General features: G+C 63.1%; 56 protein-coding genes and 1 pseudogene. 50 read left to right on the top strand and 7 right to left on the bottom strand.

All coding sequences use genetic code 11. From position 1 onward, the window contains the following. Positions 1–7 precede the first annotated feature (7 nt). The 9 genes and pseudogenes from RR51_RS25370 to RR51_RS25330 all read left to right on the top strand — a co-directional run bounded on the left by RR51_RS25370 (position 8) and on the right by RR51_RS25330 (position 6,860). Positions 8–342: pseudogene (locus tag RR51_RS25370) on the top strand (transposase). Between the two features lie 23 nt (positions 343–365). Next, positions 366–692: a hypothetical protein gene (locus tag RR51_RS25365; RefSeq protein ID WP_000091614.1), complete on the top strand. Its 327-nt coding sequence runs from the start codon at positions 366–368 to the stop codon at positions 690–692. Further along, on the top strand, positions 689–1,069 hold the full coding sequence (locus RR51_RS25360; protein WP_001054412.1) for a hypothetical protein: 381 nt from the start codon (positions 689–691) through the stop codon (positions 1,067–1,069). Before RR51_RS25365 ends, RR51_RS25360 begins: the two co-directional genes overlap by 4 nt. Before the next feature lie 117 nt (positions 1,070–1,186). Beyond that, positions 1,187–2,476, top strand: a complete 1,290-nt coding sequence (locus tag RR51_RS25355) for an HD-GYP domain-containing protein (RefSeq protein WP_065110714.1) — start codon at positions 1,187–1,189, stop codon at positions 2,474–2,476. 232 nt (positions 2,477–2,708) lie between these two features. Continuing rightward, positions 2,709–2,945, top strand: coding sequence for a hypothetical protein (locus tag RR51_RS25350; protein WP_039615057.1), 237 nt, complete (start codon positions 2,709–2,711; stop codon positions 2,943–2,945). Positions 2,946–3,356: 411 nt separating this feature from the next. Continuing rightward, the gene (locus RR51_RS28600) at positions 3,357–4,211 is read left to right on the top strand and encodes a hypothetical protein (protein ID WP_152619941.1); all 855 of its coding nucleotides are present in this window, start codon (positions 3,357–3,359) and stop codon (positions 4,209–4,211) included. A gap of 885 nt (positions 4,212–5,096) precedes the next feature. Next, a complete protein-coding gene (locus RR51_RS25340; RefSeq protein ID WP_039615056.1) occupies positions 5,097–5,411 on the top strand; it encodes a hypothetical protein in 315 nt (104 codons plus the stop codon). Positions 5,412–5,458: 47 nt separating this feature from the next. Continuing rightward, complete coding sequence (locus RR51_RS25335; protein ID WP_039615055.1) at positions 5,459–6,277, top strand: hypothetical protein; 819 nt, start codon at positions 5,459–5,461, stop codon at positions 6,275–6,277. A 271-nt stretch (positions 6,278–6,548) separates the two neighbouring features. Then, entirely contained in the window at positions 6,549–6,860 is a 312-nt protein-coding gene (locus RR51_RS25330) for a helix-turn-helix domain-containing protein (RefSeq protein ID WP_039615054.1), read from the top strand. 23 nt (positions 6,861–6,883) lie between these two features. Here the strand turns inward: RR51_RS25330 and RR51_RS25325 are convergent, their stop codons facing one another. Next, positions 6,884–7,282 (bottom strand): type II toxin-antitoxin system RelE/ParE family toxin, encoded by a 399-nt coding sequence (locus RR51_RS25325; protein ID WP_039615053.1) that lies wholly within the window; start codon positions 7,280–7,282, stop codon positions 6,884–6,886. A gap of 388 nt (positions 7,283–7,670) precedes the next feature. Here RR51_RS25325 and RR51_RS25320 point away from each other — a divergent pair, with 388 nt between their 5' ends. The 5 genes from RR51_RS25320 to RR51_RS25300 all read left to right on the top strand — a co-directional run bounded on the left by RR51_RS25320 (position 7,671) and on the right by RR51_RS25300 (position 9,144). Then, positions 7,671–7,871: a hypothetical protein gene (locus RR51_RS25320; RefSeq protein WP_039615052.1), complete on the top strand. Its 201-nt coding sequence runs from the start codon at positions 7,671–7,673 to the stop codon at positions 7,869–7,871. A 165-nt stretch (positions 7,872–8,036) separates the two neighbouring features. Then, positions 8,037–8,330 (top strand): hypothetical protein, encoded by a 294-nt coding sequence (locus RR51_RS25315; protein WP_039615051.1) that lies wholly within the window; start codon positions 8,037–8,039, stop codon positions 8,328–8,330. Further along, entirely contained in the window at positions 8,323–8,640 is a 318-nt protein-coding gene (locus RR51_RS25310; protein ID WP_152619940.1) for a hypothetical protein, read from the top strand. The genes RR51_RS25315 and RR51_RS25310 overlap by 8 nt, the downstream gene beginning before the upstream one ends. Continuing rightward, entirely contained in the window at positions 8,633–8,890 is a 258-nt protein-coding gene (locus RR51_RS25305) for a hypothetical protein (RefSeq protein ID WP_039615049.1), read from the top strand. Before RR51_RS25310 ends, RR51_RS25305 begins: the two co-directional genes overlap by 8 nt. Then, positions 8,887–9,144 carry a hypothetical protein gene (locus RR51_RS25300; protein ID WP_039615048.1) on the top strand — a complete coding sequence of 86 codons (258 nt, stop codon included), beginning with the start codon at positions 8,887–8,889 and terminating at the stop codon, positions 9,142–9,144. The genes RR51_RS25305 and RR51_RS25300 overlap by 4 nt, the downstream gene beginning before the upstream one ends. Positions 9,145–10,226: 1,082 nt before the next feature. Here RR51_RS25300 and RR51_RS25295 read toward each other — a convergent pair. The 5 genes from RR51_RS25295 to RR51_RS25275 form a co-directional block, all read right to left on the bottom strand. Further along, a complete protein-coding gene (locus RR51_RS25295; protein ID WP_039615047.1) occupies positions 10,227–10,517 on the bottom strand; it encodes a hypothetical protein in 291 nt (96 codons plus the stop codon). A gap of 34 nt (positions 10,518–10,551) precedes the next feature. Next, the gene (locus tag RR51_RS25290) at positions 10,552–11,193 is read right to left on the bottom strand and encodes a ParA family protein (protein WP_039615046.1); all 642 of its coding nucleotides are present in this window, start codon (positions 11,191–11,193) and stop codon (positions 10,552–10,554) included. A 135-nt stretch (positions 11,194–11,328) separates the two neighbouring features. Beyond that, entirely contained in the window at positions 11,329–11,796 is a 468-nt protein-coding gene (locus RR51_RS25285; protein ID WP_039615045.1) for a hypothetical protein, read from the bottom strand. Between the two features lie 26 nt (positions 11,797–11,822). After that, positions 11,823–12,110, bottom strand: a complete 288-nt coding sequence (locus tag RR51_RS25280) for a hypothetical protein (protein ID WP_039615044.1) — start codon at positions 12,108–12,110, stop codon at positions 11,823–11,825. A gap of 90 nt (positions 12,111–12,200) precedes the next feature. Beyond that, positions 12,201–12,857, bottom strand: coding sequence for an XRE family transcriptional regulator (locus tag RR51_RS25275; RefSeq protein ID WP_039615043.1), 657 nt, complete (start codon positions 12,855–12,857; stop codon positions 12,201–12,203). A gap of 148 nt (positions 12,858–13,005) precedes the next feature. Between RR51_RS25275 and RR51_RS25270 the strand changes: the two genes are divergently transcribed. From RR51_RS25270 to RR51_RS31100, 13 genes are all read left to right on the top strand, one after another. Continuing rightward, positions 13,006–13,230 carry a hypothetical protein gene (locus RR51_RS25270; RefSeq protein ID WP_152619939.1) on the top strand — a complete coding sequence of 75 codons (225 nt, stop codon included), beginning with the start codon at positions 13,006–13,008 and terminating at the stop codon, positions 13,228–13,230. Then, positions 13,227–13,787: a hypothetical protein gene (locus RR51_RS25265; RefSeq protein ID WP_039615041.1), complete on the top strand. Its 561-nt coding sequence runs from the start codon at positions 13,227–13,229 to the stop codon at positions 13,785–13,787. Before RR51_RS25270 ends, RR51_RS25265 begins: the two co-directional genes overlap by 4 nt. Positions 13,788–14,065: 278 nt before the next feature. Further along, entirely contained in the window at positions 14,066–14,464 is a 399-nt protein-coding gene (locus RR51_RS25260; RefSeq protein ID WP_039615040.1) for a hypothetical protein, read from the top strand. Further along, positions 14,464–14,889 carry a hypothetical protein gene (locus RR51_RS25255; protein WP_039615039.1) on the top strand — a complete coding sequence of 142 codons (426 nt, stop codon included), beginning with the start codon at positions 14,464–14,466 and terminating at the stop codon, positions 14,887–14,889. The genes RR51_RS25260 and RR51_RS25255 overlap by 1 nt, the downstream gene beginning before the upstream one ends. Next, complete coding sequence (locus tag RR51_RS25250; RefSeq protein ID WP_039615038.1) at positions 14,886–15,065, top strand: hypothetical protein; 180 nt, start codon at positions 14,886–14,888, stop codon at positions 15,063–15,065. Before RR51_RS25255 ends, RR51_RS25250 begins: the two co-directional genes overlap by 4 nt. Before the next feature lie 2 nt (positions 15,066–15,067). Further along, a complete protein-coding gene (locus RR51_RS28595; protein WP_052261111.1) occupies positions 15,068–15,733 on the top strand; it encodes a hypothetical protein in 666 nt (221 codons plus the stop codon). A 122-nt stretch (positions 15,734–15,855) separates the two neighbouring features. Then, the gene (locus RR51_RS25240) at positions 15,856–17,142 is read left to right on the top strand and encodes a site-specific integrase (protein ID WP_052261110.1); all 1,287 of its coding nucleotides are present in this window, start codon (positions 15,856–15,858) and stop codon (positions 17,140–17,142) included. A 29-nt stretch (positions 17,143–17,171) separates the two neighbouring features. Next, complete coding sequence (locus RR51_RS25235; protein WP_039615037.1) at positions 17,172–17,414, top strand: hypothetical protein; 243 nt, start codon at positions 17,172–17,174, stop codon at positions 17,412–17,414. After that, positions 17,411–17,779: a hypothetical protein gene (locus RR51_RS25230; RefSeq protein WP_039615036.1), complete on the top strand. Its 369-nt coding sequence runs from the start codon at positions 17,411–17,413 to the stop codon at positions 17,777–17,779. The genes RR51_RS25235 and RR51_RS25230 overlap by 4 nt, the downstream gene beginning before the upstream one ends. Next, positions 17,776–18,141: a hypothetical protein gene (locus tag RR51_RS25225; protein ID WP_052261109.1), complete on the top strand. Its 366-nt coding sequence runs from the start codon at positions 17,776–17,778 to the stop codon at positions 18,139–18,141. The genes RR51_RS25230 and RR51_RS25225 overlap by 4 nt, the downstream gene beginning before the upstream one ends. A 168-nt stretch (positions 18,142–18,309) precedes the next feature. Beyond that, positions 18,310–18,564 carry a hypothetical protein gene (locus RR51_RS31105; protein WP_161795763.1) on the top strand — a complete coding sequence of 85 codons (255 nt, stop codon included), beginning with the start codon at positions 18,310–18,312 and terminating at the stop codon, positions 18,562–18,564. Beyond that, the gene (locus tag RR51_RS25215; RefSeq protein WP_039615034.1) at positions 18,561–19,052 is read left to right on the top strand and encodes a lysozyme; all 492 of its coding nucleotides are present in this window, start codon (positions 18,561–18,563) and stop codon (positions 19,050–19,052) included. Before RR51_RS31105 ends, RR51_RS25215 begins: the two co-directional genes overlap by 4 nt. Further along, positions 19,049–19,195, top strand: coding sequence for a hypothetical protein (locus RR51_RS31100; protein WP_161795762.1), 147 nt, complete (start codon positions 19,049–19,051; stop codon positions 19,193–19,195). The genes RR51_RS25215 and RR51_RS31100 overlap by 4 nt, the downstream gene beginning before the upstream one ends. Here the strand turns inward: RR51_RS31100 and RR51_RS32055 are convergent. Beyond that, entirely contained in the window at positions 19,168–19,482 is a 315-nt protein-coding gene (locus tag RR51_RS32055) for a hypothetical protein (RefSeq protein ID WP_442961545.1), read from the bottom strand. The genes RR51_RS31100 and RR51_RS32055 overlap by 28 nt on opposite strands. Here RR51_RS32055 and lysC point away from each other — a divergent pair. From lysC to RR51_RS25105, 23 genes are all read left to right on the top strand, one after another. Continuing rightward, positions 19,481–19,756, top strand: coding sequence for an Rz1-like lysis system protein LysC (lysC, locus tag RR51_RS32050; protein WP_442961544.1), 276 nt, complete (start codon positions 19,481–19,483; stop codon positions 19,754–19,756). The genes RR51_RS32055 and lysC overlap by 2 nt on opposite strands. Then, the gene (locus RR51_RS25205; RefSeq protein WP_236693305.1) at positions 19,740–20,114 is read left to right on the top strand and encodes an HNH endonuclease; all 375 of its coding nucleotides are present in this window, start codon (positions 19,740–19,742) and stop codon (positions 20,112–20,114) included. The genes lysC and RR51_RS25205 overlap by 17 nt, the downstream gene beginning before the upstream one ends. A 22-nt stretch (positions 20,115–20,136) precedes the next feature. Further along, the gene (locus tag RR51_RS30910) at positions 20,137–20,382 is read left to right on the top strand and encodes a hypothetical protein (protein WP_152619938.1); all 246 of its coding nucleotides are present in this window, start codon (positions 20,137–20,139) and stop codon (positions 20,380–20,382) included. Between the two features lie 144 nt (positions 20,383–20,526). After that, complete coding sequence (locus RR51_RS25200; protein ID WP_039615031.1) at positions 20,527–21,003, top strand: phage terminase small subunit P27 family; 477 nt, start codon at positions 20,527–20,529, stop codon at positions 21,001–21,003. 7 nt (positions 21,004–21,010) lie between these two features. Further along, a complete protein-coding gene (locus RR51_RS25195; RefSeq protein ID WP_039615030.1) occupies positions 21,011–22,765 on the top strand; it encodes a terminase large subunit in 1,755 nt (584 codons plus the stop codon). Positions 22,766–22,767: 2 nt separating this feature from the next. Further along, positions 22,768–23,004 carry a hypothetical protein gene (locus RR51_RS25190; protein ID WP_039615029.1) on the top strand — a complete coding sequence of 79 codons (237 nt, stop codon included), beginning with the start codon at positions 22,768–22,770 and terminating at the stop codon, positions 23,002–23,004. Continuing rightward, positions 23,004–24,197 carry a phage portal protein gene (locus tag RR51_RS25185; RefSeq protein ID WP_201775112.1) on the top strand — a complete coding sequence of 398 codons (1,194 nt, stop codon included), beginning with the start codon at positions 23,004–23,006 and terminating at the stop codon, positions 24,195–24,197. The genes RR51_RS25190 and RR51_RS25185 overlap by 1 nt, the downstream gene beginning before the upstream one ends. Positions 24,198–24,201: 4 nt before the next feature. Further along, positions 24,202–24,843 carry an HK97 family phage prohead protease gene (locus RR51_RS25180; RefSeq protein ID WP_039615027.1) on the top strand — a complete coding sequence of 214 codons (642 nt, stop codon included), beginning with the start codon at positions 24,202–24,204 and terminating at the stop codon, positions 24,841–24,843. Between the two features lie 12 nt (positions 24,844–24,855). Further along, on the top strand, positions 24,856–26,061 hold the full coding sequence (locus RR51_RS25175; protein WP_039615026.1) for a phage major capsid protein: 1,206 nt from the start codon (positions 24,856–24,858) through the stop codon (positions 26,059–26,061). 45 nt (positions 26,062–26,106) lie between these two features. Beyond that, on the top strand, positions 26,107–26,445 hold the full coding sequence (locus tag RR51_RS25170; RefSeq protein ID WP_039615025.1) for a head-tail connector protein: 339 nt from the start codon (positions 26,107–26,109) through the stop codon (positions 26,443–26,445). Further along, positions 26,442–26,756 carry a phage head closure protein gene (locus RR51_RS25165; protein WP_052261108.1) on the top strand — a complete coding sequence of 105 codons (315 nt, stop codon included), beginning with the start codon at positions 26,442–26,444 and terminating at the stop codon, positions 26,754–26,756. Before RR51_RS25170 ends, RR51_RS25165 begins: the two co-directional genes overlap by 4 nt. Next, a complete protein-coding gene (locus tag RR51_RS25160) occupies positions 26,756–27,169 on the top strand; it encodes an HK97-gp10 family putative phage morphogenesis protein (protein WP_039615024.1) in 414 nt (137 codons plus the stop codon). The genes RR51_RS25165 and RR51_RS25160 overlap by 1 nt, the downstream gene beginning before the upstream one ends. 2 nt (positions 27,170–27,171) lie before the next feature. Continuing rightward, positions 27,172–27,522, top strand: a complete 351-nt coding sequence (locus tag RR51_RS25155) for a tail completion protein gp17 (protein ID WP_039615023.1) — start codon at positions 27,172–27,174, stop codon at positions 27,520–27,522. A 6-nt stretch (positions 27,523–27,528) separates the two neighbouring features. Beyond that, a complete protein-coding gene (locus tag RR51_RS25150) occupies positions 27,529–27,996 on the top strand; it encodes a phage tail tube protein (protein WP_039615022.1) in 468 nt (155 codons plus the stop codon). After that, complete coding sequence (locus RR51_RS25145) at positions 27,993–28,484, top strand: hypothetical protein (protein WP_039615021.1); 492 nt, start codon at positions 27,993–27,995, stop codon at positions 28,482–28,484. The genes RR51_RS25150 and RR51_RS25145 overlap by 4 nt, the downstream gene beginning before the upstream one ends. Positions 28,485–28,510: 26 nt before the next feature. Then, entirely contained in the window at positions 28,511–28,852 is a 342-nt protein-coding gene (locus RR51_RS25140; RefSeq protein WP_065110713.1) for a phage tail assembly protein T, read from the top strand. Positions 28,853–28,877: 25 nt separating this feature from the next. After that, positions 28,878–32,138 (top strand): tape measure protein, encoded by a 3,261-nt coding sequence (locus RR51_RS25135; protein WP_039615020.1) that lies wholly within the window; start codon positions 28,878–28,880, stop codon positions 32,136–32,138. Positions 32,139–32,146: 8 nt separating this feature from the next. Then, positions 32,147–32,488: a phage tail protein gene (locus RR51_RS25130; RefSeq protein ID WP_039615019.1), complete on the top strand. Its 342-nt coding sequence runs from the start codon at positions 32,147–32,149 to the stop codon at positions 32,486–32,488. An 8-nt stretch (positions 32,489–32,496) separates the two neighbouring features. Further along, positions 32,497–33,246 carry a phage minor tail protein L gene (locus RR51_RS25125; RefSeq protein ID WP_039615018.1) on the top strand — a complete coding sequence of 250 codons (750 nt, stop codon included), beginning with the start codon at positions 32,497–32,499 and terminating at the stop codon, positions 33,244–33,246. 4 nt (positions 33,247–33,250) lie between these two features. Next, positions 33,251–33,976: a C40 family peptidase gene (locus RR51_RS25120; RefSeq protein WP_039615017.1), complete on the top strand. Its 726-nt coding sequence runs from the start codon at positions 33,251–33,253 to the stop codon at positions 33,974–33,976. After that, the gene (locus RR51_RS25115; RefSeq protein WP_039615016.1) at positions 33,957–34,547 is read left to right on the top strand and encodes a tail assembly protein; all 591 of its coding nucleotides are present in this window, start codon (positions 33,957–33,959) and stop codon (positions 34,545–34,547) included. Before RR51_RS25120 ends, RR51_RS25115 begins: the two co-directional genes overlap by 20 nt. A 63-nt stretch (positions 34,548–34,610) precedes the next feature. Next, positions 34,611–40,865, top strand: a complete 6,255-nt coding sequence (gene gpJ / locus RR51_RS28590) for a TipJ family phage tail tip protein (protein ID WP_052261107.1) — start codon at positions 34,611–34,613, stop codon at positions 40,863–40,865. Next, a partial coding sequence (locus RR51_RS25105; RefSeq protein ID WP_039615015.1) for a hypothetical protein occupies positions 40,865–41,808 on the top strand: 944 nt, incomplete at its 3' end. The genes gpJ and RR51_RS25105, both read left to right, overlap by 1 nt.

The following is a 41,808-nucleotide window of genomic DNA, read 5'->3' as shown; positions in this document are numbered from 1 at the left end:
TCTCCTGATGGCAGCCCGCATCACCGACGACGAATGGGACGAACTGACTCCCGAGAATTTCGATACCACGGCACTGCTGCGTGCAGTCGATGCCGTGGACGTGCTGCGCGGCGATTTGAATGACAGCGCAGACGGCGCACCTCCGCAACTGCGCACCGACCTGTTGAAGCTGCATCAACTGGCAATGGCCGCGTTCAACGAGGGATCACGCAGCCGAGTGGCTGAGCTATTTGATCTCGCCGTGGATCTTCAGGATCAGGTTGATCATCTGATGACCTCGCTGGAACAAGTGCAAGAAACCCTGTCCCGGTGACGGCGCTCTACCCAGAAAGCCTGTCCTGAATGTTCTTGGAGACAACCACATCATGAGCCGCAGCCGCCGCAAAACGCCCATCGTTGGGCACACGACCTGCCGTAGCGAGCGCGAGGACAAGAAACTCTGGCATCAGCGCTGGCGAACCCACGAGCGCACCGCGCTGGCCAGCGCGTCGCCGGAAGCTCTATGCGCCCATCTGCCTCTACTGGAAAACCAGGTCAGCAACGTCTGGTCGATGGGTAAGGATGGCCGCTCCTACTGGCCCATCAAGCGCCAGGCCGCCACGGCGGATCGCATTGCCAACCACAAGGGACGCAATCCGCAAGAGCGCGCCTCCCTGAAAAAGCGTCTGCTGCGCAAGTGGATGAGCAAATGAACCTGTCCACCATCGAGGCGCTGGCTATCGCTTGGGCGCGAATCGCTGAAGAAGCAGAACTCCCAGCCGGCTACGAGGGCACGGCGACGCCAGAGGCGCATCGGGCCTGCGAGGTGATCCAGGAGCGGATTCGAGAGCACGTCGTCGCCACCAATGACATGCGGCTGTTCGGCCTGCTGCACCTGCTTGGGCAGGCGTCGCTGCGCATGGAGCAAGCGCTGTGGCCGGAAGAATATGCGCGGATGACCCGCGAGGTCGAGGAAGCTCTCCGAGAGGCCGACGACCCCAACGCCAAGTCGTACACCCACGAAGAAGTCATGCAGGCGATGCAGGAACGCATCGACCGAGCGCGAGACAAAGCCATGTTGATCGGCTGACGGAAATTTCGGCGGTTCCGGCTGATCCAAGAATCTTGGCGTGACCTTACCTCCGCTCTACCGCTGGGTGCCAGCCTCGGCGCACGCCTAACCACCCAACTCAGAAAGGAAAATAAGTTGGTAAAACGCATTCCCGTATCCGAGCTTCGTCTCGGCATGTACATCCACAAGCTCGCCTGCTCTTGGGTTCGACACCCATTCTGGCGCGGCAGCTTCCTGCTGACCGAGCCTCAGGATCTCTCTGCCATTCGAGAATGTGGCGTCGGGGAGGTCTGGGTCGACTTGGCCAAAAGCCAAGTCGACCCAGAGAGCCCAGAGAGCCCAGAGAGCCCAGAGAGCCCAGAGCCCAGAGCCCAGAGCCCAGAGCCCAGAGCCCAGAGCCCAGAGCCCAGAGCCCAGAGCCCAGAGCCCAGAGAATTGTCGGAGGAGCAATCTCTGCCGTCTAGTCCACTAAGCAAGAAAAGTGACGGCGCAACCTCAATGGAGAGCGAAATGTGTTATGCACGGAAACTCTGTCTTGCGGCCAAGTCCCAAGTCATGGACATGTTCCAGGAAGCCCGGCTTGGCAAGGCCGTCGACCCAAGCACGACGTTGCCGCTGGTCGGAGAAATCGCTGCCTCGGTGCTGCGCCAACCTCATGCCCTCATCAGCGTCGCACGCATCAAAACGCACGACGATTACACCTACCTGCACTCGGTTGCCGTCTGCGCCCTGATGCTATCGCTGGCCCGGCATCTCGATCTAGACGAGGAGCAAACGCGCCTGGCTGGCATCGGCGGACTGATGCACGACCTAGGCAAGGCCGCGATGCCGCTGGAAGTGCTTAACAAACCAGGCAAGCTCACCGATGCCGAGTTCGCCATCATGAAGCGCCACCCTGTGGAGGGCGCAAAGATGCTGCGCGCAGGCGGGGCCGAGCCCGGGGTGGTGGACATTGCCCTGCACCATCACGAGAAGATCGACGGAACCGGCTACCCGGATCGCTTGGCCGGTGACGCCATTTCACTCCTGGCCCGCATGGGCGCAATCTGCGACGTCTATGATGCCGTGACGTCGGAGCGAGCCTACAAAAAGCCGTGGGACCCGTCCGCGGCGATGCGGCAGATGGCCAAGTGGGAGGGCCATTTCGACAAACGCATCTTCCACGCCTTCGTCAAGGCCGTGGGCATCTACCCCGTCGGCTCCTTGGTTCGCCTGTCCTCTCAGCGTCTGGCCGTTGTCGTTGAGCCGGGAATGGAATCACTGCTGACTCCCAAGGTTCGCGTGTTCTTCTCGCTACGCTCGAGAGAGCCGATCCCGATGCAGACCATCGACCTGGCGGCCACGAGTTGCAAGGACAGTATCACTGGCCCCGAAGACCCGACGCTCTGGAACTTCAAGAACCTCGACGACTTGTGGATGGAATAGCCCCCACAAAACGACGGCCCCGTGAGGGAGCCGTTGAACATCGTCGAGCGATGCCCGTCCAGGGAGGGATGGCCGAGCTCGATTCTCCAGAAGGTAGCTGGTGACACGAGTGTTGAGCCCACCCAACTAGGGTGACGGAAATTTCTGGGGTTCCGGCTTACATCCCCTGGCCGGATAATATTAGCTCAGCGGCTAATTCTTCCGCTTGCCGAGGTAGAGAGGGAAGCACCCAATGGCAGCAACACCCGAACCCATCACCACCAGCGCCGCCAAGAAACGCCCGCCTATCGGGAATCCGCTGGTGTTCGACAACCCTAACGATACGGTGGCCGCCCTGCGCGCCTACCTGGCGGACATGGCCGAGAGCGAGGCGGTAGACGACGGACGGCCGCGCGGGCGCTACCTGCGCATCATGGTTGCGCTAGGGGCGGTGGATAGCCTGCAGGAAGAAAAACTTCATCACAGATAGTGGAAAGCTGCTGAACGCGTGATATGCTTTCCGCATCCGGCAGAAACGCCGGGAAAGGATTCTAGAAAAAACAAGGCTTTAGAAAAAAGAAAACCCCGGGTCGCCAAACCCAGGGTTCTCGGTGATCTGCAAAGCTAAACTCTGCGAATCGCACAAGTCAGAGTTTAGCGGTCGATCCCCTTCTAAGCAAGCCATTGCTAGTGGGATAGCTGTTAGATGACTGACTGTCTGCCCGAGATTGGGCAGGTCGCGCCTACTATGTGGGGGCGCAGACCGTACGCGTACCCAGGCGCCAACCTGGGGACCGGCAACCGCTGCGGGCACACGCCCGATCAGTTCGCTGTCGATCGCCTGGCCTTACCCAAGGTCAAGGCCGACCATGGCTGTCTGCCGCGCGTCCTCACCAAGAACATGAAACGGGCTGTTGAGTTCTTCAGCGACCCCAACGTCATGAAGTCCCTGGGTTTCCACCAGCACAAATACAACCTTGATGGCAGCAACCGCCAGGTGCGCAGCGAGAACCGCGAGGCGGTCAGCCTGGTCTGGCACGCCATCGCCTCGGCCATCGACCTGGCGTCCCTGCGCGTGGGCTACTACCTCAAGGACGGTCAGTTCAAGAACTACAGCGCCCTCGACCTGGCCGAGCGCTGCGGCATGGTTCGCGAAGGCCGCGACCCGGACAACCGCGAGGCCGTGAAGCGCTTCCCCACCTCCCGGTTCTGGCGTGCCTTCAAGTGGCTCAAGAACGCCGGCGCCATTACCGTGTTCGAGCAGTACGAAGACAAGGGCAATGACGAGCTGCGCGGCCGGCCGGCAATCAAGACGGTCAGTGAAAAATTCATTCGCCTGTTCGGCTCGATCACCGGCGGCGTGATGAAGAAGGCCCGCGATGCAGCTTACAAGCGCGTGGCCATCTTCCTCGCCCGTGCGCGCATCTTCGGTATCCAGACGGTGGACGAGGCCGACGAGCTGGAGAAAGGCCTGCAGGTGGACCTTATGCTGCGCGAGGTGTTCGGGACCAAGGCCAAGAACCAGAAGCCCAGCCGTGCCCACAAGACCGTCAGGGTCAACGTTCACCGCGACTCGCTCGACCTGGACGTATTGCGCACCGAGTGGGAAATCTACGCGGCCAAGCTCACCGCCGGCATTGAGGCCAAGCTACAGCGGCCTTTGCGCGGCGCCGAGAACGTCAAGCTGTTCGCCCAGGCCGGCGGCCTGAGCTTCAAGGCCTGGCTGGAAGCCAAAGGCATACACGAAACCTCCTAGACACCGCTGTAACCTTCCCCGATCCCTCGGGCGCTTCGTCGTGGGCGCTCGCCAACCCTCCCTCCGCATCACCCCAACCCCCCCTGTTTATGCCCCCTGCAGGCCCTCCCACAGGCCTGTTCAACCCCTTCCCCGACCCCGATTTCGCAGTTATGCACAGGCCGCGCGCGGTCAGTCCAGGGCCGCCCTTATTAGGTGGGTCTAAAGCGGATTTAAGTAATAACTGTACTTTTCCCCATTCGTACCTGAAAAGCAGGGCACGCCCTATGGGGCTGCCCGACTAGGCCTCGGCTACGCCGAGACAGCTTTCTGTTTCGCCTGGCTACGCCAGGCAGATGAGGCCTGCCCCACTTCGCGCCTACGGCGCGGGGGCAGGGGAACGTGCCCACTTGAGGCCGCCATCCCGCCTTGGGGCTTCCGTTCCAGTCAGGGCCGCGCCAAAGCCTCTAAAAGACGCCAGAACGCGCTAGCGACCCTTCCTTCACTACGCCGGCGCTATCGCGCCTGTAGGTCGCGCATACGCGCTCCGGGTGAACAGTGAGGGGGGTGGGTCCAGCCCTGTTGTCGGCCTGGTCGATCGCCGGCGCCGGTGCGGCCGAGGGCGACGATTGTCCGTGTTCCGGTAGACCTTCGGCAGGCCAGGTTCATGCCGGCGGGTGGGCTCGACCTGGTGCTGCAGCGATCGACGGCAAGTAAAGAATTAACGAATTAACGAATATTCCGAACTGGTCGGGCGCCTGCCCGCAGGAGGTTGCGCCCGGCGCCGGCGCAATTCGCTCTGAAAGGTAACGAATTAAAGAAATAAAGAATTGACGAATTAACGAATTATCTCTAGATTTAGCTCCATGGCTTGGCCCCCAAGCCCAGCAAATACAGGAGTTCGCCATGCACCATGCCACCCCGTCGCAACACGCTGCAGCGTTGCTGCTGGACGACCCCCAGGCCCGCCAAGCGCTGCGCACCTTGCGGGCGCGCAGCCTTCTGGCGATTGCCGGCGGCCTGCAGTTCAGCATCCCCCGCGGGCGTTCCCGCCGTGGCGTGACCCTGGTGCATGTGGTGAGCGGCCTGCAGGGCGTTCAGGTGATTGCATCACGGCCGACCCGCAGCGATATCAAGGAAATCGACCGCGCCCAGGGCGTGTTGCCGGGCCAGCTTGGCGCGATCCTGGCACGCCTGACCGGCGTGGAACTGTCCCACTGATTTCATCACCCCCGGCCGACGCTGGGGTTCATTGCGAGCGCGTACCAATGATTGACCCCCTCGACCATGTGACCTTTGAGCTGACGCTATCGCCACGGGCGATGACGGGTACAGAGCGACAGAAGAAACTGCGCGCTGAGCGCAAAGCCAAAGGCATCAAGCCGTTACACGTAACGCCGGGCGAGCGCGAATTGCTGGGTAAGGCGCTGCGCCTGTTCGGTCGCGTCAGTTTTTCCCCTGAGCGCGCCGGTGGTGATGTGGAGGCGCTGTTGAATCGGGTGGTGCCGGGTGGTCCGCAGGGGCAGGAGCTGGATGACTTCGCCCTGCTGGAGGTCGGAGACGCCGACCTGCAGCCGCGCTGGGACAGCTACAGCAGCGATTTTGCCCGCGCGGCTACCGCCTTGGGCGTACTGCGCCTGCGCAACAACCAGCACGCCGAACTGGTGAGTGCGGTGCAGACGCTCAAGGGGCGACTGGTGGCGGCCGGTCTAGACGATCAGGTTGGTCAGCATCAGGGGCGTGGCGAGTGGTACTGGAACAAGACACCGCTTCGCGACTATCGCGCCGAAGGTGCTCCGGAATACATGGAGCGCCAATCCGCTGGGCTGTCCGTGCTCGATGAGCGCGACCAGCTGGCCCGCGAGGTTGAGGCGTTGCGCCAGGAGCGCGACCAGTTCGCCGCGACCCTGGCCGAATCCCGCCGAATTTCCTATGAGCGTGAGCAGGCCCTAAGGCGCGAATTGACTGAAATCGAAGCTTGGGGAGAGCACTACCGGCGGCAGCGCGATGCGGCCCGGGCGGAAGCCGAAAACCTGTTGGAGGTTGTCCGGGGCTTGCAGGAGCTGGCCCAAGAACTGGGGCGATGACCTTCGACGAATTGCACGGTCGGTAGGTGGGTCTATTTTCGGCAGGACCACAACCTGTTGTGGTTCGCCGGAATCTCGACCGGATAGGTGGTAGAAAAGGTACAAGTAAACGCTTGCATAGGTTACAAAAACTGATAATATCCATATCGTAAATTACGAAAGCCGGTTGCATGCCCCTTAGGGATCATCGGTTTTCATCGTTGGTGAAGCATGCCGCTTCCCTCGTCTTTTCACGTTCGTAACCTCCGCGTACACAGGAGGACGTCAAGTGATGAATCAGAACCTATTCGAGCTATTCACAACCGATCCAGTTGAATACAACATGAAACACCTGAAAACTCAGTTGTTCATGTCGTTAATCACATTGATCCGGCAAAAGGGGTGGTCACAAGCTGACGCGGCCAAGGAGCTGCACGTTAGCGCGCCACGCATGAGCAACCTGTTCAAGGGTTACTTGGAGAAATTCTCAATCGACGCACTGCTAGAAATGCTCGTGCGCGTTGGGTATAAGCTGGAGACGGACTTTGTACCGGATCAGCCCGAGCAGCCTTTGCGCATGACCCTAAAAAAGGCGATGCTGTAACAGCCATCGCCTGAAAAGTCACCTTACTTCTGTTGCTTCTTCGCTTTTGCGTCCGCCTGGCGCAAGCTCTTCAAGCGTTCTTTCACAACGGTTGCGATTTGCCGATCGCTTCCGTTGGTGGTCTTCTCGGTCGCGTGCAGCACCACGATCTTGCCTGTTACCGTTGTGGTGTAGATCACGCGCCACGCCGGGCTGCCGTTGATGATCAGCTCGTACGTGCCGTGCCCCAGTGACTCGCCCAGGTGCTTCACATCGCACGTTGGTTCGAGGTGGTTCATCAGCAGGTACAAGCTGTTGATGAACCGTTCGCGGTGGCGTTCGGGGACCTTTTCCAGCTCTTTCTTAGCGCGCTGGGGGTGGAACTCTACTTGCAGCGGGGTTTTAGCGGCGGTGTCGGGTGTAGCGTTTTGCTTCTTGGCCATTAGGCACCTCATATTGGGTTAGGAATCGCGTTAAGATTTTCATTACTCATGCCTCTTAGGCTGATTAATTAATGGCCCGATGAAGTGCACCAGGCGATTAGCTAGATACGTGAAGGCACGTACCTAGGCTCATAGTTACAAAAACGTGTAACTTTTGCAACTTAATTCTGCGGCGCCTGTCGAAAATAGTTTGACCTGCTTAAGAATTATCCACTTGTCAACTTCATTAGTTGAGTTAGTTGCTCGGGCATTTGAGTGCAGCGCAAGGTTAGCGACGAGCCCTGCGACCTGTTGCGGGCGTGTGAAAGGTGGGCGTTAGCGTAACGACAGCGCCCCGGGGAAGTGATTACACTGGGCCATCATCCAACCAATGCAAGGAGCAAGACCGATGCAAATGAGCGATGCCGGTGAAGTGATGCAGGTGGCGGGGTATGGCCGGGCAAACGAGTTGCTGCAGGAGGGGTGGTTTCTGCTGGCCGTCGTACCTCATAGCAACAATCAAGGCCAGGCGCATGTGGCTTACGTACTGGGCAAACCACGGCAAGGCAACGCCATCGGGGTGCTGCCGCCCAAGCGTCTGCAGCCATAGGATGCAGTGTCCATAACGGATTTTCCGTTAAATCGAGGCCCCCAGTTCGCAAGAGCCGGGGGCCTTTGTTTTGCCCGCGTCTCCCAAAATGACGGAAATGGGCGACCAAAACCGCTAAAGTGATTTCGACGCACCCCACCCCTCTACGCAAAAGGAGTTGTACCGATGACCTATGAAGCTGTGAGCGCCCAGCACGCCCGCCGTGAGGCCCTGTATGCCAGCCAGCTGGACGGCCTGCCGACCGAGCTGCATCCGCTGCTGGAGTTGCTACCCGGGGTTCCGCGTATGGCGTTGGTCAGCCAGCTGCATGACCTGGCGCATGGCACGCTCGCTTCGCGGGAGCAGGAGACCGGCATTGCCCTGGGCTACATCTTCGCCGCCCATCTGCGCGGCGAGATTGGCCAGGCCGAGACCGAGGCCTTGCGCGCCTTCGTCAATGGACTGCGCCGCCGTGTCTGAGCCCCTGTCCTATCGCGGCCTGGCCGACCTGACCCTGACCTACGGCGCCGCGCCCGGGCTCAGCCGCAGCGCCGAACGCCCGGGCGTGAGCGTGGTAGTCAGCCGCCACGCCGCCGGCGCGCCGGTGTCGGTGCTGGTCGATCGCACCTTGGGCGTGGCCCTGCTGTTGGGGCCGGCCATCACCCGGGCGACCCTGGCACTGCCCGATGGCACCGTGCTGGCCGGGCCGGTGCAGGCGATTGCCGAGAGCGGCGACTACTTCGAGATTGCCGCCGGCGCGCAAGGCGACCAGGGGGAGCGTTATGCGTAACGGCAACGAACTGGTGCCCGGGCTGGTGCTGCCGCCGGCCTACCACGGGGTATTCCGCAAGCGCTTGGCCGAAGTCGAGGCCGCCGGCAGCGCGGTCAATTGCCTGATCGCCCAGGCCCGCGCCGAAAGCCTGGTCGAAGCCCTGGAAACGCTTACCCAGGGCATCGCCGCCCAGCACATCGAGCGCCTGTACCTGCTGATCGAGGACGCCGCCACGGCGCGCCTGCTGGAGCTGGAGTGCGAGCAATGATCGGCCAGGCGGTGGATGTGAACACCCTGCGCGTGCTGGCCGGCACCCGCCAGGTGCGCGACGCGGTGGCCGGGCGCTGGGAGGAAGACCGCAGCCAGTGGACCCTGAGTATCCGCGTCGGCGGTCCCACGGCGCGGCTGATCCCCATTCGTTCCAAGCGCGAGGCGGTGAAGACTTGGGCCAAGCTGGATACCCTGGTCAAGTTTGCCGAAGAGGCCGGGCTAGAGGGGCTGCGCGTCGAACTGGAGCGCTGAGGTTGTGACAGGAAAAGTTCTTTTAGAGATGTATAGGAGAGAGGACTGGGTGTCGGGTTGGTATACTCGGCCCAGCACCTCGCTGCTGGCCTTCGCCGGCATTGCCCGTGGGCAGTATGGCTACCTGAAAGGCGCGGTATGCTGGCGGTGTCGGTGGGCTGTAAAGCGGCTTGACGAATCAGCGCCGGGAGCAACGTGCCGAACAAGTACGCCGGCGTGAACGCCGTCTAGCTGTCGGACTGGTAAAATGATGGCCGGCGGCTGGCTGACCAGGGTCATATCAAGTGTGGCTGGTACACGCCCGGGCGCGTGGTAATCTCGGGACCGAATCGCAGGCACAAAAAAACCGCCTGGACGGGCGGTTTCTTTGTGCAATCCGAAATGGACGTTTCGGGTCGCGGTTCGCTGATAGCGTCAACAAGTCCGATACTAAATACAGTGAAACTGTTGCGCAATAGCCGGGCGCAATGAGCAAAAAGGGTCAGCGGCGTTCACGGCGCTTCATGAGGGCATTGCGAACGTCACGGCGGTTAATGCGAATTGCGGGGATTGATGGCGAATGTCCCGGGGTTTCAGCCGGTTGCGTGCCGTCTATTGGTAGGGCCGGGTGGAGTCAAGCCACGTTCGTCATTTGGAAAAATAAACTTCACATGCGCGTAAAAAGACTTTTTTTAGTCAGCGTTTCAGTGGTATGAAATAACACGACAGGCGGCTTGCTGCCTGGGGGCCTCTCAACCGCGTCTGGACAACGCGCCGGGAATCGAGAGGGCCGATGAACATCCTGGCTCGCTGATAGCGTCAACACCCTTTCGGGGCTTATCAGTGAAACCGTTGCGCAGCCCGGTAGGCGCAGCGGGCCAGGACCTCCTTTTATGGGGGTTCTATGAAACTACGCAAGCGTGTGGTCGATACCGTCAACCTGGCCGATTTGTTGGCCAAGATGGCGAACGTTTACCGGGCCTGGCTCTGGTTGCGCGACCACTTCGATAGCTAAGCTTTACCAGCACTATCGCAGTAGGCCCCGCCACTCGGCGGGGTTTTTTTCGCCCATTAAAAAGCCCCGCTGCGGCGGGGCTTGGGGGTCACTTCCTGGACCTGGGTTCAATCAGGTCTTTGAGGTCGTCCACGCTCTTGCCGTGGCGTTCCATGTATTCCAGCACCGCCGTGATCATGATGCGGGTGGACGAGGTTTTGTGTTCGTGGGCGAAATCGTCCAGTGCATCCTTGAAACGTGCTTCGGGCTTGAAGTTCAGCGGAACGCGCTTATGCGGATCGTCCTTTTCAGTGGCGTTGCCCAGGACGGGGGACAGCTCGCCGCGCTTGGGCGGTGCGCCCTTGCCTGCAGGGATAGGTTTTTTGACGACGGCGACCATGGCAGGCTCCAAAATTCGTTAATTCTTCAATTCGTTATTTAGTCAGCTTAGTCAGCAGACTGTCAACTTCGGCCACCATCTTATCGGCTTGATCGCGAGGCCCGGCAAAATGGGTCTCGACGATCGACAGGCCGGCATCCTGAGCACGGCGGTAGCAGGGTTGCTCATACAGGGTAGGCAACAGGGTGTATTCAGTTTCGAGCAGGTAGGCCCGGCATTCGACCAATTCGCGGTCGCTGCTACCCACATGGTTCAGCACCAAGGCAATGCGCGCTGGGTCAATGCCATGCTTGTCCACCATCGTATTAGCCAGGCGCACGGTGGGGCGCATGTCGGCCTTGGCCATGCCGGTCGGCAAGATGATCAGATCGCACGCTTTGGCCAGGTCAACGGTCATGGACGAGGCCAGGGGGCGGCCGTCAAAAATGGTCAGGTCGTACTTTTCCGAAGCCTTGATCGCACTGGCGGCGGTGCCGAAGGCCTGGACATTGATGGGGGTCAGCTTGTCATTTTGCAGGCGATCGAGCACCCATTCGTAGCTGCTGGACTGGTCAATGTCCATGTCGGCCAGAAGCACATCCCAGCCGCCCAGGGTGTAGGTCACGCCAATGGCTTCGCAGATGGTGGTTTTACCCACGCCGCCCTTTTGCGAGAAAACGCCGATACGCTTGCCCATTACCGCCTCCCTATTCGTTAAGTCGTTAATTCTTTATTTCGTTAACGCGGCGAGTATAGGTCGGCCTGGCGAGGGCATCAAGAAATTAAATAAATAAAGAATTAACGAATTAACGATTAATGGCGCCCGGCCAAGTCATGCAGCTTGCACGAACTGGCCGGCGCCGGCGCTGCTGGAGGCAACGAGAGCACTGATGTGGTGGTAAGCGGGGGCAGTGGTGCGGCCGTTGCGGCCGTTGCTGCTGGCGGCGCGGGTCAGGCGCGTCAGGGTTTCCGGCACGCGGGAACGGGTCTGATTGCGGTTGCGGTTGCTGCTGTGGTCGTCGGCCAGGGCGCAGCAGGTGGCCAGGACCATGCACAGGGCGCGTGGCAGCAAAACGCCCAAGACGAACCCCCGGGCGACCATGTGGCCGGGGGTCTTGGCGCCGAGCTTGTCGCGGATTTCCAATTCGGCCAGGCGCAGGCTGGCAGCATCGAGCTGGGTAGCCTGGAGGATGGCGGCCTGGTTATTGCCGTTGGCCATTGCGGCCAGAATGTCGCGCTGCAGCGGGGTGAGGTTTTGCCCAGGGACGGCTATCACATCATCAGTGTTCAGGTGGTGCATGGCGCTTCTTCCTTGATCGCGAGGGGTTACGGCTGGACTGTGAGGCTACCGACCGCCAAGGCCATCTGGTCAGAGTCCTGGCAGGCTTTCGTGGCCACCAAGTCAATGCGCTGCAAGGTCTGTTCAAGGTCGCCACCGCCATCGGCGGCCTGTCTGGCATAAGCCTGGATCATCGCCAGGACGGCGCCCTGGTGATGCAAGAAGGTGGCGACAATGGCACGGTTCTTCTCGCAGAAAACCGGCACAATGCCATTGCCCGAGGGGGTCAGCAGGCTAGGCGCGGCGTGGGGTTGGGACAGCGACAACTGGGTCATACGTGAACCTATATCCGTGGTGTATGTTTTCCACTTTTAGTGGAAAAGTAAGGCAGATTTAAGCCCCTTCTGTGAGGGGCTTGAATGCAATTATCGCCGTTTTGTGGTCAGCACCACACGGCCGATGATCTGGTATTTCTGCAAATCGTCCGCGCTGACCTTCTGGTCGGGATACTTGCCCTGGTCGTCCGAAGCGATCGAATAGGTGTCGTCTATTTCGGGCCGTATCCAGCGCACCCATACCCGGCCATTAACCAGCAGGGCGAACATGTCGCGTTCGTCAGCCACATCGCGGCGGCTCATGTCGAGCAATAGCGGGTCGCCCTTGCTGGCTGTCAGGTGCATGCTGTCGTCGGGCATGCGAATGACCATCAAGTCACCCGGCGCGACACCTAGTTCGGCCAAAAAGGGTTCGCGCACGGCCAGGCAATCATCCGCCAACGAGCTGTCGAGCAGCAGGCCCGGCGCGCTCGGGGAGGCCATGGGATACACATAGTCCTTGGCGTGATCATCCGAGTCGAGGCCAGCCAGGTAACTGGCCGGGCGGTTGTAGATTCTGGCCAGCGCGGTGAAGGCCTCCAGGCGGGGCGAGCGCTCGCCCAGCTCCCACATGTTCATGCCGGTTGTGCCTACCGGGCTACCCTCGGGCGTGGCTTTCAGTTCGCGCACCGCCTCTTCCAAGGTCCACCCCCGGTCTTCCCTGCACTTGCGCAAGCGCTGTCCGATTAACCTGGTCAGGTCGGTCATTGCTAGGTACTTCTCCGTTCAGAATCCCCGCATTTTAGCGTTAAATCCCCTGCGGATACACTAATAGTGGAAATTTTTAAGTTTTTCTTGCGCGTCTCTTTAACAGCAGCCAATATTTCCACTATCTGTGATTTACAGGTCACTAACTGTGAAATTCAACGACTGGGTAATGGAGCAAGGCGGTGTCGCCGCTGCCGCTGAAAAGCTGGGCGAGAAGCATTCGGCCGTGCGCAGCTGGTTCTACGCCGAGCGCCCGCCGAAGCTGCAGGCGGCCATCAAGATCATTGAGGCCTCTGAGGCGCGCGTGGACTTCAACGGCATCTATGGGCCGATTGCCAAGCGCCTGCACGGCTACAAGGGGGGTGATGAATGAGCTGGGCACGCCTCCCTGCCGGCCTGTCCAGTGACCCGGCGGTGCTGCAGATTGAGCGCACCTTCGGGCTGGCCGGCTATGCCCGCCTGACCAAGCTGCTCGAGCAACTGGCCGCGCACAGCGACCCCTATGCCGGCCGCCTGCGCCTGCAGCGCGAGAGCTTGATGGACCTGATGCAGGCCCATGAGGGCGAGCTGGAGGCCTTCTTGCAGTGTCTGTGCGATGTCGAGTTGGCCTCCGTCGTGACTGGCGTCACGGTTGAAATCCAGTTCAAGCAGCCAGAGCGCTTCCTGCCCGAGCCGGCACCGGCGCTGCCGACCGATACGGCGCAGTGGGCATTTTGGCTGCAGACCGAGTTGAACATGCCACGCCCGCTGGTGGATGACCCGCACGCCGTAGCGCTGTACCGCCGCTGGATCGCCTCCAACGTGACCGTAACGGAAATGCACGACGCGGTGACCCAGGCTGTTGCCGCCAAGGATCAACTGAGCCCGGCCGGCCTCCACAAGCATGTCCACGCGGTGCGCTCGGCTCGCCTGGCGAAAGCGCGCGGCTGACCGATGCGCCGTCGTTACTCATTGCAACACTGCCGCTGCACCTCAAAGGCTTGCGGCAAGCGCTTCAAAGGGCGTCCAGGACTGACCCTGTGCCCCGCCTGCGGCCGAACTGGCCGGCTGGACAAGTGGGCCCAGGCACGACCCTGGCGCGCCAAGACCTGCCGCTGTGACGCCTATCCATACAACCACCGCCGAGGCGGCGGCCGCTGTAGCGGTCCGCATTGCTGGCCCAGCTTGCCCGGAATCACCGGCCTGCCGTTCTAAAGGGAGTAGTACACATGATTATCATTGGTCTGGCCGGCGGTAAGCCTTGTGACCGTAACGAAATCGCCCAGCGCCTGGTGCGCTCCGGTGGTGCCCGTCTGCAGGCCTGGCAGGGTTCGGAGTCGACTTATACCGGTGCCCGCGTCCGCGACCTGACTGCCTTCCTACATGAGGCTAACCGCAATCGCGCCTTGGGCGGTCTGATCCTCACCAACGTCAACACCGAGCAAGAGGCCGAAGAAATCCGCCGGCATGGCGGGGTGATGTGGCATGTGATGGGCGCGCCGTCGATGGCAGTGCCGATCCGCAAGGGCGATCCCTTGGTCACGCACATGCAGGGCGGTTGCCGGCACTTCCGTGACAGTCTGGAGCAATTCTCCGAACACCTGCTGTCGATCGCGGCCGCACACTGATGTACGGCCGTCGCGCTGCGGATATCGAGTCCTTACTGCAGGCGTGGGCCGTGTGGTGCCATGGCGACTCGGGCCTGCTGGGCGGCGGCAGCACCATGCTGGCCAAGCTGATCGAGGGCAAGGGGCAAATCCTGTTCGGCGGCAGCGGCGGGGCCAGTTCGCCCCGTGACGAAATCGAATCCCGCATTGAGGCCGCGGTGTTGGCCATGGCCGCCAAGTCGCCTGACCGCGCCGATATTTTGCGCATGGAGTATTCAGCCGGCTGGTGGGGTGTCTGCGCACGCCGGCAGATCAAAGGCTATGACCCGCGCGGCACTGACCAGCTCAAGCGCGCCCTGGCCATGGGGGTGAGCCTGCGCACCTACAAGCGACGCCTTGCCGAGGCCCGCGAAGAAATTCAGACCCAGCTGAGAAACAAGCCATGACCCCCGAGCAAACTGGCCAGATGAAGGCCTTCATTGTGGCCCTGGCGGACCACTACGACGCACCGGGGCCAAGCCCCGAGAAGACCGCCGAGCATTACCAGCTCGCCGAAAGGGCGCGCCTGTACCGCGCCATGATCCTCACCGACCTTGACCCCATTCCACCACGGAGCGAATGACCATGGCAGCGAAACCCACCAGCAAGGCCGCCAAAGAGGCTGCAGCCGCTGCGGCGGCAACTGAGCAAGGCACCCCGGCGCCGGCCGCCACTACCCAGCCGATCGAGGGGGCCGCGAAGTCGCTGACCGATGCGGTGCCGAAGACCGTTACAGAGCCGCCGGCATCCAGCCAGGCGCCTGAAACCCCTGTTGCATCGAGCACCCCAGGCGTAGCCATGGACCTGCAGACGGGCGCTCTCACCTTGCAAGGGGGCGTCGTTTCGCCAGAGCTGGTTGAGGCTGCGACCATTACCCGAGCCGTTACCGTAACGGCCGATGAGGGCGCAGCCCTGCAGAGCGTATTTGGTGCGGATGATTCGCCAAGGCCGTGGCCGGGCCTGGTGCGTGCGGCCAGTGATGTATTCAGCGAGCGTCTGCGCCAGGTGGTTGATGAAGACTTGGCGCCGGAGCGCGACGACACCTATGTCAATCGCGAGCTGGTGGGGGCGGCCATCTGCTACGCCCTGCCGGCCTCCAGCTTGCCACTGCATCGCGTTGTGTTCTCCTGGCCATTGGCGCCCGGTACGTTCAAGCCAACCAGCCCGCGCGCCTGCCTGGTGAAGGCGGCGGCGTTGATCCTGGCCGAAATCGAACGCCTCGACCGCGCTGAGGAAGCCAGCGCCGCCTGATATGCATCACTCTGCCACCCCCATACTCGCAGCATGCCCGGCATTTTCATGGGTAGGGGGTGGCTACGTCCTGAGCGTGGCCTGACGCCCTGAGCGGTCCGGCCACCTACCTGGTAGCCGACATGACCGACTGCAATACCCTTCACATCAAATTCACTGACACCGAGCTTAAACGCTTGGCGTCTGCCTCCACCGTTCGCGATGTGCGTGATGCCCGTTATCCTGCACTGCACTTTCGCTTCGGTGCTGACCGTTCCCGTGGTTCCTGGCACATCGTGCGCCACATCGGCGGCAAAAGCCCTTCCAAGAAAATGGCCAATTGGCCCGATATCCCCGCGAAGGCCGCCATCGAGCTGCTGCCGGTCAAGCTGGCTGAGCTGACGGCCGATCCGTCCAGCGTGATTGGCGTGGCCGGGTGGGACCGGGCCGGCGACCTGCTGCGCTGGTTCAATGATCGTGCCGAGGCTGACCGAGGCCTGTCCAAGAGTCGCCGTAACAACATCCGTTCGCTGATCGCCTGCCAGCTGCTGCCGCGCCTGGGCTCGCTGCGCTTGGTGGAAATGACCGGCGAGACCATTGATGAGCGGCTGATCTGGCCCATGCAGGCGGTGCGTTCGCTGGCCTATACCAAGCAAGCCTTTGCTCTGCTCAAGCTGCTTTGTAAGCGTGCTAAGAAGCTCAAGAAGCTGACCATCAACCCACTGGCCGACGTAGTGTTCAGCGACTTCACTGAGGTGCGGGTGCGGCCCAAGGCCTGCGCGCTACGACCGCAACAGGTTGCGGATATCGCCCAGCAGGCGGCCGAGCGATGGGAGCGGCAGGCGCAAGCGGCCATGTTGGTGCTGCTGATGCTCTGTCATGGCTCCCGTATCCGCGAAACCACCCTGGCCAAGTGGTCCGATTTCGATTTGGTGGAGGGCGGTGAGTGGTTCATTCCGGCCGAGCACACCAAGACCCGCAGCGAACTGCGCCTGCCACTGACGCGCCTGGTGCTGTGCCTGCTCAGGGCTTACCGCGAGCGGCAGTACCGGTCCGGTTATCGCGGCGTCTACCTGTTCCCGCGTGGCGATGGCGCGCCGCTGACCGAGCGTCAAGCCCAAGACAGAGTGGCGGTGTTTGATGGGGAGTGGACGGCGCATGACCTGCGCAAGATCGCTCGCAGCATGTGGGCGGACTTGGGCGTTGATTACCTGATTGGCGAGCTGCTGCTGAATCACGCCCTGTCCGACCTCGACACCGCCTATATCCACACCCATGCCCAAGCCCTGAAACGTGACGCCCTGGAGCGCTGGCATTTGTGGCTGCAAGCGCGGGGCCTCCCTTTTTTTGCGCCCGAGACAGCACCGAGACAGCCGGTTTTGAGCGTCACGGCCGAAGCCAATAACCACGCGGCCCCGGCCACGTTTTGAGCATCCATTACTAAGGAGAATGTTAGGACATGAAAAGAGACATCATTAAACTGCCTCGCATGCCGTTTGACCCCGATGCGAACGCTGACGATATCTGCAGCATGGCGTTCACTCTCCATGGCGAGTTAAAGGGAATTTTGCCAGAGGGTAAAAATCACCGGGCCCGGCTGTTGTTTGTGTTGAATGTTCTGGCTCGGTCTGAACCTCAGCATTCTCCCGAGCGTCAGCGCCTGTCATGGCGGGAGCGCATCACCGGGAGGCTCAAGCCATGAACCAAACAAAAGCGCTGCGTGATCTGCTGGAGCTGGTAAAGGACGAAAGCCATGCCCTTTGCTTCCAGACCTTTAGCCAGTACCGGCAGGCGCTGGCCGGCGAGATTCGCCGCCAGATCATTAAGGTGGTGGCTGCAACCGAGTACGCCGACCCGTGGAACAAGGCGCCCAAGTGGGCTACCCACCGCCTACAGGATTGGACTGGGGATTGGTATTTCGTAGAGGTACATGCCCCAGGCATCTATACGGAGCGGGTTGAGGGAATGTACGTCGACGGCAAGCCGGTGATTGGACGAATGTTCACAGACTGCAACATGGTCGCCGGCACGCTACAGGCTAGGCCTCTGCCGGAGCCGCTAGCGTGACGGGTAACGCCAAGGTTAAGCCGGCCACCAAGCGTCAGCAGAAGCGCCGGGCCAAGCTCAGGGAGAACAAGGTCAAAGAGCTGACCTTTGAAACCACCGAGGCCACGTTTGCAGAGCTGCAGGCCTCAATGGCCACCCGGGCAGGGCTGGGCGAGCCTTACACCGTCACCGAGTACATGAACGCCCTGGTGCGGGAGGATGCAGCCAGGCTCAAGGGGCAGATTGCCGATGCCCAGCAGTACCCGTGTCGGCAGTGCGGCAAGACCCTTCCCGAGGGCTGCAAAGGGGCGTTCAAGGGTGAGCTGGCTTGTCTGCACACCCCGGCCAGCTGGAAGCTACTCATTCCCACACGGGTGCTGTGACGGGTAACGCTAAAACGCAAACGCGTTGGGTCGATGGATTTAGGTTGGCACTTTTTTGTACCTTTTTCCCTATCGTGGCGTGTTTGCGTTCACGGCCCTGACAATCGAACGAACACGAAGCCCTGGTAGCCCTGCTGCCGGGGCTTTTTGCTATCTGGAGTGTGTGCGATGGATCGAATCAGACGGGCGAAGCTCGCAATGGCTGGCCTGCTGGTTGTGACGCTTGTCGCATGCCGCCGGGTGAAGGCTGAGACGGTAGAGAGGGCGTTGCTGGTGCCGCCAGCGACGTATGCCGGGGCCACCCTGTTCGGTGTGCCAGTCACCAGCGTGACCCAATGGGTGATGCTGCTGTACGGCCTTTCGCTGTTTGCCTGGCACATCAAAACCAAGTGGTTCGGCAAAAGGCCGGAGGTGGACGGATGAAGCTTCCACGTGGCCTGGTGCTGCCCTTGGCGGCCGGTTTCATGCCGGTACTGCTGGCCCTGGTGATGTTCTTCGAGGGCTGCAGCCTCACCGCCTACCAAGATCAAGCCGGCGTGTGGACCATCTGCTATGGCCACACTGCCGGCGTTAAGCGCGGCGATGTCGCCACCCGCTCGCAATGCGTAGCGTGGCTGCAGGACGATCTACAGCAGGCCATCAAGGCAGTGGATCGAAAGCTAAAGGTGGATGTGGGTTGGCTCTGCCGGGTCGCCCATGTCGATTTTGTCGTTCAGTACGGCGAAACGAGGTACGGCAAAGCCACGTTGCTGAGCCGCTTCAATGCCGGCGACCGCTTCGGTGCGCCTGACGAGTTCCTGCGGTGGGTGTTCGTCGATGGTAAGGACTGCCGCCTGGCGGCGTCCAAGTGCGGCGGAATTGTCACCCGGCAGCAGGTGCGCCGGGAGCTGTGCATGGTCGGTGCGCCATGAAGATTCGCCAGTATCGATTCCGCTTCGCTGATGGGCGCACCTCCACCGTCCTCGACATGGAGGGCGAGCCGCCCGAAACCGTTATCCCTGGCCTGGTTGCGATGTTCGCGGCCGGCTATGTCCTTGAGGTGATTCCCCTATGAATGTGCCCACTTCCCAGCTTGTGCTGGGCGTTCTGGCGTTGGCCGCTGTTGGCTACATGCACTTTCAGCGCATCGAGAACAACGCCCAGACGGCAACCATCGAGCAGCTGAAACAGGCTGCTGAGGTGAGCCGGACGACCATCGCCAGCCAGGCCGAAGCGCTCAATGGCTTCAAGCAGCTGCAGCAGCAGGTCACCGACCTCAATGCCAACAGCCTGGCGGCCTTCCAATCGATCGGCGCCGGTACCGCCGGCCTGGCCAACGAACTGCAGGAACTGAAACGCCATGACCAGACCATCGCTGACTATCTGCGCGGCACTGTCCCTGTTGCTGTCGGGATGCGCTGGCAACGCAGCGCTTCCACCGAGCCCGGCACCTACCGACAAACCGGCGGCGCAATGCCCGCTAACGCCGTGCCTACTCCCCGAGCGCGAGCCGATCCGGACCAATGAAGACTGGGATGCGGCCCTCGGTACCGCCGAAGACGCGTTACTCAAGTGCGCCACGCAGGTCACCACTTGCATCAAGGTGCAGGAGGCTTCCCGTGCCGCCGGCCGCTAAGCGTGGCTGCCGAGCGCCAATGTGCCCAGGCCTGACCAGTGAGCGGCACGGCTACTGCACTCAGCATGAGCAGCTGGCCAGTGGTTGGAATGCTCCAGGGCGCGGCACTGCTGAACAGCGTGGCTATGACAGCACCTGGCGCAAGCTGGCCCGCACCATCCTCAAGCGCGACGGCTACCGCTGCCGCTGTGCTGAGTGCAACCGCCTCGGCCGCGTCCTGCCGGCCGGCGAGGTTGACCACCGCATACCGAAATTTGAGGGCGGCACCGATGACCCCGGCAACCTCTACGCCATCCACCCCGATTGTCACAAGCGCAAAACCCAAGCCGAGGCGCAGCGAGCGCGGTCTGTTCAGTGAGCACAAGGCTAAGGCCTTGCGGATGCGTCGTTACGCCGTGTCGATTGGTACTGATGCAAGGCTGCTCAGCCTGGGTGATTACCAGTTCGACAGGGCTTTGGCGTTTCGAGCAAAGGCGGCTCGAAATGGGCGCTGTCTTGGGTATAAACGCGCTCTTTGCGAATTAAATCGGGCAATTGAAACGTATTCCTTTGCCGGTGCGCCTTGGCCGCTGCCTTTCAAGCACCTTTCTCCGCTGATTCGAAAAAATGTTCGAAAAAACGATTGACGGCGGCGAAATTCGGTGAACGAGACGCGAAAGGGGAGGGGTGGGTCAAATCTCTAGGCCTTTCGCGCTTAAACACCGTGCGCCCAGTCGTTTTCGTGCGCCCGCGAAATTAAAAGTTTTGTAACTGGGTAGGAGGTGCCCGCTATGGCCAGAGGCCGACCCCCCAAGCCCACCGCCTTAAAGGTGATCCAGGGCAACCCCGGCAAGCGAAAGCTGGACAAGAACGCGCCGTCACCTGACGCGCTGGCCCAGGTGCCTGACCCGCCGGCCTGGCTCGGTGCGATCGCTGCGAGCATCTGGCGGCAGGTCGCGCCCTGGTTGGTGCAGGCCCGCATCCTCACCGACACCGACCTGCACAACCTGGAGTTGTTCGCCATGGCCTACCAGCGGTGGCGGGAAGCCGAGGATGACGTTACCCGTAACGGCATCGTGGTGATGGGCGCCAAGCAGGAAATCAAGAATCCCGCCTGCACCGTGGCCAACGAGTCGGCGCGCCGCATCAGCACCTTCGGCGCGGCCCTCGGTCTGGACCCGGCCGCCCGTGCGCGACTCAAGCCAGGCGGCGAGGGCGAAGAAGAAAACGAATTCCTCACGCTGCTGCAGGGAGGGAAAAGGGGGTAGGTAACTGATGGCCGGCTATCCGAACGTCAACGCGGCGAACAAATACGCCCGTGATGTGGTGGCGGGCCGGATCGAGGCATGCAAGTGGGTGCGCTTCGCCTGCAAGCGCCACTTGGATGACCTGGAGAAGTCGAAGAAGCGCACCGGCAAATGGCGGTTCGACAAGGACGCGGCCGAGCATGTGTGCGTGTTCGCCCAGCTGATGCCGCACGCCAAAGGCAAGTGGGCGGCCAAGGCTGAGTTGATTACGCTGGAGCCGTGGCAGAAGTTCATCCTCTGCAGCATCTTCGGCTGGAAGAGCAAGAAGACCGGCCTGCGGCGGTTTCGCGAAGTGTATTGCGAGGTGCCGCGCAAGAACGGCAAGAGCGTCCTGGCGGCGGTCATTGCCCTGTACATGTGGTGCATGGACAGCGAGTTCGGCGCCGAGGTGTACTGCGGCGCGACCACCGAAAAGCAGGCCATGGAGGTGTTCCGGCCGGCCAAGCAGATGCTGACCCGCACGCCGAAACTGGCCAAGGCGATCGGCGCCGAGATCATGGCGCGCAACCTGTCGATTCCTCGGGACGAAAGCCGCTTTGAGCCGGTGATTGGCGACCCTGGCGACGGCAGTTCGCCCAGCTGCGCGGTGGTGGATGAGTACCACGAACACCCCACGCCGGCGCTGTACGAAACCATGCTGACCGGCATGGGCGCCCGTGATCAGCCGTTGATGTTCGCCATCACCACGGCGGGCTTCAACCTGGCCGGGCCGTGCTACATCCATCGCAGCCAAGTCTGCGACATGCTGAAAGCGGCCGCCGGCATTGGCGACCAGCACAACGAAGAACAGTTCGGCATCATCTTCACGATCGATGATGAGGACGACTGGGAGAGCCCGGCGGCGCTGCGCAAGGCCAACCCGAATTTCGGGGTGTCGGTCAGCGAGGAATACCTGCTGCGGGCACAGGCCAACGCAAGGCGTTACCCGTCACGGCAGAACGCATTCAAAACCAAGCACCTCAACATCTGGGTGTCGGCGGCGCATGCCTGGCTGAACATGTCGGATTGGGCGGCCTGCGGCGACACCTCGCTGCGGATCGAGGACTTCTACGGCAAGCCCTGTTACATGGGTGTCGACCTGGCCAGCAAGTCGGACATTACCGCCGTGGCCCTGGTGTTCCGCGACAAGGTGGAATCGCCAGAGGGTAGTGGCAAGCTCAAAGACCGCTGGACGGTGTTCTGCCGCTCCTACCTGCCCGAGGGTGCGGTAGAGCGTGCGTCGCACAACCAGAAAGCCTACGAGGGCTGGGTGCATGACGGCGCGCTGCTGACCACGGACGGCGAAGAGACTGACTTTGATGTGGTGCGCGAGGACATCCACGACCTGGCTGAGTTGTTCGACGTTAAGGAGCTGGTCTACGACAAGTGGCGCGCCACCCAGCTGGCCCACCAGCTGCTGCGCGACGGGGCCAACGCCGTGGAGTTCGGCGGCGGCTATCACATCATGAACATGCCCATGCGCGAGGTCGAAGCGGCCCTGCTCACCGGGCGTTTCCGTCACGACGGCGACCCGGTGTTGACGTGGATGGCGGGCAACATCGTCACCCGCGAGCACAAGGGCTGTCTGGTGCCGATGAAGGCTGACGAAGGCAAAACCAACATGCGGAAGATTGACGGCATGGTTGCCATCCTGATGGCCATGTCGCGGGCTCTGCTGGCCGACGCGCCGCAAGAGGACACCCTTTCCGAGCACCTCGAAACCCACGGTATACGGACCCTGTAACCATGACCTTAAACAAACTACGGGAGGCCCTGGCGGCCTGCCGCGCTCGCATGCGCCTCGGCGCCGGGAAGCTGGTACAAGCGGCCGCGCCCCTGTTGGGCGATGCCGTGGGCTGGGCCGGCCTGGCCATGCTGGGCCAGGGGGTGCGCCTGCAGTACGGCGGCCCCGTGGCCCTGATGGTGGTGGGCGGCCTGCTGATGGTCGTGTCGTTCCTGGCGGCGCTGCGGGGTGATGGCTGATGTTCCATAACCTGCGCCGCAAGAGCGGCGGTCCGCTGGATACGCCCGAGAAGATCAGCGCCTACATGGAGGCCTATGGCGGTCAGTTCGCTGGCCAGCGCATCACGCCACGGCGCGCGATGCAGCTGTCCACCGTGTTCAGTTGCGTGCGTGTGCTGGCCGAGTCGGTCGGCATGCTGCCCTGCAAGCTGTACAAGCAGAACGGCAAGATGCGCGAGGCCGTTACGGGTAACAAACTTGGGCAGATTCTGCAGGTGGCCCCGAACGGCTACATGACCGCCCAGGAGTTTTGGGAGCTGCTGGTGGTGTGCCTCAACCTGCGCGGCAACTTCTACGCCTACAAGGTGTCCGTCCTGGGCAATCTGCAGGAGCTGCTGCCGATGGACCCCGGCTCTGTCAGGCCGCGCCTGACCAGCGAGTGGGAGCTGGTCTATGACGTTACCTGGCGTGACGGGCGCATCGAGACGCTAGGGCAGGACAAAATATGGCATGTGCGCCTGTTCACCCTGGACGGCTACACCGGTTTGAACCCCGTGGCCTATGCCCGCCAGGCGATCGCCCTGGGGTTGTCGACCGAAGCCCATGGCGCGCAGTTGTTCGAAAACGGCGCGGTCACCAGTGGGGTGCTGAGTACCGACAAGGCCTTGACCGACGAGGCGTTTGCCCGGCTGAAAAGCCAGTTCAACGATGAGCATGGCGGCCTCACCAACGCGCACAAACCCATGGTCCTGGAAATGGGCCTGAGCTGGAAACCGGTCAGCCTCAACCTGGAAGACAGCCAGTTCCTTGAAACCCGCAAATACCAGCGTTCGGAAATCTGCGGCCTGTTCCGCATCCCGCCGCACATGGTGGGCGACCTGGAGAAAGCGACCTTTTCCAACATCGAGCACCAAGGTGCGGATTTCCTCAACAACGCCCTGGTGCCGATCCTCACCCGCATTGAAGGGCGGGTGAAAGTCGGCCTGTTGACCGACAAGGAACGCGAAACCCATTTCGCCAAGTTCAACACGGCAGCGCTGCTGCGCGGCGACCTCAAGTCCCGCCTGGAAGCCTACGCCCAAGGCATCAACTGGGGCATGTGGTCGCCCAACGATTGCCTGGCCAAGGAAGACGAAAACCCCCGCCCTGGCGGCGATATCTACCTGACGCCGATGAACATGACCACCAAGCCAGAGGGCAACAACAGTGCTTAAGAAAATGCATGTTCCCTTTGAACTCAAGCAGCTGTCAGAAGCCGGCGAGTTCGAGGGGTACGGCTCCGTGTTCGGGGTCAAGGACTACGGCTCCGATATCGTCATGCCGGGAGCATTTGCCGCATCACTGGCGGAGTGGAAAGCCAAAAACAAGCTGCCGCCGGTGCTGTGGCAGCACAAAACCCATGAGCCGATTGGCCCGCACCTCGACATGAAGGAGGACGAAACCGGCCTGTTCGTCAAAGGCAAATTGCTGATTGATGATGACCCGCTGGCCCGCCGGGCGTATGCCCACATGAAAGCGGGCAGCGTGACCGGCCTATCCATCGGTTACACGCTGGATGACTGGGAGTGGGACAGCGTCAAAGGCGCCTACCTGCTCAAGAAAATCACCTTGTGGGAGGTGTCGGTGGTGACCTTCGCCATGAACGAGGCGGCGTCGGTGACTGACGTCAAGTCGATGCTGGCTAAGGGGCAGACCCCCACTGAGCAACAGCTGGAGCACGCCCTGTGCTCTGTCGGCCTCACCCCGGCGCAGGCCAAGAGCTTCCTGGCGTCGGGTTACAGCGCCCTGCAGCAACCCACCGAACAGCGCAACGCCGTGGCGCTGAAATCCATGCAGCACCTCATTCAAACCCTGAAATAACAAGGATTCGCCATGCCCGTTGATAATCAAGATATCGCTCAGGTTGCCCAGGAACTGGGCGCCAAGTTCGAAGAGTTCAAACAGAAAAACGACCAGCGCCTGGACGGCATCGCCCAGGAAAAGAGCAAGCTGGCCGAGTCCGTTGATAAGATCAACGGCACGCTGTCCGAGTTGGACGGCCTCAAGGGCCAGCTGGAGGCCATCCTGGCCAAGCAGAACCGCCCTGGCGGTGGCGGTGGCGATTCCAAGGATGTGGCCGAGCACAAGAGTGCATTCGGCGCCTTCATCCGCAAGGGGCGCGAGGATGACCTGCGCGAACTGGAGCGCAAGGCGCTGAACACCGCCACCGACGAGGATGGTGGCTACGCGGTACCGGAGGACCTGGACCGCCAACTGGCCGAGCTGGCCCATGACGCCGTGGTGATGCGTCAAGAGTGCAACGTGATTAGCCAGGGCGGTACCGGTTACCGCAAGTTGGTCGACCTCGGCGGCACCACCTCCGGCTGGGTGGGTGAAACTGACGCGCGCCCAGCGACGGGTACCCCCAAGCTGCAGCCGATCGCGCCGACCTGGGGCGAGCTGTACGCCAACCCGCAGGCCACCCAGGGCATGCTCGACGACGCGTTTTTCAATCCCGAGACCTGGCTGGCCTCGGGGGTTAACGTGTCGTTCTCCGAGCAGGAAGAAGCCGGCTTCAGCTACGGTGATGGCGTCAAGAAACCCAAAGGCTTGTTTGCCCACGGCACCGAGGCCAAGAGCGATGCCGAGCGTACCTTCGGTAAGCTGCAGCACCTGCTGGCCGGCGGCACCGGCCTGAGCGCTGACGATCTGATCAAGCTGATTTACACCCTGCGCAAGCCGTACCGTTCCGGTGCCAAGTGGATGATGAACGGCCTGTCGGTCATGGCCTGCCGCCTGCTCAAGGATGCCGAGGGCAACTACCTGTGGCGCCCTGGCCTGGAAGAGGGCGCGCCGTCGATCCTGCTGGGCTACGGCATTGCCGAGAACGAGGAAATGCCTGACATCGCGGCTGCCGCGCAGGCCCTGGCGTTCGGCAACTTCAAGCGGGCGTACACCATTATCGACCGCATCGGCACCCGCGTGCTGCGCGATCCCTACACCAACAAGCCGTATGTGGGCTTCTACACCACCAAGCGCGTGGGCAGCCTGCTGGAGAACCATGAGGCCGTGAAGATGCTGCAGCAAGCGGCGGCCTGATACCAACCCCTGGGAGGCGGCCCGCGCAAGCGGGTTTTTTTGTGCATGAGCAAAGTGTTTTGGACGCCCGAGCAGTTGCGTATCCAGGCACGCCTTGAGCCCGAGGATAGCTCCCTGGACAACCAGCTTTCGCTGTACGCACGGGCCGCCGTGCGCGCTGTGGAGGCTGGTACCAAGCGCGTGCTGTATCCGCCTGATGAACCCCTGCCGGACGATGCGCCGGCCAATGCGCTGCAGGCTGGCGAGGATATTCAGCTGGCCATCCTGATGATGGTGGCGCATTGGTTCGACAACCCCACGGCGGTCAACATCGGCAACATCACCAGCGAGATTCCCCTGGGGTATCGCTTCCTCACTGACCCTTACCGCTGGTACAGCTTATGAGCCTCAATGAGCGGGTCAGGCTGTCTCGGTCGGAGGAAGTCAAAGGCCCCACCGGCCAGCCCAAAAAGGCCTGGGTGCAGTTCGCCACGCCGTGGGCCGAGGCCGTCGCGGTCAGCGGCCGGCAGTACCTGGCGGCCGACGCGGAGCGCTCGGAAATCACCATGCAGTTCATCATGCGCAGTGCCCCGCACCTGCGGGCCGGGTTGCGCGTTACGCGTAACGACGGTCAGGCCTACGACGTAGTGGCACCACTACCGGACCGGCCACGCCGTGGTTACACCACCCTCATGACCACCACGGCGAAGACCTGATGCACATTGACTTCACTGGCCTGGATGACCTGGCCGACGATTTCCTGCGCCTGGAAAAGGGCCTGCAGAACAAGGTCAGCCGGCAGGCCGTCGCGGCCGGTGCGCGAGTGGCCCGGGACAAGGTGCGCGCCTCGGCGCCGTTCCGCACGGGGCGACTTAAGCGCAGCACCGTGGCCAGTGTGGCCAGACGTTCGGAAACGCCCGGCGAGGTGGTGGCCGGCGTGCGGGTGTCAGCGCCGCGCAGCGACAAGGACGCCCCGCATTACTGGCGATTCTTGGAGTTGGGCACTGTAAACATGGCTGCGCGGCCGTACATCCGGCCGACCTGGGATAGCTCGCTGTCGCAGATCGAGGGCGCGGTTATCAGCAAGCTGGCCGAAGGCATCGACAAGGCCATCACAGGACTCAATTGAGCATGATCGAAACCCACCTTTACACCCGGCTTGCGCCGCTGGTGGACGGGCGCCTGTTCCCGGGTGTTGCCCCGGAAGGCGCCGAAAAGCCTTACCTCGTTTACACCATCGTCAGTCAGCCCCTGAGCTTCACCTTGTCCGGACCTGACGGCGGCGGTGACGCCAATGTGCAGGTTATGTGCTGGTCGGACGACCACGTACAGGCCCTGGAGACCGCTCAGGCGCTGCTGCAGGAAGCCACCCGCAGTGGCGCCGAGGGCTTCGGCTGTGCCGGCGCTCAGCGCGTCCCTGACGACCACGAAGCCGGCCTGTACGGGATCGGCTGGGAATTCACCCTTACCCCCCTGGAGTAACACCTTATGGCTGGTAAAAAATCGAAAAGCCAAACGGCCCTGGAGCTGAAACTGGGCATGACCAAGGTGGAGGCCGTTGACCCGGCGGCCGTCGACCTGGTGTATGTCGAACTCGGCGCGACCATCAAGGATATCGACCTGCAAGGCGGCCAGGCCGACGAGAACGAAACCACCACCTTTGCCAGTGAGGCCAAGGAATACGAGGGTGGTCTGTCGGACGGCGCGACCGTCTCGTTCGCGGGTAACTGGGCGCAGGGTGCCGAGTCCCATGAAGAGATGATGAAGGCCGAAGACGACAAGAAAAACCGCGCCTGGCGCATCACGCACCGCGACGGCAGTACCGGCCGTTTCATTGGCTTCGTCAAGCAGTACACCTACAAGGCCGCCGCCGGCGGCACGCTGGCCGCCACGTTCTCGGTGCGCGTATCCGGCAAAGTGAAGTGGGATGCGGCCCCGGCCGGGGGTGGTGCATGAAGTGTCTGAACTGGCTGTTTCGCCGCCACACCCTGGCTGACGCGGTTCGCGCTTCGGCGGTGAGCCTGGAACGCAACCTGCGCAGCGAGCTGGTGGCGGTGCCTGAGTGGGGCCAGTCGGTCTACCTGCGCGGCCTGACCCTGAGCGAGTGGTCGGAATACAGCCGCATGGCCCAGGCGCTGTCGCCGGTGCCGCTGGAAGAGGGCGAAGAACTGCCGCCGGCCGATCCGCTGGACGAGTCGTGGAAGCCCTACGGCACCCGGGCGCTGTTTGCTTACCTGCTGGTGACCACCCTGCGCGATGCCAAGCGGTCGCCGGTGTTCGCCCCGGCCGGCAGCGCCCAGCGCGCCCAGGACATTGCCGAAGTCGCGCAGAACTTCACCCATGTGCATGACGCGCTGGTCGCCCGCATCTTCGCCCTGAGCGGCGTCAAGGTCGGCACCGATGAGCAGCCCAGCGACCCGGTAGCCGACGCGGGAAACGCCTGACGGCGGAGTCTGGCCTGGCGTTCAAGATGGCGCTTGCCCTGCGCTTGGGGCGCACCCTGAGCGAGCTGGATGACATGCCAGCTGAGGAATATTTCCTCTGGCGCGCCTTCGATCAGCAGTCCCCCTTGAGTGACGCCCGTGGCGATGTGCTGGCCGCGATGATGGCGGCTGCGCCGCTGCAGGCGGCGGGGATGAAAGTGAGCGCCGTGGACATGCTGCCGCCGTGGAGCCAGCGCCCGGAGCAGGAAGACGACGAGCCGGAAGAATCGCCGGCAGACACCTTCTTTGCCTACCTGCAGGGCCGCGCTGCGATTGACCGCAGTAACGAGCAAGACAGCCCACGTGACAGTAACGACAGCCCGCCTTGAGCGGGCCTTTTTTTGAGGGTTGCACATGGCAGGGCAAACCTTGCGATCCCTGGTGGTCAGCGTCTCGGCCGAAACCAGCGCCTATCAGCGCGAAATGTCGCGGGCCAGCCGGATGGGCCAGGGGTATCTACGCACCATCGCCCAGGGCAACCGCGAAGCGGCGGCCGGGTGGCGTTCCCAGCAGGCGGCGATTGAAGCGCAGAACGGCGCTCTGCAGGGCCTGACCGCCACGGCGGGGGATTACTTCCGCACCATGGCCGGTGCGCTGGCCGCCGGCAGCATCATCGCCATGGCCGATGACTGGAATTCGGTGAATGCGCGGCTCAAGCTGGCGTCGGCCAGCCAGGCCGATTTTCTGGACAACCAGAAAGCCATCTTTGAAATCTCGCAAAGGACCGGGACCGCGTTCGGCTCCAACGCCAACCTGTTCTCCCGCTCGGCCGCCTCGCTGCGCGAATTCGGCTACACCTCGAACGATGCGGTGAAGCTGACCGAGGTGCTGGCCACCGGTCTGCAGGTGTCCGGGGCCAGTGCCGAGGAAACCGGCTCGGTCGTGACGCAAATGGCGCAGGCGCTCGCCCAAGGCGTGCTGCGCGGCGAGGAATTCAACGCCGTCAACGAAAGCGGTGACCGGATCATCCGCGCCCTGGCGGCTGGTATGGGCGTGCAACGCCGTGAACTCAAGGGCATGGCCGACGATGGCAAGCTGACCATTGATAAGGTCGTGCCGGCGTTGATCAGCCAGTTGGGCGTGCTGCGCGAAGAATACAAACAGATGCCCGGCTCGGTCAGTTCGGGCTTCACCACGCTGAAAAACGCCCTGCAGGCCTGGGTGGGCGGCATGGACGGGGCGACCGGCAGCACGCAAGCGCTGTCGTCAGCCCTGACCTTGGCCGGCAACAACCTGGACTTGCTGGCTGCGGGCGCTGCGGCCACCGGCGTGACGTTCCTGACCCGGCGTTCGCTGGAGGCGGTCAGCGCTCTGCGGGCACAGGTCAGCGCGTCCCGGGCGGCGGCCTCGGCCGAGATTGGCCGGACCGCCGCGCAGATGGATTCGGCGGCCATGGCGCTACGGGTAGCCCAGGCGGATGTAATCGCCGCACAGCGCCGGGTGGCGTTCGCCACCAGCACGGTGGAAGCGGCGGCGGCATCCCGGGCGCTGACGGCGGCCAAGCTGGCCGAGCTGGAGGCCACCACCGCGCTGACGGCAGCGCAGACCGCCAACGCGGCGGCCGCGTCCCTTGGCGCCCGGGCCGGTGCCGGGCTGCTGTCGCTACTGGGCGGGCCGGTCGGCCTGGCCGCCCTGGTCGCCGGCACCGCCGCCGGCTTCCTGCTGTTCAGCTCCAACGCCGACGCGGCCAACACGGCGGCCACCGACCTGAAACGGCCGATCGCGGAACTGCGCAAGGAGTGGGAGGAACTGGGCAATGCCCAGCGTCGCCCGATCCTGGCCAAGTTGCTCGAGCAGCAGGAGGAAGCCAAGACCCGAGCGGCAGCGATCGTCAAGGAAATGCAGGCGGTCGCGCAGGGGCCATCCGGTGACTACGCCGGCGGGCAGCGGTTCGGGGCCAACCAGTACCAGCGAACAGCGGCCGCAGCCAACTTCCGGCGCAGCATCGCCGGCGGGATCGATGTGGATCAGGCCACGCAGAACCTGGCCAACACCATTCAGCCGAACGAGGAAGTGCGCTCCACCCTGCAGCAGCTGGCCGGCCAGTACGCCGACACCATTGGCCAAGTCAGCGTGCTGGGCGACCAGATCAGTACGCTCAATGGCGTCATGGAGGGCGCCAAGACGGCGGCCGAGGGGGTTGGTCAGGGGCTGAACAGCATCCAGCCGCCCAGTCAGACCACCATCAGCGCGTGGGAAAAGCGCATTGCCAACTACACCGAACAGGCGGCCAAGCTCAAAGACCCGAGCGAGCTGGGCGAGGTTAACCGGGCGATCAAGGCCGATGGCCTGGACGACACCGAGGCCGGCCGCAAGCTGGCCGAGCAGGCCCGTGCGGCGGCCAAGGCAGCGGATGCTGAGGCCATCGCGAAGAAGGCCCGCGAGGAATCCGCGCGCCAGAGCAAGCAGGCCAGCGAGGCGGCCGAGCGCAAGGCCAAGCAGCTGGACGATGCGTATAAGCGGCAGCTGCGCACCCTGCAGGAGCAGGCAGCGGTGCATGGCACCACCACCGAGCTGGCCAAGGTGCGTTACGAGACGACCCAAGGCGAGCTGAAAGGCCTGACCGCGCTACAGAAAACGGAGCTGGAACGGGCGGCCACAGCCAAGGATGCGCTGGACGCGCAGAAGGCCTACAAGGAACTGATTGCCGGATCGGAAACGGCCGAGCAGAAGCTACTGACGCAAATGCGTGAGCGGGTGCGCTTGCTCAAGGAAGCACAGGCCGCCGGCGGCGTCACCCCGGAGCAGTACGACAAGGCCACCAGTCAGTTCAGCAAGGCGGCCATCACCAAGGCGCCGAAGTTCAGCGGCCTGGATGCCACGGTGGGCGGTGCGGCGGGCGAGCTGGTCAAGGTTTCCCAAGCCCAAGCGGACCTGGAGAAGTGGCAGGCCAAGGAGCTGGAGCGGCAGAAAACGTTCCTCTCCGAAAAGCTGATCAACGAACAGCAGTACGCCGATAACGTCGCGGCCATCACCAAGACTAATAACGACCGCATGACCAGCCTGGGCAGCGCGTACAAGGTCGCCACGCTGGGCATGTTCGCGGACGTTACCAGTAACGCGGCGGACATGCTGACGCAGATGGGGCAGGAAGGCTCAACGGCCTACAAGGTGCTGTTCCTGGCCAGCAAGGCGGCGAGCATTGCGCAGGCGATCATTTCTACCGAGACGGCAGCGGCCAAGGCCCTGGAGCTTGGGCCGATCATGGGTATCCCGGCCGCGTCCCTGGTGCGTGGTATGGGCTATGCCTCGGTCGGCATGATCGCCGCCACTAGCCTGGCCGGTATGGCGCACGACGGTATCGACAACATCCCGCGTGAAGGCACCTGGTTGCTGGATCAAGGCGAACGGGTGGTCGATCGGCGCACCAACGGTGACTTGAAGAACTTTCTGGCCACGGCCGAGGCCGGCAAAGCAGCCGCTTCGGCGGGCGGCGCGCCGGTGGTTGTGCACATCACCATTGACGGCAGTGGGGCGGCCAGCACGCAGGCGCCGGCCGGCCTGGAACAGTTCGGTTCTGAGCTGGGCAAGTTCGTTGAGAACCTGTATCGCCGCCTGCTGGCCCGCGACCTGTCGGATGGCGGCACCATTCGCCGGGCCATCACCAAGCGATAGGACACCCCATGGCACTTGAACAATTCACCTGGAACGCCCGCAACATCGCCACCGGTGAGGAAACCCAGCGGCTGCGGGAAAACGACTACGGCGACGGTTACAGCCAGGTCGCCGGCGAGGGCATTAACGCCGTCTCCGAGGCCTGGCCGCTGACCTTTGCCGGGCGCCTGGCCTATGTGCAGCCGATCCGCGACTTTCTGCGCCGGCATCGCGGCGGTAAGGCGTTTGCCTGGACCCCGCCGGCCGGCGAGCTTGGTCTGTTCCGTTACACCACCGGCATTGGCTTCGAGCCGAAGGGCGGCGACTTCTACGTGCTGACCGTGACTTTCACCACCGCATTCCATCCTTAGGGGGCCGCATGGGCTTTACCGCAGACGTTCAGGGCCTCAACCCGGGCGACGAAATCCAGCTGTTTGAAGTCGACTGCACTGCCTTTGGCGGCGATGTGCTGTATTTCCACAGCACACTGGTCAAACACACCCCGGACGAAATTCGGGCCGCACTCGATGCCGGCGCCGAGCTGCAGGCCAAGTCCATCTGGTGGCAGGGGCAGGAATACAAGTCCTGGCCGGCCAAGATCGAGGGCTTGGATATTTCCACTGATGGGCCGGCCGCCCGGCCGACCCTGACTGTGGGCAATTTGGATGCGTCGATTTCCGCGCTGTGCCTGGCGTTTGACGACCTGGCGCAAGCGCGGGTGACCATCCGTAACACCTTCGCCCACTACCTGGATGCGCGCAACTTTGCCGCCGGCAACCCCGAGGCCAACCCGCTGGAAGAGCGGGTGCAGTACTGGGATATCGACGCCAAGGTCAGCGAGGACGGCGAGTGGGTGGCCTGGGAGCTGGCTTCGCCGGCGGACTCCAACGGCCAGCAAATCCCGGCGCGCATCATCCACAGCATGTGCGAGTGGTGTTTGCGTAACGAGTATCGCGGCGCCGATTGCGGCTACACCGGCCCGGCGGTGAGCGATGAGGACGGCAATCCCACCGATGATCCGGCCAAGGACGCCTGCGGTGGACGGCTGAGCGACTGCAAAGCGCGCTTCGGTGCCAACAACCCGTTGCCCTTCGGCGGCTTTCCGGCCGCCGGGCTGCTGAGGAACTGACCCTATGCGTAAGCACATTCTCAAGGCAGTAGCGGCACATGCCGCCCGCGAGTATCCCCGCGAGGCGTGCGGCCTGGTGGTGCAGCTCGGCCGCCGGCATGCCTACGTGCCGTGTGCCAACCTGGCACAGAACCCCAACGAGCAATTCCAGCTGGACCCCCAGGACTACGCTGAGGCGGAGGACATTGGCACCATCATCGGCATTGTCCATTCCCACCCGGACGGCTCCAGCCGGGCCAGCGACCATGACCGCGCTTCCTGCGAGGTCAGCGGCCTGCCCTGGCACATCCTGAGCTGGCCCGAGGGCGATCTAAACACCATCGTGCCCACTGGCGCGCCTGTTCCGCTGGTGGGGCGGCCGTTCGTGCACGGCGTGTGGGACTGCTATGCGATCGTGCGTGATTGGCACAAGCAGGAGCGCGACATTGAGCTGCCCGATTATGCGCGGGCGGACGAGTGGTGGACCCGTGGCGAAAACCTCTACATGACGCTCTACGCCGATGCGGGTTTTGTGCCGGTCGCCGGGCCATTGCAGCCGGGTGACATGATCGTCATGCAGGTGCAGGCCCCGGAGCCGAACCACGCCGCCGTCTACCTCGGTGATGGCCTGATGATCCATCACCTGTATGGCCGCCTGAGCGAGCGGGCGGTGTATGGCGGTTACTGGCAGGAGCGCACCATTCTGACCCTACGCCACAAGGAGCTTGCCCATGGCAATGCGGGTAACTAATGCGGCCCCGGTGCTGCGCAGCGTGCGCCTGTATGGCGTGCTCGGCGCCCGTTTCGGCCGTGAGTACCGCCTAGCGGTGGCCTCGCCGCGTGAGGCTATGCGCGCCCTGGCGGCGCAGGTGCCGGGCTTTCGCGCCTTTCTGGAGACCAGCCGGGAGCGCGGCCTGGTCTATGCGGTGTTTGTCGGTCGGCGCAACCTACCCGAGGCCGAATTGGACTTTGGCGCCGGTGCAGCGGATATCCGCATTGCGCCGGTGATGACCGGCAGCAAAAAGTCCGGGCTGTTCCAGACCGTGCTGGGCGCGATCATGGTGGTCGGCGGGATCATGACCGGAAACTTTGCCTTGGGGGCCGCCGGTGTCGGCATGATGGCCGGCGGGGTGGTGTCCATGCTGTCGCCGCAGGCGGCTGGCCTGAACACCAAGGAGCAGGCCGAAAACACCCCATCCTATGCCTTTGGCGGTGCAGTCACCACCGTGGCCCAAGGCAACCCCGTGGCGGTCGGCTATGGCCGCCGTCTTGTCGGCGGTGCGCTGATATCCGGCGGCATCCACCCCGAAGACAAGATGTAACCCGCGATCAGCATCCACCCGAAACCGGCTCAGGCCGGTTTTTTTGTGCCCGAAGGAAACGACATGGCCGAAGCAGAACGCAAACCTACCCCACGCAAGCGCAAGGCCGCTGCCAGCGCGCCGAAAGCAACCGGCGAAGGCAAACCCACGGCCAAGCGCGTAGCGCGCCGTAGCGGCGCTGTGACGGCCTCGACCGAAGCCAAGGCGCCGGTGGTGCCGAAGCCGGCGCGCAAGCCTCAGGTGCAGGGCCGCAAGGGCGGCGCGGAGAAAGTACATACCCCGGTCGAAGCGCCGGATTCGGTGCGCTCGGTCGCCCGGGCCAAGCTGCTGTTTGCCCTGGGCGAAGGGGAATGGGCCGGCAACCTTGACGGTCGGCGGATCTTCCTTGATGGCACGCCGCTGATTGCGGTCGACGGCACCGAGAATTTCCCCGGGGTGAAATGGGAGTTCCGCCCTGGCACCCAGCATCAGGAATACATTCCCGGCCTGCCGGCGGTCGAAAACGAAACCAGCGTAGGCGTGGAACTGCGCAGCGACACCCCGTGGGTACGCAGCCTCACCAACCCCGAGCTTTCTGCCGCCCGCGTGCGCCTGTCCTGGCCCACCCTGCAGGAGCGCTTGAGCAACGGCGATGTGGTGGGCTACCGCATCGACTACGCCATTGACCTGGCGGTTCACGACGGCGGGTGGCAGGAGGTACTGACCGCCACCCTCAACGACAAGACCACTTCCAAGTATGAGCGCTCGCACCGCATCGACCTGCCCAAGTCGACCGAGGGTTGGAGCCTGCGGGTGCGCCGGCTTACCCCGAACAGCGAAAACAAAAACGAAGTGGCCGACACCATGCGCGTCGAGGCGATCACCGAGGTGATCGACGCCAAGCTGCGCTACCCCAACACTGCCTTGCTCTACATCGAGTTTGACGCCAGTCAGTTCCAGAACATCCCGAAGGTGTCGGTCGAGGCCGACATGCGCGTCATTCGCGTGCCGAACAACTACGACCCGGCCAGCCGCACCTACACCGGCATTTGGGATGGCACGTTCAAATGGGCGTTCACCGACAACCCGGCCTGGGTGCTGTATGACCTGATCCTGAACAAGCGTTTCGGCCTCGGCCGGCGCCTGGACATGACCAAGGTGGACCGCTGGGAGCTGTACGAAATCGCCCGTTACTGTGACGAGCGGGTCAGCGATGGCAAGGGCGGCCAGGAGCCGCGCTTTACCTGCAACGTGTACATCCAGAGCCGGGCCGACGCCTGGACGGTGATCCGCGACATCGCGGCGATCTTCCGGGGCATTTCGTACTGGAGCGGCAGCGAAATGGTGTTCCAGGCCGACAAGCCGTCGGATGTGGAATTTGTGTTCAGCCGCTCCAACGTCACCGAGGGCAAGTTCCAGTACACCGGGCAGTCCGAGCGCACCCGCTATTCCTCGGCGCTGGTCAGCTGGGACAACCCGGATAACGCTTATGAGAGCGAGCCGGAGCCGGTATCGATACCCGCGCTGATTCGCCGCTACAACTTCAACCAGACCGAAATCACGGCGATTGGCTGTACCCGCCAGAGCGAGGCCAACCGCCGAGGCCGCTGGCTACTGCTGACCAACAGCGTGGACCGGGGAGTCACGTTCAGCACCGGCCTGGAGGGCTACATTCCCAAGCCGGGGCGGATCATCGGGGTGGCCGACGCCTTGTTGGCCGGTCGCCAGTTGGGCGGGCGGATCAGCAGCGCGGCCGGCCGACAGTTGACCCTGGACCGCAATGTGCAGATCAAAGCCGGTGACCGCCTCATCGTCAACTTGCCCAGCGGCAAGGCCGAGGCGCGCACCGTGCAGGCCGTCGCCGGGCGCACCGTTACCGTAACGGCGGACTTTTCCGAGCCGCCCCGGGCACAGGCGCAGTGGGGTATCGAATCGTCTGACCTGGTGATTCAGCAGTACCGCGTGACCAAAGTGTCGCGCTCGGGAAGTACGTTTACGATTTCGGGGATGATGAACGACCCCGGCAAGTACGATCAGGTCGACAGCGGTACGCGCCTGGAGTCTCGGCCTATCAGCGTGGTGCCGGCGCGCACCCAGCAGGCCCCGGAGGGGGTCAAGCTGAGCAGCTACACCCGCACCGAGCAGGGCTTGGCGGTGACCACCCTGCGCGCCGAGTGGCAAGCGGCGCCGGGGGCGACGGCCTACAGCGCCGAGTGGCGCAAGGACTCGGGCGCCTGGATCGCCGCGCCGCGCAGTTCGGCCTTGGGCTTTGAGGTGCCGGGCATCTATGCCGGCCGCTACACGGTGCGGGTGCGAGCCATCAACCCGCTGGAGGTGTCGAGTCTGCCGGCGTACAGCGACGAAACCGTGCTCAGCGGCAAGGAAGGCGCGCCGCCGGCACTGGCCAGCTTCACCGCCTCGCCGCTGCCCTATGCCATCGGCCTGGCCTGGACCTTCCCGGCCGGCGCCGACGACACCCGCTATGTCGAGGTTCAGCAGAACCAGCAGGGCCAGGAGACCGGTGCCCAGCTGCTGGGCATGTACCCGTACCCGCAGCGCGGCTACGAACTCACCGGCCTGGCCCCGGGCATCATCAAGTTCTTCCGGGCGCGCCTGGTGGACACCTCGGGCAACGTCGGTCCGTGGACCAGCTGGCTGGCCGGGCGTTCCAGCAGCGATGCCAGCGAGTACCTGGAGCTGGTGACCGAAGACATTGTTAAGGGGGCACTGGGGCAGGATCTGTTCAAGCGCATCGACTTGATCGATGGCCCGCCGACCATGGCCGGTAGCGTGGCGCAGCGGGTGGCCGCTGAGGCCCTGCAGCGGTCCAAGGACTTGGCGACAGAGGCGCAGACCCGCACGCAGAAGATCGATGCCGAAGCCGCTGCGCGTGCGCAGGGCTTGCTGGCTGAGGCGCAGGCCCGGGGCACGGCGATGACCGCCGAGGCCACGGCGCGCCAGAGCGGTGACCAAGCGCTGACGCAGAAAATCGAGGTGCTGACCGCCACCACCGGCGACAACGCGGCGGCGATTCAGGCCGAGAAAACGGCGCGCACCAACGCTGACAGCGCCATGGCCGGGCAGATTGACACCCTGGCGGCGAACACGGCGGCGAACACGGCGGCGATTGGTACCGAGGCCACGGCGCGGACTACCGCAGACAGCGCCTTGGCCGAGCAGATCGCCACTGTGCGTGCTCAGTCCGGTGGGTTTGATACCGCGCTCAACTACGGATTTGCTACCACTGCGGAGGGGTGGACGGGCACCAATTGCACGCTGGCCGTTGAAAACGGTCGCTTGAGCGTGACCCCGAGCGCTGCCAGCTATTGCATCAACTCGCCTGTGCTTGCCCTCAAGGGGCGCGAGCAGGACCGTATCCGCTGCCGGATCACCCGGCGTGCCGGCAGCGGTTGGCTTGGTCAGGTGACTTATGCCACGGCTGGGCACTCTTCATCCACGGCATACCGCAAAGTCATTCCCAACCCCGGCTTGGCCGTGGGGCAAAGCGTGGTGCTGGACTGGGACATGTCGCAGCTGACGGCGGGTGGTGATGACTGGGTGAACAACACCATCACCCAGCTCTACCTGTGGCTGGGCAACACGACTGGTGATGTGTTTGAGGTTGACTGGATCGCGGCTGGCCAGGTCGCCCCGTCGGCCTCTGTGGCCTCGGTGACTGATGAGCGCACTGCCCGGATCAGTGCGGATGAAGCCAACGCAGCGGCAACTACCGCGCTGGGCAGCAGCCTGACCACCACCAACCAGAACGTCACCGCCGCCCAGCAAGCCGCTCAGGCCGCTGCGACGGCGGCCGGCGCCAAGGGCGAGGTGATCTACGGGTCAACGGCGCCCGCCGCTGATAAGCGCCTGGCGCAGAATATCTGGATCGACACCACCGGTAATGCCAACACGCCGAAACGCTGGACCGGCACGGCCTGGGTGGCGGTGACGGACAAGGTGGCCACGGATGCGGCGGCGGCAGCGGCAAGCGCGCTGGCCAAGGTGGACCTCAAGGCCGACGCCACCGCGCTGCAAGCGCTGGACACCGAAGTCAAAGGCCATGGCACAACCCTGACCAGCCAGAGCACCGCGCTGACCCAGCTGACCGGCCAGATCGGCAACGTCGGCGGGGACAACCTGCTGGCCAACTCGTCGTTTGAAGAGCTGGCCACGGCGGCCCGGGCCAAGTATTGGAACGTCGGGGCCACGGTCGCCGGCACCGTGACGTCGATGGTGGATTCGCCTTTGGCGCAGAGCACCAAGGCCCAGCGCGTGGAGCATCCTGCACTTCCTGCGGGGGGGTATGTCGACCTAGCCTATGGCGGCGACAACGTGGTCAGGCCGAAGGCCAGGCCCGGCGCGCAGTATGCGCTGAGCGTGTTCGCCCGGGGCACCCCGGGGGTGGCATTCCGGCAGTACCTGCAGTTTAGGGACGCTGCCGGCGCCGTGCTGAGCGCCCCGGTAGCGCTGCACACGCTGACCGCCGACTATGGCCGCTTCGTGTTGCTGGCCACCGCCCCGGCAGACACGGTGTCGGTGACGGTGTGGGCAGGCCGGGTACTGAACGGTGGGTCGACCACCGTTGCCGTCTGGTCCGAGATGGACAACGTTCAGTTCCAGGAAGGCGCGGTAGCCACGGCTTACGGGCCGTCGACCGAGCAGGCCGCAGCCAGTCAGGCGACGGCCATGCAGGCCATTACGGCCCGCGTGGAGCAGAACGAGGCAGGTCAGTCCTCGCAGGGCGCGGCACTCACCAAGCTGGAAAACAACCTGACCGTTACCAACCAGAACGTCGGTACCGCCCAGCAAGCCGCCCAGGCGGCCGCGACGGCGGCCGGCGCCAAGGGTGAGGTGATCTACGGCACGGCTGCGCCGGCTGCGGACAAGCGCTTGGCGCAAAACCTGTGGATCGACGCCACGGGCAACGCCAACACGCCGAAACGCTGGAACGGCTCGGCCTGGCTGTCGGTGACCGACAAGGTGGCCACGGACGCGGCGGCGGCGGCGGCCAGCGCGCTGACGCAGGTGGCCACCAAGGCAGAGGCCGCTGCGCTGCAGGCCGTTTCGACAACGGTGGGCCAGCATGGCGACACCCTTACCAGCCATGGGCAATCCCTCAACGAGCTGCGCAACAACATCGGCGCTATCGGTGCCGGCGGCCTGGATGCAGCGCCGGGAGGGACTTGGCAGTTTGATGCCGGCGTCGAGGGCTGGACCGCGACCAACGCCACCCTGGCGGCCGGTACCGGGAGCGTGACCATAACGGCCACGGCGAACGACCCGAACTTGGTCAGCCCAATCGTGAGTATCAACGGCGCGCTCTACAACCGGATCAAAATGAAGATCACCCGCAAAGCGGGCGCCGCCTCGGATTGGGACAGCTCGCTGTTCTACCAAACGGCGGGGCACGGCTTTGCGGGAGGCTACATCGCTCGGACGGCCAACCCCAACATCGCAGTGGGTGAGAGCGCCATCGTTGAATGGGACATGGCCAACCTGTTCGCCGGTGGGAACGACTGGGTGACCAGCACCATCACCCGCCTGCGGATCGATGTTGGCGCGCTGTCGGGCGGTGCCTTTGAGATCGACTGGATTGCGGTTGGCCGGCAGGGTCCTGGCGCCTCGTCGGTAGCCTTGCAGCAGGTGTCATCGAGCGTGCAGCAACAGGGCGAGCAGTTGTCGGCGCACGCCTCGCGCCTGGACGGGCTGTATGTCCAGGTGAACCCGGAAATGGAAGGCGACAGCACCGGCATGGCCGGCGCCACGGGCAGCTTGGTCGGCGTCTGGACCGAGCAATCAGCGCGGATCGAGGACGGCATAGCCATCGGTCGGCAAGTTGAAGCGATGCAGGCGCAGATGGGCAACGCCAACGCATCCGTTCAGCAGGTCAGCGAAGTCATGGCTGACATCAACGGCCGGGTGTCGGCGCAAACCACGGTGAAGGTCGAGACGAACCAGAACGGCCGAAAGGTCGTTTCGGGCATCGCCATCGGCAGCAATGGTGAAGAGGGCGAAATCCTGCTGATGGCGCAGCGGGTGGCGTTCATTGACGGCCTGAACGGCAACGTCGTGGCCGGCCTGGTGGTGGAAAACGGACAGGTCATGATGAACACCGCCCTGATCAGCAAGGCGTTCATCCAGGAACTGGTGGCCGGCCTGACCATCAGGTCGGAGACCCTGAACGCCCAAGGCCTTCCGCTGCTGGAGGTCAACTTCAAGGCCGGTACGTTCACGCTGAGGGGGCAGGATGCCAACGGTTCGACGCTGCTCAACAATGGCGGATTGTACGTGTACGACGCCAACGGTGTGGAACGGACGGCAGTGGGGAGGATGACCTGATGGCTGATCTGTATGGGCTTCGGACGCGGGATGCGGCCGGAGCCATCACCTTAGATACGACTATCACTTCGGTGCGGTCGCTGAAAATGATGCAGGTAACCGGCAACGGCGAGTTCGACCAGTACATCTCAATTCCCGAAATCCAAGCGCAGTCATTCGTGGTCGTGGATGCACTGTATGACGGAGGAGAGAACACCAGCAGCCCACAAGCCTGGTACTCGGCGGGTCAGCTGCAACTGCGGCAACCCTCTACCCGCACCTGGCAAGTGATGATCCTATCTACGGGTGGTGAGCCATTCGCCGCGCCGGGCTCTTATGGCATCCGCGCTGCGAACAACAACATTCGGACGCAGATCGATTCAATCAACCAGGTGCTAACGGTTCGTTACAACGGCAGGTTCAACATTGGCTTCCAAGGACCTGGTAGCAAGAACCAGATTCAATGGGCTGATGTGAACTTTGCTGCGCCGATCACCACATATGAACGACCCATGGTCTTTCTGAATGCCGATGACTACATGATGGTCGGTAACTTTTCGGTGAAAGGTAGCCCGGGGAACTGGACAGGATTCAGGCTTAAAGCCTGGAACTACCAACCCGGGCATGGGGAGGCTGCCCTGTATCCGATGATGATCAACTGGTTCTGTGCGAGTTACAGGGTGCCGGATGCAGCTCCAGGGCAATACGGAGTCTCGGTCCGGGACGCCGCAGGCAATCGGACCTTTGTCACCACCGCTAACCTGGCGCTGCTGAATGGCCAACCTGCGTCCAACTCCTTTGTTGTGGCGGGCGACCCTTTGACAGGAGGCGCGTGGTATGCGCCCAGCAATCAGATGCCTTGGACCGGTAGTTACCAAGACTATGTTCTAGCAAATGCATTGTTTTCTGTAACCAACATTGGACAAACAACCCAACCATTTCGCGCCAATTTTGGCGGTTTTTT

This window comes from Pseudomonas sp. C5pp, assembly GCF_000814065.1.
GTDB lineage: Bacteria > Pseudomonadota > Gammaproteobacteria > Pseudomonadales > Pseudomonadaceae > Aquipseudomonas > Aquipseudomonas asiatica.
This window is presented reverse-complemented; position numbering and strand designations above follow the sequence as displayed.

What these genes read in the sequence shown, in the direction of transcription:
- RR51_RS25170 (WP_039615025.1), top strand. Translation starts at nt 26,107, where the DNA reads ATGAGCAAAGTGTTTTGGACGCCCGAGCAGTTGCGTATCCAGGCACGC.
- RR51_RS25335 (WP_039615055.1), top strand. Translation starts at nt 5,459, where the DNA reads ATGATTGACCCCCTCGACCATGTGACCTTTGAGCTGACGCTATCGCCA.
- RR51_RS32055 (WP_442961545.1), bottom strand. Translation starts at nt 19,482, where the DNA reads ATGGCGTTTCAGTTCCTGCAGTTCGTTGGCCAGGCCGGCGGTACCGGC.
- RR51_RS25295 (WP_039615047.1), bottom strand. Translation starts at nt 10,517, where the DNA reads ATGGTCGCCGTCGTCAAAAAACCTATCCCTGCAGGCAAGGGCGCACCG.
- RR51_RS25155 (WP_039615023.1), top strand. Translation starts at nt 27,172, where the DNA reads ATGATCGAAACCCACCTTTACACCCGGCTTGCGCCGCTGGTGGACGGG.
- RR51_RS25150 (WP_039615022.1), top strand. Translation starts at nt 27,529, where the DNA reads ATGGCTGGTAAAAAATCGAAAAGCCAAACGGCCCTGGAGCTGAAACTG.
- RR51_RS28600 (WP_152619941.1), top strand. Translation starts at nt 3,357, where the DNA reads ATGAAACGGGCTGTTGAGTTCTTCAGCGACCCCAACGTCATGAAGTCC.
- RR51_RS25180 (WP_039615027.1), top strand. Translation starts at nt 24,202, where the DNA reads ATGCATGTTCCCTTTGAACTCAAGCAGCTGTCAGAAGCCGGCGAGTTC.
- RR51_RS25285 (WP_039615045.1), bottom strand. Translation starts at nt 11,796, where the DNA reads ATGCACCACCTGAACACTGATGATGTGATAGCCGTCCCTGGGCAAAAC.
- RR51_RS25315 (WP_039615051.1), top strand. Translation starts at nt 8,037, where the DNA reads ATGACCTATGAAGCTGTGAGCGCCCAGCACGCCCGCCGTGAGGCCCTG.
- lysC (WP_442961544.1), top strand. Translation starts at nt 19,481, where the DNA reads ATGACCAGACCATCGCTGACTATCTGCGCGGCACTGTCCCTGTTGCTG.
- RR51_RS25365 (WP_000091614.1), top strand. Translation starts at nt 366, where the DNA reads ATGAGCCGCAGCCGCCGCAAAACGCCCATCGTTGGGCACACGACCTGC.
- RR51_RS25160 (WP_039615024.1), top strand. Translation starts at nt 26,756, where the DNA reads ATGCACATTGACTTCACTGGCCTGGATGACCTGGCCGACGATTTCCTG.
- RR51_RS25140 (WP_065110713.1), top strand. Translation starts at nt 28,511, where the DNA reads ATGGCGCTTGCCCTGCGCTTGGGGCGCACCCTGAGCGAGCTGGATGAC.
- RR51_RS25215 (WP_039615034.1), top strand. Translation starts at nt 18,561, where the DNA reads ATGAAGCTTCCACGTGGCCTGGTGCTGCCCTTGGCGGCCGGTTTCATG.
- RR51_RS25320 (WP_039615052.1), top strand. Translation starts at nt 7,671, where the DNA reads ATGCAAATGAGCGATGCCGGTGAAGTGATGCAGGTGGCGGGGTATGGC.
- RR51_RS25195 (WP_039615030.1), top strand. Translation starts at nt 21,011, where the DNA reads ATGGCCGGCTATCCGAACGTCAACGCGGCGAACAAATACGCCCGTGAT.
- RR51_RS25265 (WP_039615041.1), top strand. Translation starts at nt 13,227, where the DNA reads ATGAGCTGGGCACGCCTCCCTGCCGGCCTGTCCAGTGACCCGGCGGTG.
- RR51_RS25330 (WP_039615054.1), top strand. Translation starts at nt 6,549, where the DNA reads ATGAATCAGAACCTATTCGAGCTATTCACAACCGATCCAGTTGAATAC.
- RR51_RS25305 (WP_039615049.1), top strand. Translation starts at nt 8,633, where the DNA reads ATGCGTAACGGCAACGAACTGGTGCCCGGGCTGGTGCTGCCGCCGGCC.
- RR51_RS25250 (WP_039615038.1), top strand. Translation starts at nt 14,886, where the DNA reads ATGACCCCCGAGCAAACTGGCCAGATGAAGGCCTTCATTGTGGCCCTG.
- RR51_RS28595 (WP_052261111.1), top strand. Translation starts at nt 15,068, where the DNA reads ATGGCAGCGAAACCCACCAGCAAGGCCGCCAAAGAGGCTGCAGCCGCT.
- RR51_RS25235 (WP_039615037.1), top strand. Translation starts at nt 17,172, where the DNA reads ATGAAAAGAGACATCATTAAACTGCCTCGCATGCCGTTTGACCCCGAT.
- RR51_RS25340 (WP_039615056.1), top strand. Translation starts at nt 5,097, where the DNA reads ATGCACCATGCCACCCCGTCGCAACACGCTGCAGCGTTGCTGCTGGAC.
- RR51_RS25125 (WP_039615018.1), top strand. Translation starts at nt 32,497, where the DNA reads ATGGGCTTTACCGCAGACGTTCAGGGCCTCAACCCGGGCGACGAAATC.
- RR51_RS25230 (WP_039615036.1), top strand. Translation starts at nt 17,411, where the DNA reads ATGAACCAAACAAAAGCGCTGCGTGATCTGCTGGAGCTGGTAAAGGAC.
- RR51_RS31105 (WP_161795763.1), top strand. Translation starts at nt 18,310, where the DNA reads ATGGATCGAATCAGACGGGCGAAGCTCGCAATGGCTGGCCTGCTGGTT.
- RR51_RS25255 (WP_039615039.1), top strand. Translation starts at nt 14,464, where the DNA reads ATGTACGGCCGTCGCGCTGCGGATATCGAGTCCTTACTGCAGGCGTGG.
- RR51_RS25290 (WP_039615046.1), bottom strand. Translation starts at nt 11,193, where the DNA reads ATGGGCAAGCGTATCGGCGTTTTCTCGCAAAAGGGCGGCGTGGGTAAA.
- RR51_RS25190 (WP_039615029.1), top strand. Translation starts at nt 22,768, where the DNA reads ATGACCTTAAACAAACTACGGGAGGCCCTGGCGGCCTGCCGCGCTCGC.
- RR51_RS25135 (WP_039615020.1), top strand. Translation starts at nt 28,878, where the DNA reads ATGGCAGGGCAAACCTTGCGATCCCTGGTGGTCAGCGTCTCGGCCGAA.
- RR51_RS25280 (WP_039615044.1), bottom strand. Translation starts at nt 12,110, where the DNA reads ATGACCCAGTTGTCGCTGTCCCAACCCCACGCCGCGCCTAGCCTGCTG.
- RR51_RS25165 (WP_052261108.1), top strand. Translation starts at nt 26,442, where the DNA reads ATGAGCCTCAATGAGCGGGTCAGGCTGTCTCGGTCGGAGGAAGTCAAA.
- RR51_RS25350 (WP_039615057.1), top strand. Translation starts at nt 2,709, where the DNA reads ATGGCAGCAACACCCGAACCCATCACCACCAGCGCCGCCAAGAAACGC.
- RR51_RS25325 (WP_039615053.1), bottom strand. Translation starts at nt 7,282, where the DNA reads ATGGCCAAGAAGCAAAACGCTACACCCGACACCGCCGCTAAAACCCCG.
- RR51_RS25360 (WP_001054412.1), top strand. Translation starts at nt 689, where the DNA reads ATGAACCTGTCCACCATCGAGGCGCTGGCTATCGCTTGGGCGCGAATC.
- RR51_RS25275 (WP_039615043.1), bottom strand. Translation starts at nt 12,857, where the DNA reads ATGACCGACCTGACCAGGTTAATCGGACAGCGCTTGCGCAAGTGCAGG.
- RR51_RS25175 (WP_039615026.1), top strand. Translation starts at nt 24,856, where the DNA reads ATGCCCGTTGATAATCAAGATATCGCTCAGGTTGCCCAGGAACTGGGC.
- RR51_RS31100 (WP_161795762.1), top strand. Translation starts at nt 19,049, where the DNA reads ATGAAGATTCGCCAGTATCGATTCCGCTTCGCTGATGGGCGCACCTCC.
- RR51_RS25240 (WP_052261110.1), top strand. Translation starts at nt 15,856, where the DNA reads ATGACCGACTGCAATACCCTTCACATCAAATTCACTGACACCGAGCTT.
- gpJ (WP_052261107.1), top strand. Translation starts at nt 34,611, where the DNA reads ATGGCCGAAGCAGAACGCAAACCTACCCCACGCAAGCGCAAGGCCGCT.
- RR51_RS25300 (WP_039615048.1), top strand. Translation starts at nt 8,887, where the DNA reads ATGATCGGCCAGGCGGTGGATGTGAACACCCTGCGCGTGCTGGCCGGC.
- RR51_RS25200 (WP_039615031.1), top strand. Translation starts at nt 20,527, where the DNA reads ATGGCCAGAGGCCGACCCCCCAAGCCCACCGCCTTAAAGGTGATCCAG.
- RR51_RS25145 (WP_039615021.1), top strand. Translation starts at nt 27,993, where the DNA reads ATGAAGTGTCTGAACTGGCTGTTTCGCCGCCACACCCTGGCTGACGCG.
- RR51_RS25260 (WP_039615040.1), top strand. Translation starts at nt 14,066, where the DNA reads ATGATTATCATTGGTCTGGCCGGCGGTAAGCCTTGTGACCGTAACGAA.
- RR51_RS25185 (WP_201775112.1), top strand. Translation starts at nt 23,004, where the DNA reads ATGTTCCATAACCTGCGCCGCAAGAGCGGCGGTCCGCTGGATACGCCC.
- RR51_RS25130 (WP_039615019.1), top strand. Translation starts at nt 32,147, where the DNA reads ATGGCACTTGAACAATTCACCTGGAACGCCCGCAACATCGCCACCGGT.
- RR51_RS25120 (WP_039615017.1), top strand. Translation starts at nt 33,251, where the DNA reads ATGCGTAAGCACATTCTCAAGGCAGTAGCGGCACATGCCGCCCGCGAG.
- RR51_RS25115 (WP_039615016.1), top strand. Translation starts at nt 33,957, where the DNA reads ATGGCAATGCGGGTAACTAATGCGGCCCCGGTGCTGCGCAGCGTGCGC.
- RR51_RS30910 (WP_152619938.1), top strand. Translation starts at nt 20,137, where the DNA reads ATGCGTCGTTACGCCGTGTCGATTGGTACTGATGCAAGGCTGCTCAGC.